This window comes from Chryseotalea sp. WA131a (genome assembly GCA_025370075.1).
Taxonomy (GTDB): domain Bacteria; phylum Bacteroidota; class Bacteroidia; order Cytophagales; family Cyclobacteriaceae; genus ELB16-189.
In genome coordinates, this window is the sequence record CP073016.1 from 4094679 (window position 1) to 4152349 (window position 57671).

At 40.5% G+C, this 57671-nt stretch carries 54 protein-coding genes and 1 tRNA gene (2 of these 55 cut by a window edge); 20 read left to right on the forward strand and 35 right to left on the reverse strand.

Annotation, left to right across the window (positions count from 1 at the left end):
* The 3 genes from KA713_18700 to KA713_18710 all read left to right on the forward strand — a co-directional run.
* On the forward strand, positions 1-93 hold the 3' end of the coding sequence (locus KA713_18700; GenBank protein UXE66454.1) for a hypothetical protein. The gene continues 771 nt to the left of window position 1, outside the view; only the last 93 of its 864 coding nucleotides appear in the window; its start codon lies off the left edge, out of view; its stop codon occupies positions 91-93.
* Positions 94-106: 13 nt separating this feature from the next.
* Positions 107-682, forward strand: coding sequence for a DUF4256 domain-containing protein (locus KA713_18705; protein ID UXE66455.1), 576 nt, complete (start codon positions 107-109; stop codon positions 680-682).
* Positions 683-1100: 418 nt separating this feature from the next.
* A complete protein-coding gene (locus KA713_18710) occupies positions 1101-2735 on the forward strand; it encodes a S8 family peptidase (protein UXE66456.1) in 1635 nt (544 codons plus the stop codon).
* A gap of 122 nt (positions 2736-2857) precedes the next feature.
* Here KA713_18710 and KA713_18715 read toward each other — a convergent pair whose 3' ends face one another.
* The 3 genes from KA713_18715 to KA713_18725 form a co-directional block, all read right to left on the reverse strand.
* A complete protein-coding gene (locus KA713_18715; GenBank protein UXE66457.1) occupies positions 2858-4228 on the reverse strand; it encodes a PhoH family protein in 1371 nt (456 codons plus the stop codon).
* A 472-nt stretch (positions 4229-4700) separates the two neighbouring features.
* A complete protein-coding gene (locus KA713_18720) occupies positions 4701-5123 on the reverse strand; it encodes a hypothetical protein (protein UXE66458.1) in 423 nt (140 codons plus the stop codon).
* A gap of 47 nt (positions 5124-5170) precedes the next feature.
* Entirely contained in the window at positions 5171-6073 is a 903-nt protein-coding gene (locus KA713_18725) for a hypothetical protein (GenBank protein UXE66459.1), read from the reverse strand.
* A 112-nt stretch (positions 6074-6185) separates the two neighbouring features.
* Between KA713_18725 and KA713_18730 the strand changes: the two genes are divergently transcribed.
* Positions 6186-6557 (forward strand): helix-turn-helix transcriptional regulator, encoded by a 372-nt coding sequence (locus tag KA713_18730; protein UXE66460.1) that lies wholly within the window; start codon positions 6186-6188, stop codon positions 6555-6557.
* A gap of 20 nt (positions 6558-6577) precedes the next feature.
* On the opposite strand, the gene KA713_18735 is transcribed toward KA713_18730, so the two are convergent.
* The 4 genes from KA713_18735 to leuC all read right to left on the reverse strand — a co-directional run bounded on the left by KA713_18735 (position 6578) and on the right by leuC (position 11020).
* Complete coding sequence (locus KA713_18735; GenBank protein UXE66461.1) at positions 6578-7738, reverse strand: 2-isopropylmalate synthase; 1161 nt, start codon at positions 7736-7738, stop codon at positions 6578-6580.
* Positions 7739-7756: 18 nt separating this feature from the next.
* Positions 7757-8887: a 3-isopropylmalate dehydrogenase gene (leuB, locus tag KA713_18740; GenBank protein ID UXE66462.1), complete on the reverse strand. Its 1131-nt coding sequence runs from the start codon at positions 8885-8887 to the stop codon at positions 7757-7759.
* A gap of 76 nt (positions 8888-8963) precedes the next feature.
* On the reverse strand, positions 8964-9548 hold the full coding sequence (leuD, locus tag KA713_18745) for a 3-isopropylmalate dehydratase small subunit (protein ID UXE66463.1): 585 nt from the start codon (positions 9546-9548) through the stop codon (positions 8964-8966).
* A 62-nt stretch (positions 9549-9610) separates the two neighbouring features.
* Positions 9611-11020 carry a 3-isopropylmalate dehydratase large subunit gene (leuC, locus tag KA713_18750; protein ID UXE69192.1) on the reverse strand — a complete coding sequence of 470 codons (1410 nt, stop codon included), beginning with the start codon at positions 11018-11020 and terminating at the stop codon, positions 9611-9613.
* Positions 11021-11389: 369 nt separating this feature from the next.
* Here leuC and KA713_18755 point away from each other — a divergent pair, with 369 nt between their 5' ends.
* From KA713_18755 to KA713_18765, 3 genes are all read left to right on the forward strand, one after another.
* Positions 11390-12943, forward strand: a complete 1554-nt coding sequence (locus tag KA713_18755) for a beta-N-acetylhexosaminidase (protein UXE66464.1) — start codon at positions 11390-11392, stop codon at positions 12941-12943.
* A 116-nt stretch (positions 12944-13059) separates the two neighbouring features.
* On the forward strand, positions 13060-13623 hold the full coding sequence (locus KA713_18760) for a hypothetical protein (protein UXE66465.1): 564 nt from the start codon (positions 13060-13062) through the stop codon (positions 13621-13623).
* 41 nt (positions 13624-13664) lie between these two features.
* The gene (locus tag KA713_18765; GenBank protein UXE66466.1) at positions 13665-14162 is read left to right on the forward strand and encodes a hypothetical protein; all 498 of its coding nucleotides are present in this window, start codon (positions 13665-13667) and stop codon (positions 14160-14162) included.
* A 168-nt stretch (positions 14163-14330) separates the two neighbouring features.
* Here the strand turns inward: KA713_18765 and secDF are convergent, their stop codons facing one another.
* Both secDF and KA713_18775 read right to left on the reverse strand, forming a co-directional pair.
* Positions 14331-17372: a protein translocase subunit SecDF gene (gene secDF / locus KA713_18770; GenBank protein ID UXE66467.1), complete on the reverse strand. Its 3042-nt coding sequence runs from the start codon at positions 17370-17372 to the stop codon at positions 14331-14333.
* A 96-nt stretch (positions 17373-17468) separates the two neighbouring features.
* Positions 17469-17807: a hypothetical protein gene (locus KA713_18775; GenBank protein ID UXE66468.1), complete on the reverse strand. Its 339-nt coding sequence runs from the start codon at positions 17805-17807 to the stop codon at positions 17469-17471.
* A gap of 279 nt (positions 17808-18086) precedes the next feature.
* Here KA713_18775 and KA713_18780 point away from each other — a divergent pair, with 279 nt between their 5' ends.
* From KA713_18780 to KA713_18795, 4 genes are all read left to right on the forward strand, one after another.
* Positions 18087-20195 (forward strand): DUF2723 domain-containing protein, encoded by a 2109-nt coding sequence (locus KA713_18780; GenBank protein ID UXE66469.1) that lies wholly within the window; start codon positions 18087-18089, stop codon positions 20193-20195.
* Positions 20196-20199: 4 nt separating this feature from the next.
* A complete protein-coding gene (locus KA713_18785) occupies positions 20200-20388 on the forward strand; it encodes a hypothetical protein (GenBank protein ID UXE66470.1) in 189 nt (62 codons plus the stop codon).
* 78 nt (positions 20389-20466) lie between these two features.
* Complete coding sequence (locus tag KA713_18790; GenBank protein ID UXE66471.1) at positions 20467-21048, forward strand: hypothetical protein; 582 nt, start codon at positions 20467-20469, stop codon at positions 21046-21048.
* A gap of 143 nt (positions 21049-21191) precedes the next feature.
* Positions 21192-22403: an ATP-binding protein gene (locus KA713_18795; protein UXE66472.1), complete on the forward strand. Its 1212-nt coding sequence runs from the start codon at positions 21192-21194 to the stop codon at positions 22401-22403.
* A 118-nt stretch (positions 22404-22521) separates the two neighbouring features.
* Here KA713_18795 and KA713_18800 read toward each other — a convergent pair whose 3' ends face one another.
* The gene (locus KA713_18800) at positions 22522-22671 is read right to left on the reverse strand and encodes a hypothetical protein (GenBank protein ID UXE66473.1); all 150 of its coding nucleotides are present in this window, start codon (positions 22669-22671) and stop codon (positions 22522-22524) included.
* Between the two features lie 252 nt (positions 22672-22923).
* On the opposite strand from KA713_18800, the gene KA713_18805 reads away from it, so the two are divergent.
* Positions 22924-23133 (forward strand): hypothetical protein, encoded by a 210-nt coding sequence (locus KA713_18805; GenBank protein ID UXE66474.1) that lies wholly within the window; start codon positions 22924-22926, stop codon positions 23131-23133.
* A gap of 473 nt (positions 23134-23606) precedes the next feature.
* Here KA713_18805 and KA713_18810 read toward each other — a convergent pair whose 3' ends face one another.
* From KA713_18810 to KA713_18860, 11 genes are all read right to left on the reverse strand, one after another.
* On the reverse strand, positions 23607-24308 hold the full coding sequence (locus KA713_18810; GenBank protein UXE66475.1) for a transglutaminase domain-containing protein: 702 nt from the start codon (positions 24306-24308) through the stop codon (positions 23607-23609).
* Between the two features lie 289 nt (positions 24309-24597).
* The gene (locus KA713_18815; GenBank protein UXE66476.1) at positions 24598-25329 is read right to left on the reverse strand and encodes a helix-turn-helix transcriptional regulator; all 732 of its coding nucleotides are present in this window, start codon (positions 25327-25329) and stop codon (positions 24598-24600) included.
* Between the two features lie 173 nt (positions 25330-25502).
* Complete coding sequence (locus KA713_18820; GenBank protein UXE66477.1) at positions 25503-25661, reverse strand: hypothetical protein; 159 nt, start codon at positions 25659-25661, stop codon at positions 25503-25505.
* Positions 25658-26113 carry a hypothetical protein gene (locus KA713_18825; protein UXE66478.1) on the reverse strand — a complete coding sequence of 152 codons (456 nt, stop codon included), beginning with the start codon at positions 26111-26113 and terminating at the stop codon, positions 25658-25660. The genes KA713_18820 and KA713_18825 overlap by 4 nt, the downstream gene beginning before the upstream one ends.
* A gap of 187 nt (positions 26114-26300) precedes the next feature.
* Positions 26301-27104 (reverse strand): hypothetical protein, encoded by an 804-nt coding sequence (locus KA713_18830; protein ID UXE66479.1) that lies wholly within the window; start codon positions 27102-27104, stop codon positions 26301-26303.
* Positions 27105-27743 carry a DUF5034 domain-containing protein gene (locus KA713_18835; GenBank protein ID UXE66480.1) on the reverse strand — a complete coding sequence of 213 codons (639 nt, stop codon included), beginning with the start codon at positions 27741-27743 and terminating at the stop codon, positions 27105-27107. It lies immediately after the preceding gene.
* A gap of 658 nt (positions 27744-28401) precedes the next feature.
* The gene (locus KA713_18840; protein ID UXE66481.1) at positions 28402-29784 is read right to left on the reverse strand and encodes a DUF4932 domain-containing protein; all 1383 of its coding nucleotides are present in this window, start codon (positions 29782-29784) and stop codon (positions 28402-28404) included.
* A gap of 190 nt (positions 29785-29974) precedes the next feature.
* The gene (locus KA713_18845) at positions 29975-30760 is read right to left on the reverse strand and encodes a response regulator transcription factor (GenBank protein UXE66482.1); all 786 of its coding nucleotides are present in this window, start codon (positions 30758-30760) and stop codon (positions 29975-29977) included.
* Positions 30757-31803: a histidine kinase gene (locus KA713_18850; protein ID UXE66483.1), complete on the reverse strand. Its 1047-nt coding sequence runs from the start codon at positions 31801-31803 to the stop codon at positions 30757-30759. The genes KA713_18845 and KA713_18850 overlap by 4 nt, the downstream gene beginning before the upstream one ends.
* Positions 31796-32851, reverse strand: coding sequence for a histidine kinase (locus KA713_18855; protein UXE66484.1), 1056 nt, complete (start codon positions 32849-32851; stop codon positions 31796-31798). The genes KA713_18850 and KA713_18855 overlap by 8 nt, the downstream gene beginning before the upstream one ends.
* Before the next feature lie 115 nt (positions 32852-32966).
* A complete protein-coding gene (locus tag KA713_18860; protein ID UXE66485.1) occupies positions 32967-34409 on the reverse strand; it encodes a hypothetical protein in 1443 nt (480 codons plus the stop codon).
* A gap of 499 nt (positions 34410-34908) precedes the next feature.
* On the opposite strand from KA713_18860, the gene KA713_18865 reads away from it, so the two are divergent.
* From KA713_18865 to KA713_18890, 6 genes are all read left to right on the forward strand, one after another.
* Complete coding sequence (locus KA713_18865) at positions 34909-35220, forward strand: helix-turn-helix transcriptional regulator (GenBank protein ID UXE66486.1); 312 nt, start codon at positions 34909-34911, stop codon at positions 35218-35220.
* 172 nt (positions 35221-35392) lie between these two features.
* Positions 35393-36940, forward strand: a complete 1548-nt coding sequence (locus tag KA713_18870; GenBank protein ID UXE66487.1) for a type I restriction-modification system subunit M — start codon at positions 35393-35395, stop codon at positions 36938-36940.
* On the forward strand, positions 36937-38124 hold the full coding sequence (locus KA713_18875; GenBank protein ID UXE66488.1) for a restriction endonuclease subunit S: 1188 nt from the start codon (positions 36937-36939) through the stop codon (positions 38122-38124). The genes KA713_18870 and KA713_18875 overlap by 4 nt, the downstream gene beginning before the upstream one ends.
* On the forward strand, positions 38117-38989 hold the full coding sequence (locus KA713_18880) for a Fic family protein (GenBank protein ID UXE66489.1): 873 nt from the start codon (positions 38117-38119) through the stop codon (positions 38987-38989). Before KA713_18875 ends, KA713_18880 begins: the two co-directional genes overlap by 8 nt.
* Positions 38990-39016: 27 nt before the next feature.
* Positions 39017-39376, forward strand: a complete 360-nt coding sequence (locus KA713_18885) for a four helix bundle protein (GenBank protein UXE69193.1) — start codon at positions 39017-39019, stop codon at positions 39374-39376.
* Positions 39377-39395: 19 nt separating this feature from the next.
* Positions 39396-42497 carry a type I restriction endonuclease subunit R gene (locus tag KA713_18890; GenBank protein ID UXE66490.1) on the forward strand — a complete coding sequence of 1034 codons (3102 nt, stop codon included), beginning with the start codon at positions 39396-39398 and terminating at the stop codon, positions 42495-42497.
* Positions 42498-42663: 166 nt separating this feature from the next.
* On the opposite strand, the gene KA713_18895 is transcribed toward KA713_18890, so the two are convergent.
* From KA713_18895 to KA713_18950, 12 genes are all read right to left on the reverse strand, one after another.
* Positions 42664-42963, reverse strand: coding sequence for an RNA-binding protein (locus tag KA713_18895; GenBank protein UXE66491.1), 300 nt, complete (start codon positions 42961-42963; stop codon positions 42664-42666).
* Positions 42964-43236: 273 nt separating this feature from the next.
* Positions 43237-44241 (reverse strand): zinc-binding dehydrogenase, encoded by a 1005-nt coding sequence (locus KA713_18900; GenBank protein UXE66492.1) that lies wholly within the window; start codon positions 44239-44241, stop codon positions 43237-43239.
* A 54-nt stretch (positions 44242-44295) separates the two neighbouring features.
* Positions 44296-45363 (reverse strand): branched-chain amino acid aminotransferase, encoded by a 1068-nt coding sequence (locus KA713_18905; GenBank protein ID UXE66493.1) that lies wholly within the window; start codon positions 45361-45363, stop codon positions 44296-44298.
* Between the two features lie 148 nt (positions 45364-45511).
* Positions 45512-46126, reverse strand: a complete 615-nt coding sequence (locus tag KA713_18910; GenBank protein UXE66494.1) for an FMN-binding negative transcriptional regulator — start codon at positions 46124-46126, stop codon at positions 45512-45514.
* A gap of 41 nt (positions 46127-46167) precedes the next feature.
* Entirely contained in the window at positions 46168-46500 is a 333-nt protein-coding gene (locus KA713_18915; protein UXE66495.1) for a DHCW motif cupin fold protein, read from the reverse strand.
* A 15-nt stretch (positions 46501-46515) separates the two neighbouring features.
* Positions 46516-47919 carry an aspartate aminotransferase family protein gene (locus KA713_18920; protein ID UXE66496.1) on the reverse strand — a complete coding sequence of 468 codons (1404 nt, stop codon included), beginning with the start codon at positions 47917-47919 and terminating at the stop codon, positions 46516-46518.
* Positions 47920-48029: 110 nt separating this feature from the next.
* On the reverse strand, positions 48030-48473 hold the full coding sequence (locus KA713_18925; GenBank protein ID UXE66497.1) for a GNAT family N-acetyltransferase: 444 nt from the start codon (positions 48471-48473) through the stop codon (positions 48030-48032).
* A 76-nt stretch (positions 48474-48549) separates the two neighbouring features.
* Positions 48550-49335: a PhzF family phenazine biosynthesis protein gene (locus KA713_18930; protein ID UXE66498.1), complete on the reverse strand. Its 786-nt coding sequence runs from the start codon at positions 49333-49335 to the stop codon at positions 48550-48552.
* 51 nt (positions 49336-49386) lie between these two features.
* Complete coding sequence (locus tag KA713_18935) at positions 49387-49842, reverse strand: DUF1572 family protein (GenBank protein UXE66499.1); 456 nt, start codon at positions 49840-49842, stop codon at positions 49387-49389.
* A gap of 10 nt (positions 49843-49852) precedes the next feature.
* Positions 49853-50773, reverse strand: a complete 921-nt coding sequence (locus KA713_18940; protein UXE66500.1) for an EamA family transporter — start codon at positions 50771-50773, stop codon at positions 49853-49855.
* 45 nt (positions 50774-50818) lie between these two features.
* Positions 50819-50983 carry a hypothetical protein gene (locus tag KA713_18945; protein ID UXE66501.1) on the reverse strand — a complete coding sequence of 55 codons (165 nt, stop codon included), beginning with the start codon at positions 50981-50983 and terminating at the stop codon, positions 50819-50821.
* 165 nt (positions 50984-51148) lie between these two features.
* Positions 51149-51898: a hypothetical protein gene (locus tag KA713_18950; GenBank protein ID UXE66502.1), complete on the reverse strand. Its 750-nt coding sequence runs from the start codon at positions 51896-51898 to the stop codon at positions 51149-51151.
* Between the two features lie 250 nt (positions 51899-52148).
* Between KA713_18950 and KA713_18955 the strand changes: the two genes are divergently transcribed.
* Positions 52149-53585: a PLP-dependent aminotransferase family protein gene (locus KA713_18955; protein UXE66503.1), complete on the forward strand. Its 1437-nt coding sequence runs from the start codon at positions 52149-52151 to the stop codon at positions 53583-53585.
* A gap of 248 nt (positions 53586-53833) precedes the next feature.
* Here KA713_18955 and KA713_18960 read toward each other — a convergent pair whose 3' ends face one another.
* The gene (locus tag KA713_18960) at positions 53834-55189 is read right to left on the reverse strand and encodes a trigger factor (protein ID UXE69194.1); all 1356 of its coding nucleotides are present in this window, start codon (positions 55187-55189) and stop codon (positions 53834-53836) included.
* A gap of 104 nt (positions 55190-55293) precedes the next feature.
* Positions 55294-55375 (reverse strand) — tRNA-Leu (locus KA713_18965).
* A 156-nt stretch (positions 55376-55531) separates the two neighbouring features.
* On the opposite strand from KA713_18965, the gene KA713_18970 reads away from it, so the two are divergent.
* On the forward strand, positions 55532-57671 hold the 5' portion of the coding sequence (locus tag KA713_18970) for a bifunctional (p)ppGpp synthetase/guanosine-3',5'-bis(diphosphate) 3'-pyrophosphohydrolase (GenBank protein ID UXE66504.1). It continues 77 nt past the right edge of the window; only the first 2140 of its 2217 coding nucleotides appear in the window; its start codon is at positions 55532-55534; its stop codon lies off the right edge, out of view.

The window sequence follows — 57671 nt, forward strand, 5'->3', positions numbered from 1 at the left end:
AAAACTGGGCAACAAATATTTGGCTCTCAGGGTGGCGTTCCCTTCGCAGATGACAAGACCATTCAAGAAGTAAAAAAGAAATACAATCTCTAATGCACGGCAAGGTATGGCACTAAAAAATAAAAAAGAGTTGTCGATGAAGCTGCACGATGAATTGTTCAGCACATTAAAAATACGATTTGAAAAAAATAAGAATCGCCATATCGGTATTGAATGGGCGAGCGTGCAAGCAAAATTAGAAGCAAAAGCCAGTGCCGAAAAACTGTGGACGCTAAACGAAATGGAAAGAACAGGTGGCGAGCCTGATGTGATTGGTTACGATAAAAAGAGCGGTGAATATATTTTTTATGATTGTTCACCAGAAAGCCCGGCTGGGCGAAGAAGTTTTTGTTACGACCAAGAAGCGTTGAATGCTCGAAAAGAAAACAAACCAAAAAATAGCGCGATAGGTATAGCTACCGATATAGGCATTGAGATTTTGACAGAAGAACAATATCATAAGTTACAAAAACTAGGAACGTTTGATTCGAAAACATCGAGTTGGTTGAGAACCCCTGATAACATAAGAAAACTTGGTGGTGCCATTTTTGGTGATTCCAGATATGGCACGGTCTTCATCTATCACAACGGAGCGGAATCGTATTATGCGGCTCGCGGTGTTCGCGGATCTTTGAGAGTTTAAAACAGATTAGTAAGCTAATAATGAAAGTTCGAGTTTGGTTGTACTCTTTGACGGTATTCTAAGCATTGCTTTGTGAACTTGAGAAAAGAGTTTCATTGACGTGTATATACACCTTTACATAAGAAATTTTATATCATTGGTTTTTACACGAGCAGAAACATGATTGAAGCGATAAGCTGCCCCAAAAAACACCGAAAAGAATAAAGCAACTAATAAAATATAAATCTCAATCATACTAGTGGTTGTATGGTATAAAGGTTGCCTATTTTGATTATTGGATTATTTTCTAATCGTAGTTTGTAGCACCGAAGTAAGAAATAGGCCGTGTTCGTAAAAAAATGAAAATCTAATGGTGCAACACATAATTCCTCAACATGCGGTTTTCTAAAAGTAATTGAAGTATAATTGCAAAATTTTAATGATGATAGATATGTTCAAAAGTGTTGGGCGGGTTGTAATCTTTATCCTTTTTTCTGCAACGCATGGGTTCAGCCAACAATTAAAGAAAGAAACTCCCAAAAATTGGTTTCTGCTTGACCCACAAACTGACAGCGTGCAGGGCGTGAGCGCGGAAAAAACCTATCAGACTTTATTGAAAGACCAACCTTCTAAAACAATTTTGGTGGCGGTTATTGATTCGGGCATTGACATTGACCACGAAGATTTAAAAAGTGTGATTTGGACCAACGAAAAAGAAATTGTAGGCAACGGATTGGACGATGACAAAAACGGATATATAGACGATGTGCACGGGTGGAATTTTATTGGCGGAAAGAACGGAAATGTAGATGCAGACACCTATGAGCTTACGCGAGAATACATCCGCTTGTCCAAAAAATTCTTAAGCATAGATTCACTAAAGTTAAACAAAAAAGCAGCTATCGAATTTGCTGGTTACAAAAAAGTCAAAGACAAGTATCTAAAACTAAAGGCCAAAAACGAACAGCAATACAATCTGTACAATGGCATGTACACCAATTTGACCCAAAGTATTGATACGCTGAAGGCCAAATTAAAAACCGAAGAGCTTACGCTCGAGTTGGTCAAAAACTTTCAATCATCGGATGTAAAACTTCTTTTCGCCAAAGGTTTTTTAATGAACCTTTATAAAAACGCTGGAGAGGATGCTAACATTAGCGAATACATGGGCCAACTTAAAGAAGGGGTGGATTACTATAAAGTGATTGTGAAGTACGGTTACAATCAAGATTTCAACTCGCGCGAAATTGTGGGCGACAATTACTCGAACTTATTCGAAAAAGGCTATGGCAATAACGATGTAAAAGGCCCTGACCCCACCCACGGCACACATGTTGCAGGCATTATCGCGGCCGACCGAAAAAATGAGTTGGGCATAAAAGGCATTGCTGACAACGTAAAGATTTTACCGATCCGTGCGGTGCCCAATGGTGATGAGCGCGACAAAGATATTGCCAACGCCATTATTTATGCGGTTGATAACGGAGCAAAAATCATTAACATGAGTTTTGGAAAATCATTTTCGCCAGAAAAAGAAGTGGTTGACAAGGCAGTAAAGTATGCCGAGATGAAAGGTGTCTTGTTAATACACGCGGCTGGCAACGATAGTGATGACATTGATGTGGACAAAAACTTCCCCACCAAAAAATATTTGGATGGAAAGGTGGCAAAAAATTGGATAGAGGTAGGTGCGTCTGCCTATGGAGCCGATGAAAATTTTGTGGGTGATTTTTCTAATTATGGAAAAAAAATGGTTTCACTTTTTGCTCCAGGTGTAGATGTGTATTCTACTGTTCCTAACAATAAATACAAAAACGAAAGCGGCACGAGTATGGCAAGCCCCTCTACCGCTGGGGTGGCTGCACTGCTGTGGTCCTACTTTCCAGAACTGAGCGCGCTTCAAGTAAAAGACATTCTCCTAAAATCTACACGGAAGTTTGATAACCTGAAAGTGATCAAACCCGGAAGCAAAGAAGAAGTGTTGTTCAGCGACCTCAGCAGCAGCGGTGGATTGGTAAATGCCTATGAGGCAGTGAAGATGGCTAATGGGATGAGAAGAAAGTTGAGGGAATAGGAAGTTACTTTTAATAACGCTCATTTTTTAACACTTTTTTGCTGGCATAGTTTACTGTCAAAGGCAAAAGCCTAGATCACTCAACCATCTCTGTATCATTTTGAGACGATTATTTACCAAGATTAGAGAAGCTCATTGGCCAGATTGGCCAATTCAGATCGCTCGCCTTTCTCTAAAGTAACATGCGCGTACAACTCGTGGTCTTTCAGTCGATCGATCAAATACGATAAACCATTTGATTGTGAATCAAGGTAAGGAGTATCGATTTGGTGGATGTCACCCGTAAAAATAATTTTGGTGTTTTCGCCCGCTCGAGTGATGATTGTCTTCACTTCATGTGGGGTCAGATTTTGTGCTTCGTCCACAATGAAAATAATATTCGACAAACTTCTGCCGCGGATATAAGCCAATGGCGTAATCATCAACTTTTCGTTTTGCACCATTTCGGTGATGCGTGCATATTCTTTATCGCTTTCGCTGTATTGGTTTTGAATGAATTTGAGATTGTCCCACAGTGGCTCCATGTAGGGGTTCAATTTCGACTTTATGTCACCAGGCAAATAGCCAATGTCTTTGTTGCTGAGTGGCACAATGGGTCGAGCCAAGTAGATTTGTTTGTATTCTCTTTTTTGTTCGAGGGCTGCGGCCAATGCAATCAACGTTTTGCCTGTTCCCGCCACACCTTGCATCGATACCAATTTGATTTCGGGCTTTAGCACCGCGTGTATGGCAAAAGCTTGTTCAGCATTGCGCGGTTTTATTCCGTATGCGTTGCGTTTCTCTACTTGCTCCACCATGCCGTTGGCTGAATTGTAAAATGCAAGCACCGATTTTTTACCATTGCGAAAAATATAATAATGGTTTTTCATCGGTTTCTGTCTTCCCAATACGTCTTCGGGTGGGCAATAGCCTTTTTCATAAATCAAATCAATCGATTCAGAAGAGGCATTGTCTAATACTGTACGGCCGGTGTGCAGCGAACTGATGTTTTGGATTTTGCCTGTTGTATAGTCTTCGGCTGTTAGGCCCAAGGCCATCGCCTTCAGGCGCAGGTTGATGTCTTTGGAAACCAAAATTACCCTGCGGCCTTTTTCTTCTTTTTGAAGTACCAGTGCGGCATTTAGAATACGATGATCGGCCTTGTCTTCATTGAATACTTTGTTGGCATCCACTTGGCCGTTGCCACCCGTATCCATCACCACTTTAAAATGTCCCTTGTTTTTTCCGTTGAGTGGATTCCACTGGTGTAGCATTTGTCCTTTCGCCAATTTGTCGATCAAGCGGATGAACTCACGTGCTTCAAAATTTTTGGTATCGTTGCCTTTTTTGAAGTTGTCCAGCTCTTCTAGTACCGTAATCGGGATGCCGATATCATGCTCTGCAAAATTGAGAATACTGTTGTGCTCAAAAATAATGACAGAGGTGTCGAGCACGAAAATTTTTTTGCTTGCCTTTCCGGCAGGAAGGTCTTTGTCTTTTTTGGTTTTGCTCATGCGGGCAGACTTGGTTTAACTTTAAAACGATATTCCTCTGCTATTGCTTTGGAGATTAAATATGTTGCGGAGAAATGCTATTTCAAGAAATACACCTTCGTAGAAGCTGCGGAGTGGGAATATTCTAAATAAAAATCGCGGAGATACATTCCACACAATGATTGAAAATCTTGTAAGCCTGCTGAGCAGGTATAAAATGTTTTTTCGCGACATCCTTTCGATGGTATAAACATACAGAAAGGCTGGGAATAAAGTCAACAGTTGGGCATGTTCTTTTTGTTAAGGAAATACTAAACTACGGTACTAGTTTTTTAACAAATTTGTGATCTGACCTGTTCTTATTGACACTGCAACGAGTATGATTCAATCCTTAATTAAGAACACTGTAGCTTTCATTGCATTACGTGTTTTCTTTCCTGTTCCTCCAAGAGTTTCTACATTCTTCGTCAAGGCTCTTTAGAGGTTTGTAAATTTAACGTGGGGCCTTAGCTTGTTTTGTTTCGTGCTGTTTCCTTAACCGGTTTATATGAGTAACGGTTTCCTTACCCTTACCACCGTCTGTTGCTATTTTGTACTTTTTCGTTTTTGTTTTCAATGTAAATCCACCAATGACTTTTTTTGCAACTAAGATACTGTCATACGGCAGGACGAAATCTTTCACTAGATCATTATACATCTCATATCGCGCCCGGTGATAGGGCTTGGGGTGGAATATAAACAAGTTTTGGGTAATATAAATGTCTCCGCTTACCGAAAATGGAGGAATGGCAAATCCATTGTCAAGGAGCAACGCCCCATTTTTGTTTTTTAAAATCGTGTCATTTTTTGCCGCAGCAGTTTGTGCAGAGCATTTTATTGAAACCACAAGCATAATCGCGAATAGGATGACTTTCATTTGCAATTTTTACCGATTTTGAAAATAAATTTACGCGTTGGTTTCCGTCAATACTGCCACTCTAAAAATCCTCCAAGAGGATTTTCAAAATCTAATTTGATAATAGACCCACCTTGGGTATAAGCCTGATAGTATCCTACACCAGCCCCATACGCTCCGCCAACAATGGCACTTACGCCAATAATTGTACCCCATTTAGCGGCACTAATCGTAGCACCAAAGGCTAAGGCCATAGCTCCTCCAGTAGCTACGGCCGAAACAACAACTACAGCGGCCACCACTGCCGTAATTACAACGGCAAGCAAGTTAGAAAAAAAGCATTGGGTTCTTCCGCTACTACTGTCCGCATGAAGGGCATTGGCCAGATTAACGGTTTCAGTAATTGAATTGTTCTCAAACTCGGCAAACGCCAAGAGTGCCCTAGCCTCATCAAAAGTTAACGAAGTGTTGTTCTGAACGTCTCTTTTAAAATCTGTAATCACTGATTTCAGATCAGAAACCAATTCCTTAGTAGACTGCTCTCCATGATCCGAATTAGTCTGCACGTTTGTTAAATCAGCTGTTAAGTTTTCAGTAAGCTGAGCAACTGCTGGCGAGGGTTTGAAAAAATCATCTTCAATTTCTGTTCTTAAAGCGTTGTTCGGTTGATTTGAAAAAAGATTTCCAATAATTTTCTTTGCTACCTCCAATTGTTGTTGATCCCCTTTCAGAATTGGCATCATGTAATCAAGCATAAATGATGCTTTATCCTGTTGCTGCATAGCTGTTTTTGCAAAATTGAAGGTTGCCTTCTGTTGCAAGTGGACGTTGAATTGGTCTGACATCGCAACAAGATCTTGCTTTTCTTCGTAAGTTAAGTCAATCGTGGGTTTCACCCTGCTGTTTTCACCACAACTCGTGGCAAGCAAGATACCAAATACAATCAAAACGAGTTTTATTGGATTTTTCATATAGGTTAAATTAGTTCGAGACAAATAACCTGTTTAAGTTTGTTCATCACCAGCACTTAGACAACAAAGATTAGCACTCTGAGAGTTTTTGTAACACTTAAAGTATCTTGAATTGAAGACATTTCTAACAAATTTTAGCAAGGTTGTTAAGAATCTTCGCCACGAAAAAGGCTTTTCTCAAGAAGCAATGGCATATGAAATTGGGATGTCTCCTTCAGGCTATGGCAAGATTGAAAGGGGAGAGACAGATTTAACTATTTCAAAGATTGATAAAATAGCAGCATGTTTTGGCCTTACCGCAACATCAATTATTAGAATGGTGGATCAGCAAAACAATATAGATTTAAATACTGATTCAAAGAACCTTAGTAAAGAACAGCTTTTTGAGGCATACAAGACTCTCAGTGTAACTGTATTGCAACTTCAGGAAAATGTCTCAATTTTGACTGAACGGATATCAAATCTTGAGAAAAAGGATTGCTAATAGCTAGATTGGCATCGATCTCACCTAGTCAGCACGGGCATATTTCCTACTAGCACTTGAAGATCTTCGTTATCTACATTGCCCTTTTCGTCTGCAACGATCAAAAAGTTTTCGTAAAGTGTATTTAGTTCCTCGCCTTCAAAATGATAACCCAACAATTCGGCACGATGTTTTAAAGCCGCTCGACCGCTACGAGCGGTAAGCACGATCGAGGAATTAGGAACACCTACATCTGCCGGGTTAATGATTTCATAATTCTCGGCATGTTTCAAGAATCCGTCTTGATGAATTCCCGAAGAGTGAGAGAAGGCATTTTTGCCAACGATCGCTTTGTTGGGTTGCACCGGCATGTGCATCATCTCGCGCACCATCTGACTAATTTCAAAAATCCGTTCAGACTTGATATTAGTATATAAATCCAAATCTTTATGCACTTGCAAAATCATGGCCACTTCTTCCAAGGAAGTATTGCCAGCCCGCTCGCCAATTCCGTTAATCGTGACTTCTGCCTGTCTTGCACCGTTCGTTAAACCTGCAATAGTGTTAGCAGTTGCCAACCCTAAATCATTGTGACAATGAACAGAAATGATAGCTTTGTCTATGTTCTTTACATTTTCAAATAAATACTGAATGCGTTTCCCATACAAATGCGGCAAGCAATAGCCCGTTGTGTCCGGAATATTTACCACATCTGCTCCTGCAGCAATCACCGCCTCGGTCAGTTGAGCTAAAAAGGCCAGATCAGCACGCCCCGCATCTTCGGCAAAAAATTCGACTTCATATCCTTTTGCTTTGGCATATTTCACGGCCCACACACCTTGTTCCAGCACTTGTTCGCGTGATGATTTGAACTTGTGTTTGATATGTACATCACTTGAACCAATACCCGTATGAATACGTCCATGCTTGGCATGATGCAACGCTTCGGCAGCTACATCGATATCATCTTTTTTCGAGCGTGTCAGTCCGCAAACAGTGACATTTTTCACTGCCTTCGAAATCTCAACGACTGAAAGAAAATCACCCGGACTAGAAATGGGGAAACCAGCTTCTATAACATCCACCCCTAGCGCTTCCAATTCTTTGGCAATAATTACTTTCTCGTCCGTCTTTAGTTGACAACCCGGTACTTGTTCACCATCGCGAAGAGTGGTATCGAATATTTGGATTTTGTGGCTCATGTTTCTAATATTAAATTATTAGTTAATAAAACTTGTAAGCGCTTCCCCTATCCATACAAAATCACCTATAGAGTTTTTGTTAATATGCTCAACAACCATTGAACCCATTTGAGAAGTGTTCAGTATTTTATCTATAGAGGTTGAGTTATCAGAAATATCGCTTGTTCGAAAACCCCTTTTAAGAACAATTTCAACGGCCTTAATAATAGTTTCAGATTCTTTCTTCAAACCAAAAGAAATATCCAGCATTAAGGCAACCGATAGAATAGAAGCCAATGGATTAGCGATTCCTTTGCCCGTGATATCATGTGCACTTCCGTGGATGGGTTCGTACAAACCAACGGTGTCCCCAACCGATGCAGACGCCAACATCCCCATTGAGCCGGCAATCTGCGAAGCCTCATCCGTTAGTATGTCTCCAAAAAGATTTCCCGTTACAACTACATCGAAACTTCTTGGGTTTTGAATGAGCTTCATGGCGGCCGAATCGACAAACTGATGTTCCAATTCAACATCCGGATATTGTTTGCTTATTTCAGTAACAACTTGCCTCCATAGGCGTGAACTCTCCAATACGTTCGCCTTGTCTACAGAGGTCACTTTCTTTTTGCGGGTGCGTGCTGCCCGGAAAGCTTTATGTGCAATGCGCTCGATTTCATAACGGTGATAGATCATCAGATCGTAGGCGGTGTTCCCATCATCCTTTCTTCCCTTCTCTCCAAAATACACATCACCTGTCAATTCACGGAAGAAAAGAATGTCAGAGCCTTTCAATATCTCCGCTTTGATGCTAGAGGCCTCCAGCAACTCATCAAACAATTTGATAGGACGTAGATTGGCATAAAGGCCGAGTTCTTTGCGCATTTTCAATAAACCTTGTTCAGGTCGTACTTTTAGTGTTGGGTCGTTGTCATATTTTGGATGACCGACCGCTCCAAACAAGATCGCGTCACAGTTTTTCAGTTTTGCAAGTGTTTCGTTCGGCAACGGATTGCCACTAGCTTCAATCGCGTCATGACCAATCTGTGCTTCTTCAAATTCAAATTGATGATCGAACAACTCAGCTATTTTTTCCAATACCTTTTTTCCTTCGGCTGTTACTTCTTTGCCGATGCCATCACCTGGTAGAATTACTATCTTTTTGTTCATTTTTAAATATCGTTATTGGTTGTTCGTGTTGGTTGTTCGCCATCTCGAATAACGAACAACTAAGAACGATCAACGGCTAATGTGCTACATCAAATTCTTTAATATCTTTATTCAAACTCAACAAGTAATCGATATCATCATACCCGTTAATCATGCATGTTTTTTTGTACTTGTTGATTTCAAAACCTTCTTTGACAGAACCGACTTGAAGAATTTGGTTTTCTAAATCCACTACTATTTCGGTTGACGGTTTTTCTTCAATGGCAGCCAACATTTGTTTTAAGAAATTATCGGAGACCACAATCGGCAACAAGCCGTTATTCAGTGCATTGTTTTTGAAAATATCCGCGAAGAAACTACTCACCACCACACGAAATCCATAATCGTAAATCGCCCACGCGGCATGCTCACGACTGCTGCCACAACCAAAATTTTTGCCTGCCACCAAAATTTTTCCAGTGTACTTTGCGTTATTGAGAACAAAATCTTTCACTGATTTATTATCGGTGTTGTATCTCCAGTCGCGAAATAGATTATCCCCAAAGCCCTCACGCGTGGTCGCTTTTAAAAAACGTGCGGGAATAATTTGATCCGTGTCTATATTTTCAATCGGCAACGGAACCGCAGTAGATTTTAGAGTGGTAAATTTTTCTTTGGTCATTTCTTTTTCGTTGTTAGTTGTTTGTTGTTGGTTATTCGCGACTAACGAACAACGAACAACGATTATACAAACTCTCTCACGTCTGTCACCCTCCCGGTAATTGCCGCAGCTGCTGCACTCAACGGGCTCGCTAAAAATGTTCTTGATTTTGGGCCTTGCCTTCCTTCAAAATTTCTGTTGGAGGTGCTGATGCAATATTTTCCAGCAGGGACTTTGTCTTCGTTCATCCCGAGGCATGCTGAACAACCGGGACTTCGCAGCTCAAAACCTGCTGCTTCAAATATTTTATCAAGTCCTTCTCTCCGTGCTTGATCTTCTACCTGTTTCGAACCAGGCACTACCCAAACTTCTACGTTAGAGGCTTTGGTTTTTCCTTTCACCATCGAAGCGACCAAGCGCAAGTCTTCAATGCGCGCATTCGTGCAACTCCCTATGAACACGTAATCGATGGCTTTGCCTAATAATGAAGAACCTTGTTCTAAACCCATATACTCCAACGACTTTTTGAACGAAGCATGTTCGGAGATTTCTTCCAGTTCTTCAACTGTAGGAATGCGATCCGTCACCTTCATGCCCATGCCGGGATTCGTTCCGTACGTAATCATCGGGGCAATATCGGCCGCATCAAATGTCAAAACTGAATCATAAACAGCACCTGCGTCTGTCGCTAACTTTTTCCATTCAATCACTTTTTTGTCGAAGGCATCGCCTTGCGGTGCAAATTTTCTTCCCATGATATAATTGAACGTTGTTTCATCCGGTGCAATCAATCCACCGCGCGCGCCCATCTCGATGCTCATGTTGCAAATGGTCATGCGTGCTTCCATGGAAAGATTTGTGATTGCATCTCCCGCATATTCCACAAAAAAGCCAGTGGCACCACTGGCAGAAATTTTTGAGATGATGTATAAAATAATGTCTTTGCTGACCACACCTTTGCCCAACGCGCCATTGATTTCAATTTTCATGGTTTTGGGCTTGTATTGCAAAATGCATTGTGTGGCCAATACTTGTTCCACTTCGCTCGTGCCAATTCCAAAAGCAATATTGCCAAATGCTCCGTGTGTACTTGTATGACTGTCGCCACATACAATCGTCATGCCCGGCAAGGTCAACCCCAACTCTGGTCCAATGATGTGAACAATGCCTTGGAAGGGATGACCCAAATCATATAGCTCCACACCAAACTCTGCGCAATTTTTTCTGAGCGTCTCTACCTGATGGCGGCTCAAGGCTTCTTTGATGGGGAGATGTTGGTCTTTAGTAGGCACGTTGTGGTCGGCCGTGGCGGTGGTTCTTTTGGTATTGAAAACCTTGATACCTCTTTTTTTCAATCCATCAAATGCCTGCGGGCTTGTTACCTCATGAATAAAATGTCGGTCAATAAAAAGTGCATCCGGATATCCTGCGGCACGTTTTACCACATGGCTGTCCCAGATTTTTTCAAAAATTGTTTTTGGTTTTTCGTTCATCACTTTTACAACAATCGTTAGTTCGCTCATGTATCCTTAAAACAAAACCGCCCCGTGCTGACATTTTCAGTACGGGGCGGCTTTCACAAAGATGAAACGATCATCTTTTGAATACAATTGCTAAGATGAAACAACTTCTACACAACAGCAACGAAATTTTGAAAAAGTTTGTGCTGACAAGTGTTTGGTAGTTTAAGCAAGTGGGTAAAAATATTATGAAGGCCAGTCTTCCATCTTTACGTTTTGTTGATTAGGCCTTTTAATGTGATGCGCTTTTTGTTTGAGATGAATCCTAAATCAAAAAAAAACACAGGATTGTCCAAAAACAAGTGGCAAACAATTCTTATTTTCGGATTCAATTTCCTGACAATGAAAAAAATAATCTTAATCTCCTTGGCAGCGATGCTTGTTTTGGCTTCGTGCAAAAAGCCTGACCCAACGGTTCAAACCCGACTCGAAAGCTTAATACCCAAACCCGTTTCGGTCAATGCAACAGGTGGGGAGTTTGAACTGACAGCCAAGACAATTATTTATGTTTCAGAAGGGACTCCTGAACTATTTTCAATCGCGGAATTGATGGCAGATGGTTGGCGATCGGCTACTGGTCTTGCCCTTAAAATAGAAAAAACCAAAACACCTCCTCCCTCTGGAATATATCTTTCCCTAGGGGCAAACGACAAAGCCCTTGGAGATGAAGGTTATAATCTGACTATTACCAAACGTCTATTGTCACTCTCAGCTAACCAACCTGCAGGAGTGTTTCGGGGTATGCAAACGGTTCGTCAATTACTTCCCGCGGCAGCAGAAAGTTCTTCCCTGCAAAAGGGATCTTGGAAAATAGCTACGGCAAGCATCCGCGATTTTCCAACCTACGGACATCGCGGTTTTATGCTAGATGTTGCGCGGCATTTTTTTAGTGTGGAAGACGTGAAGCGAAGCATCGACTTGGTTTCGAGTTATAAAATCAACCAAGTTCATCTTCATTTGTCGGACGACCAGGGATGGCGCATTGAGATAAAATCGTGGCCAAAACTTACCGAACATGGCGGCAGTACGCAAGTGGGTGGTGGAGCAGGAGGTTTTTATACGCAAGACCAATACAAAGAAATCGTTCGGTATGCACAAGAACGTTTTATTGCGATCATTCCGGAAATTGACATGCCTGGCCATACCAACGCTGCGTTGGCATCCTACCCCGAATTGAATTGCAATGGGAAGGCACCTCAACTTTATTCTGGGATTGAAGTTGGTTTTAGCACGCTCTGCACTAAAAAGGAAATCACCTACAAGTTTATTGACGATGTAGTGAGCGAGATTTCAGCCATTACACCAGGCCCGTATTTTCACGTTGGGGGAGATGAAAGCCACGCGACCACAAAAGAAGATTACATCCCCTTCATGGAACGCGTGCAAGATATCGTGTTCGCGCATGGCAAAAAGATTATTGGCTGGGATGAGATTGCCATTTCAAAACTTCGCCCCGAGGTAGTTGCGCAAGTTTGGTCAGAGGCTGAGAATGGAAAGAAGGCAATTGCTCAGGGGGGAAAAATCCTGATGTCGCCAGCCAATAAAATTTACTTGGATATGAGTTATGACTCAACCTCCAAATTAGGTTTGCACTGGGCAGCCTATATTGAAGTGGACAGCGCTTACCAATGGGATCCAGCTACGCTGGTAAAAGGAATTGCAAAAGAAAATATCATTGGTATTGAAGCAGCGCTCTGGAGCGAAACCATTAAGAACCTAAACGATATTGAATACATGGTGTTTCCGCGATTGCCCGGTTATGCAGAAATTGGCTGGTCACCTGAGAGCAACCGGAATTGGGAAGAATATAAAGTGCGCCTGGGTCGCCAGGCCGAGCGATTTAGGGTGCTTAACATTGATTACTATCGATCTAATAAAGTACCTTGGCAAGACTAATACCTGTTTTTTTCTTAAGCTAAGAGTTCTTTTCCCAATGGCATTGAGGATAAAACAAATTAATTCTCGATGGTTGTAATATTTTCCATGAATTACGACTAATAGAGAAAATTCTTATGAGTACTGTAGGCAAGAAAAAACCTAAAATTCTGAACTTTCTATTGGTTGTGATCCTAAGCGGTGTCTTTGGGTTTTTCATTGGCAAATTTGGTTTCCAAGCCGGTAAGACACTACCTACAAATGTTATTTGGATTTGGTCAATCTCTTTTATTCCTGTTTTCTTTTTTGTGATTGGATTTCACGAAGCAGGCCATGCCGTGGCTGGCATCTCTCAGCAATTTGATTTCAAGATGTATGTAGTCGGACCTTTTATGCGGGTCAAAGAACAAGATGGCTGGAGGTTTAAATGGAATAAAAACGTGAATACGTCAGGTGGAATGGTGATTTGCCTACCTACCCAAACTCATAACTTAAAAAAGAGCTTTTCTATTTTTGCAGCAGGAGGCCCTTTGGCTAGTCTGGTATTAACACTAATCTCATTTTTAGTCTATTTGCTGTTAAGGCCGCTGACGGTTTCTTATTTTTTTCTTTCATTGGATTGTTTTCGCTCTTGGTTTTTGTTGTCACCATTCTTCCTTTTCGGACAGGAGGCTTTACCTCAGATGGCGGGCGTATCTTGAATCTGATTCGAGGTGGGGATAAAAGCCGTTTTGAATTACTCATGTTGAAGATTATTACGGAGACTACGGGTGGTAAACGACCTTCATTGCTCAACTTGGAGGAGTTAACGGAAGCATCCTCATTGGCTACTAAACTGAAGGCACCCTTTGGCGTTTATATACACGGTTACTTTTATCAAGCCATGTGGGATCGCGGAGACTTAGTGGCAGCCGAAAAACATCTGGAAGATTATATGAATGAGATCGACCAAATACCTCCAGGTTTAAATAACAGTGTTTGGATGGAAGCAGCCTTCTTTTATGCAAATGCTAAAAATGATTTGGAGAAAGCAACTTTCTATTGGAACAAGTTTAAGCCATCATCCATGATTCCCCAGGCACAAGTGTTGGCTACAGAAGCAATGATTGGCAAATTAAATGGTGAAAAAGAATATTCTCTCAGCAAATCCAAAATGGCAATGGAACAATTACCAAACATGCTGGATAAAGGATTGGCTGTTGTAATGAAAGAAAGATTAGTTCAAATGCAATCTTTCTAAAGCCATTTCAAACAACTAGGTTGCAGGCAGCGTTGATGGTTTGCGTATGGTGCGGTCGTGGCAATCTTCTTTAGTGAGGTAATATTTTTGACATGACTTCTAGTTTTATTAAGTGAAAAAAGAAAGGCCATCATTTCGATGGCCTTTGCTTTTAGATCGGATTTGATTTTAAGCTTTCGCTGTTTTCAATTCTGGCTTCACAGCACTGCTTTCGCCTGATTTATCCAAGTCAATTACAATCGGTGCCGCGATGAAGATAGAAGAGTACGTTCCAATGACAATACCCACCACCAGCGCAAACGAGAATCCTCTCAAGACCTCACCACCGAAGAACAACAACACCACTACCACAATCAAGGTGGTGCTAGAGGTAATCAACGTACGGCTAAGCGTGCTGTTGATGGCATCGTTAAAGATTTGCTTGCGATCGTGCGATGAACCAAAGTTAATAAACTCACGGATACGGTCGAAGATGATCACCGTATCGTTGATGGAGTAACCAATCACCGTCAAAATCGCAGCCACAAATACCTGGTCAATCTCAAACGATATTCCCAAAGCGCGTGCAATACCAAAAGTGGCAAAAACGAATAATGAATCGTGGATCAACGCCACAATCGCACCAGTACTGTATTGCCATTTACGGAAACGAATTAGAATGTAAAGGAAGATAACGATGATGGAATAGAGTCCAGCTTCAAAGGCAGAGTCTTTGATATCATCGGCTATGGTAGCTCCTACCTTAGAGGAAGATGAAATAGCAAAATGTGCATCATCGATGGTCGCATCGTTTTCGGAGTAGGCCAAACCACTGAATTTTTTTACGCCTTCCACCAGTGCAGCGCGAACTTTGTCATCGGCAGCATCCGATTCATCATCGATCAAATAAGAAGTAGTCACTTTCATTACTTTATCGCTGTCAAAGTTTTTTACCTCCGTGCTTGAGTTTTCAAAACCTTGAGCAAGAGCAACTTTCATATCAGTAGCCACAATGGGCTTGTTGAAGGTTACTTTGTACGAGCGGCCTCCTTTAAAGTCAACACCCAAATTCAAACCTTGAATACCAATCAGGATAAACCCGATGATGATAACCGTGCTTGAAAAAATGTAAGCAATCTTTCGGTTGGCAATAAAGTTGAAATGCTTGCGGTCGCGCACACCACTGGCCAAACCTGTCTCAAAAGATATTTTTGATTCATCGCCTTTGCGGGTCATCCACTCAATGATTACACGCGAGATATACACAGCCGAGAAGAATGAAGTAGCGATACCAATCATCAACACTACAGCAAAACCACGCAACGGCCCTTGTCCAAAAATAAACAAGAACATAGCCGTTAAGAAAGTAGTGATGTTCGAGTCGAAGATGGAAGAGAAAGCTCGCTCATACCCCTTGCGGATGGCATCCAACAATTTGCGTCCTTGGCGCTGTTCTTCTTTAATGCGTTCATAAATCAACACGTTCGCATCCACCGCCATACCCATCGTAAGCACAATACCTGCAATACCCGGCAGGGTTAAGGCTGCGCCAATCGTAGGCTGTGCCAAAATTCCAAGAATAAAAAAGATGTTGAACAATAGAGCTAAGTTGGCTACCCATCCGCCTTTGGAGTAATACGCCACCATGAAGATCACCACAATCGCCAAGCCGCAAGCCATGGAAATGAAACCTTGGTTTTGCGCCACCTTTCCCAGTGATGCACCCACAATGGCGCTTTCAACTATTCGAGTAGGTGCGGGCAAAGAACCAGCCTTCAATACGTTGGCCAAATCTTTTGCCTCTTCTAATGTGAAGTTGCCTGAGATCTGAGAATTACCATTGGGAATTTCTTGGTTTACGTTTGGAGCAGTGTAAACATAATTATCCAACACAATGGCAATTTTGCCTTGTGGCTGTTTTGCTGCAGCGGCAGCAGTCACTTTTGCCCATGTTTTGGCACCCGCTGCATTCATTTGCATGCTCACAGCAGGGCGCGCAAATTGATCGTAATCCAAGCGCGCATCGTTAATCACTTCACCTGTCAACAAAGGTTTACCGCTTCGGCCAACGCTTACAAAGTTTAGCTGAATATCATCGATGCCGGGCGTTACATTCGCATCTGGTTTCACATCCCAAAACACTGCAATGGTGCGGGGCAATAACGCTCGCACATCGGCTCTTCTAAAAATTTGATTGATTACGGCTGTGTCTTTTACATTGTATAAAAAGGGGGCAACTTGACTCGATAAGGCAAACAAGGGGGAAGTAGTGGCGGCACGCAACGAATCCAATTTATTTCCGGTGCTGTCTTTTACATTGCTCAATGCATTTTCTAGAGCCGATTTTGTGGTATCCGGTTTAGTAGACAACGCATCGGCCAACGAAGGTTCTTTTTTACCTTTGGTAGTGTCGATGCCCGCAGTTCTTTTTTCGTTTTGCTCTTTTAAAAGCAATTGGTTGATAGATCCCAATGCAGCACTCAATTGTTGGTCGTATGGTTCTACCACTTCCCAAAACTCTAACCTCGCCACGCTTTGCAATAACTTGCGAACACGCTGTGGATTATCAGCACCTGGTATTTCAATTTGAATTCGTTTGGTTCCTTGCAAACGTTGAATGTTCGGTTGCGAAGTACCAAACTGGTCGATACGTGTTTTTAAGATGGTGAACGAGCGGTCAATCGCACTCTCAATTTCGGTATCCAAAAACTTCATCACATCGGCATCGCTGTCGGTAAGCTTTACGCGATCTTTGTTGGCAGCTGATGTAAACAAAGAAGCCAACGTTCTGTTGGGATTGGCTTCTTTGAAGGCCTTGAAAAACAGATCGCTAAAATTGGCGGTGCTGCTTTTTTGCATCTCGTTTGCCTTTTGCAAAGCCGCGATAAAGGCAGGGTCTTGGTTGTTACCACTCAGCCCGCGAATGATGTCGATTGGTGAAATCTCCAACACCACATGCATACCACCTTGCAAGTCAAGACCGAGGTTCAATTCAGATTCTTTGATTTGTTTGTATGTATACTCTGCGCCAAACAGATTCAGCACGGGCTTGTTCCACAGCGAATCTAAGTAGCGTTGCTTTTTAGAAAGATCGATGTTGCCATCTTTGCTGGTGGCGTATTGGGTGGCATCTTCACGAATACCCCGCGATATAAACGTGAACGATAAATAGTACAAACACAATAGCGTGATGAGTACCGTGAGTACGATAACGACTCCTTTGTTTTTCATAAGTAATTTAAAATTAGAAAGATGAAAAGTGATTAATAAAAAAAGAAATTGAGCATTCGATGATCGAAGACCATGAAAAATGTAAACTTGGAAAGATTAAGGCGCGTTCGGGGAAATGAAAACCCGGAACAATGTTTTGAAAAAACGAATGGTGGTTTTGCGAACAACTACCGAAAACTTTTTCTGGGTAGCGTTGGGGGTAATTTCATCAATAACGCTTGGCGAATGGTCTTGCACCGCCTGCCCATTCACCGGATTCGATAAATCGGAAGGGGCGCTTACGATGGTTTTGTCCGTTTTGCCCGCCTGCTCGGTGGTGGTGTTTTTCTTTTGGGTTATTTGGGTAGGCTTATAAAAAGATTGGGTAAGCACGATCACGGCCACGGCCAAAATGCCCGTTACCATCAAAATGCGTCTTTTTACCTCTTTATTCATTTTAATTAATCCCACTAGTTTTTCTATTGAGCACGGCAAAAGTAGGGATTACGCCCTAATTTGCAAATGCCTATTTACGTTCAATTTGTAGCCATTGCTTCGGTATGATTACAACTTTTGGCAACTATTTTTTCGATTAATTCACGGTTGCTAAACCTTCCAAAGGTTTGTAACCTTTTTAATCTTCGAAAAGACTGACTTCTTGTTCTTAACCAAAAATCTAAAACTGCGTTTATTTCCCTATTTTCGCCCCTTCATTTTACCATTATAAATAAGCGAATGAAGTTTCAAAAAGTTAACAACATCACGGGCTGGGTCATGTTTGCGGTGGCCCTGATCACCTATTGGCTTACCATGGAAGAAACCGCCAGCTATTGGGATTGCGGTGAGTTTATAGCGGTATCCTACAAATTGCAGGTGCCGCACCCCCCTGGTGCCCCCTTCTTTTTATTGCTGGGCAGAATGTTTTCCTTTTTGGCCTTTGGCGATTTAACCAAAGTAGCCTATTGGATCAACTTTATGAGTGTATTGGCCAGTGCCTTTACTATTCTATTCTTATTTTGGACTATCGTATTGTTCGGCCGTAAAATGATTGGCAGCCCTACTGATAAAGACTTAACTGACAACCAAATTTGGATGTTGATGGGTGCCGGTGCCGTGGGTGCTTTGGCTTACACATTTTCAGATTCGTTTTGGTTCTCTGCTGTAGAAGCCGAGGTGTATGCCATGTCCTCGTTCTTCACTGCGTTTGTGGTATGGGGCGTGTTGAAGTGGGATGTGATTGAAGATGAAAGCAAAGCCAACCGCTGGTTGTTATTAGTAGCCTACATGATGGGGCTCTCCATTGGGGTGCACATGCTCAACTTGGTGACAGTGCCTGCGTTGGGTTTGATTTATTATTTCAAAAAATTCAAACCGAGTTTTTGGGGCATTGTGGCAGCCCTCCTGATCAGCGTAGCCATTGTGTTGTTCATCAACGATTTCATTGTTCCGGGTTTACCTTCTATTGCAGGAGTTTTTGAACTTTCTTTTGTCAATACGTTTGGAATGTTCTTTGGCTCAGGCGCGATGATCTTTACCATATTATTGATCGGGGCTATGGCCTTCGGAATTTACTACACGCAGAAAAAAAATTATCCTGTCTGGAATACCTTTTTATTGGGCACCACTTTTATTTTGATCGGCTACAGTTCGTATTCTACCATTTTGATCCGTTCCGATTACGATACGCTCATCAACGAAAACGCACCCAAAGATGTGATGAGTTTTGTGCGTTACCTAAAACGCGAGCAATACGGCAGTCGCCCGTTGTTATATGGCCCTTACTTCACTGCTCAATTGGTGGACATCAAACAAAAAGAACCGGTTTACACCAAAGGAAAAGACAAATACGAAATCACCGACCGCAAGGTGGAGTATGTGTACGACCCAACACAACAAACCATTCTCCCGCGCATGTGGAATGCCGATAACAAAGATTCATACGAAAGTATCATGGGTTTGCAAGAAGGGCAGAAGCCAACCTTTGGCCAGAACTTGGCGTACATGTTTAGTCATCAAATCGGCTGGATGTATGGCCGCTATTTTATGTGGAATTTTGTAGGCCGCGAAAGCGATGAACAAGGTGCCGATTGGTTGGGGCCACGCTCATGGTTCAAAAACGTACCCGAACAGTTAGCAGAAAACCAAGGCCGAAATAATTTCTTTATGATCCCTTTTCTGTTGGGATTGCTGGGCATGTTCTTCCAACTTAACAAGGACACCAAAAACTTTTCGGTGATAGCGCTTTTGTTTGTGATGTTAGGTGTGGCGATTGTGGTGTACTTAAATTCACCCCCCACCGAGCCACGCGAGCGAGATTATATTTATGCAGGTTCTTACTATGCTTTCGCGATGTGGATTGGTCTCGCAGTAATCGGGTTAACAGAAATCTTCCAAGGAATACTTAAAAAAGGAAAAGGCGCTGTAATTGCTGCTACTTTGATTGGTTTAACAGCACCCGCCTTGATGGCGAAAGATGGGTGGGATGATCACAATCGTTCCGATCGATTCTTCTCGGTTGATTCAGCTACCAATTATTTAGATTCATGCGCCCCTAATGGAATTATTTTTACCGGTGGCGATAACGATACCTTCCCCTTGTGGTATGCGCAAGAAACAGAAGGGTTCCGTACTGATTTGCGCGTAGTCGTTTTGAGTTATTACCAAACAGATTGGTACATCGATCAAACCATGCGAAAGGCATATAAATCAGAGCCGTTCAAATACACACTTTCCTTAAAGCAATATCAGCAAGGTGGTCCCAATGATGTGCTCCGTTATGTTGATGTTAAAATACCAAGTATTGATGCCAACGCAATACATCGAGTTGTTGTCAAAAGACTATAAAGCTTTGAGAGAAGGCGAAAGCAACATTGTGCCAAGCCGTATATTGACTTTAAACATTGACAAAAAAGCTGTTTTGGCCAAGGGTATTATCCCCAAAGGAATGGACAGCTTGGTAGTGGATCAAATGCAAATTCGATTGTTGAAAGGTGCTCTTTATAAAAGTGATTTAGCGCTTGTTGGACTCTACTGGTAACCCAATAACTGGGAACGCCCCATTTACCTTAACCACACCTCGCTAGCGCAAATCAACATCGATTTAAGTCCGTATGCTGTGCAAGAAGGTAATGCCTACCGCATTTTGCCTGTTCGCAACCCTCGCAAAGACCGCGATTATCTGGTGAACACTGAAAAGAGCATGGACATCATGATGAACAAATTCCGTTACCGCGGATTGGATGATCCCTCTATTTATTACACCGATGACTACCGCGGATTTGTAGTAAACCATAGAAGCTCGTTGAATTCATTGGCACAAGCGTTGATTGATGAAAATCAATTGGAAAAAGCCGATAAGGTGTTGATGTTCTCCTTAACCAAAATGCCAGACAAAGCAATTCGCTATGACCACACCGCGCCCGAAACAATCGATTTGTTATTTCAAGTGGGTGAGAAGGACAAGGCCATTGAAATTGCCAAAACAGTAGGCGATCGAGAAATTACCATGGGCAACTATTTGATGCAAGAAGGTCGTGGCATTTCTGATTTACGCAAGAGTATCTTTATTTTAAATGCACTGCAGCGCACACTTTACCAAAATGGTGAAGCAGATTTAGCCAAGAAATACGAAGATGCTTCCGAATCGTTGATGGCCTCGTTACAAATCAGAGGAGATTTGCCAAGAAGCGATCGGTAAGATACAAGTAGCAATACAAATGCACAGTAGGCAGTTGGCAATACACCAACTGCTTATTTTTTACATTTTCATATATCGTTTGATAGTAAACTATAATATTGTTTGATGGTAAACTACAATATCATACATTTGCATCAAACAATATGCTGTTACAAACTCAAATAGCCGAAGTGGCCGATACGCAATCTGAAAATTTTTTACGTAAAAATTTAGGTTGGGAGCGTGAGCTGTTGCACAACTTAGAAGTGCTCAACAATTTTGCCTTGATCGTGACGGGCGTACGGAGATGTGGTAAAAGTACCTTGTTGTTCCAACTATTAAGCGAAAAGTTTGATAGGGCTTTTTACCTGAATTTTGAAGATTCGCGTTTGGCGGGGTTTGAGAACGATGATTTTAAGCGGTTAAACATTGAAATCACCAAACGAAAACCACAGGTGCTTTTTTTTGATGAAATACAAATGCTGAAAAACTGGGAGCTGTTTGTTCGACAGAAACTTGATGAAGGCTACAAAGTTGCCATCACCGGATCGAACGCCACCCTGTTGAGTACAGAATTGGGTACTAAACTTACTGGCCGACATCTTTCGGTCGAGTTGTTTCCTTTTTCGTATACGGAATTTCTCGGGTTAAAGAAGCTAAAGAACACTGACAAATCGGTAATTGAATATTTAAAGAGAGGCGGGTTTCCAGAATATCTAAAAACAGGCAATGGCTTTGTGCTCAATCAGCTTTTAGAAGATATACTCTATCGCGATATAGCCATTCGCTATGGCGTGCGAGATGTAAAGTCATTGAAACAATTGACCGTTTATCTATTGTCTAACATCGGCAAGCCTGTTTCGGCTACCAATCTCAAAACATTGTTTGGCATTAAATCGGTAAGTGCTTTGCTCGATTACTTTTACTATTTAGAAAGTGCCTACCTCGTGCAATTTTTGCCGATGTTCAGCTATTCGTTGAAAAAGCAAATCAGAAATCCTAAAAAAGTGTACGCCATCGATTTGGGTTTGTTCACCGAAAATTCAATAGTGTTCTCAGATGAAAATGGGCGAAGGCTAGAAAACACCGTTTACCTTCATCTGCGCAGAAAGTACAAAGAGTTGTATTATTTTCAAGAAAAAAAGGAATGTGATTTTGTGGTTTTTGAAAAGGGTAAACCGAAAGAATTGATACAGGCTTGCTATGAGTTAACCCCTGAAAATGTGGAAAGGGAAACCAATGGTTTATATACAGCGATGGAGCATTTTAAAATGACTACAGGAAAAATAGTTACCCTTAATTTAAAAGATAGCTTTACCAAAGCAGGAAAAAAAATAGAAGTTGTTGCATTAAAGGAATTTTTGAGTCAATCCTGATGCAATCGTCAGAACTACTTTCTCACCTCCAAAAATAAGTCCAGTGCTGTGGAAGCATCTTCTACCAGTAGGTGCCTGTGCTTTCCATGGCCACCGTCTTTACCTCGTGATCAGATAATCATTTGGCAAGGGACGATAAGTCGTCATTGTAAACACCAAACTCTTTCACATCCATCTCGCGCTGACCAACAGCTACAAAATGAGAGCGGCTCCCAATATCAATTCTGGCTGCATTGAGGTTGACTACTTCCATTGATAGATCTTTCATAAAACATTTTTTAAGTGATTGTTTAAAAATGCCCTAAGGGAATGTATCTTTGACATGAAAGTATTCTGAACGGGGTACTCGCGCGAGTCCACCACTGAAATCATCTCATAGCCTTCTTGCTTGAACAGGAAGGCTTTTCCTGACTTCTGACGCTCGGCCTTAGAAGCGAAATTTTGTCTTGTAACTATTTGAATATCTGTACTTTGTATTTTTTGTTTTCCGATTTTACCGCACTAATGGCTATTTTTAGCCATGCTGTCCATTAGAAAAGTTCGTACCGCTTCGGGTCCTGTGGCAGTGCAGGTTGTGCAGTATCTAGGACACAAGTCAGTGATTTTGAAACATATTGGTAGTGGCAAAAATGGCGAAGAAGTTTTTTCACTTGTGAAAAAGCCAATGAGTGGATTGACAACCGAACAGAACGGGCCTCCCTTTTTGTTGAGCCACATCAGAAAATTTTAGTTGTAGATAGGGGCGAATGTGTTGGAGTTACCCATCAGTTCGCGAGAGAATTTTTATTGTCGGTGCAAGGCTGGCCAATGCTAATCTAGATTTGGTGAAACAGATTCATGCTGCCTTAGGGAATAAAAATGGAACCCGTATCCGTTTTCCATCCTTGCATGACGGTTTGGTTTGCGATTTCTCCGTTAAGCGCCCACAAAAGATACGATGGAAAGCTCTCTTGGAAAATGGGTGAAAAAATGGAATCTGCTACTGCACTAATTGTCAGAACTCAGGATACAAGCTTTAATGTTTTTTGTCAAACGTTATCGTTTAATCATTATCTTTTTCATAGTCGTTTTACTGCCTTGCACCTAACGTTTGTGTTTGCGCAGTGGTAGGCTTTCGAAGCCGCCACTGTCCGCGTGGGCAAACGTTGAACGAAGATAGCACTTATAGCTTACACGTCAACGCGCTATTGAAGAAGCATTTTGTTACCTACCGTTTCTTATTCGTTCAACGTTTCTATTCATTTTGTGTCTTACAATATTACGAAAAATAAATTTTTTAAATACTCCTAGTTGCTGCTGGTGCTTAGCATAAAATTCCTCTGGTGTGTCGAATAGTCCAAAGTCTTGATTTATGCCCTTATCTTGAATATAAGTACTGTTCAAATTCCATTCAATTGGAGGATTTGCAAAATTGTCTGTATAGGCACCATATCCACAAAAAGTTGTTTTACAATCTTTATTCTTTTCTTGCAATTTGGTTAAATATTCTTTGTCAAGAATAACACCTTCAAGAAAGTACCAATTTTCGTTTACATAAATTTCAACCCAACTATGCACGATATTTTTTGGCGAAAGTTTATACCAAATTCCAGTAACCGCACCTTTTTGCAATGCTTTGTCAATAGTGAAACCGTGAATTCTGTTGGGTATTCCAGTAGCTCGTAAAAGTGCCATTAGCAAAGTTGCTTTTGTATTGCATTGCCCATAACCGTCTTTTAAGACTTGTGTTGCTGTTATATCGTCAGATAAGTTATAGCCAAATTTGATGTCATCTCTTACATAGTTGTAAATTGACTTTACTCGCTCAGTCGTGTCCAATGCTAACCAATTTTTACTTTTAACCAAAGACTGAATTGAACTGTTGGCATAGTTTAATATTGGAGTTTCCTTTAAATAATTGCTCATATTTTTTTTGAGTTTAATTGTGAGTATTCTTTTACATGTGCAGTTAAAAGCAAAATGATTGTTATACTTCTAATTTTTTTAATGATTTATTTACAATGCAAAAGTGCGAAGCATTTCAAGCTTAAAATTGTATAAACTGGCTAACTATATTTTTTGTAATAATTCATCGATGAGTTTGAAAAAAAAATATAGGGCAAACCTTCCTTTCTGTAATCTATTCATACTTTTGTATTGGTTTCTTAAAATACAAAAATGCGAAGCATTTCAGACTTAAAATTGTATAAACTGGCTATTCTCGATGCAGAAAAAATTTCGGTGTTACTCCAAATGTTTCTATAAAGGTTCGTGTATAGTGCGAACTGTCAGAAAAGCCAAATGTGTATGCCGTATCAGCGATTGAGTTTTTTGTTAGGTATGGTAATGACTTTACTAACTTGTTCCATAGTTGATACCTTCTAAAATTTAGATTTGTTTTCTCTTTGAACAAGTGCAAAAAACGAGTTGAAGATAAACTGCAATAATCTGCAACTTCTTCTAAACTCAATACTTTTTCAAAATTGTTGCCTATAAACTCAAAAGCCTTGATAATTCTGTCGTCTTGCAAATGATTATCCAATTCACAATTGCATTTATATTTCGTCAGAATTTGTGAAGTTAAAATACATAGGTTTTCAAATGTTATTTCTCGTCTCTCAATTTTATTAAGAACGTCAATCAGTTCATCTGATAAATAGTCGTTTAGAGTTGAATGACTTGATTTTCCATATTTTAAGTATAATTGGTGTCCAATTGCACTTAATGGATTTATGAGAATGGTTAACTGGTTAGTGTTACAGATTAATTTATGTTCAACTTTTAAGTTTAGGAAAAAGGCTTTACCAATATTGTCTGAGTGATTTTTTACAGAAAGTGTAAAATTTGATTTTGACGCAACACTTATTTGCAAAGCGTAATGTTTGTGAAATTTATTTTCAGTCAATTGTCCAACAAATAGCCCGAAGTTTTTGTCAAAGTGAAACATATTATCTGTCTATACGGTGGTTCGGTGAAATCTCCCCTAACGTTTGTGTTTGCGTAGTGGTGGGCTTTCGAAGCCGCCACTGTCCGCGTGGGCAAACGTTGAACGAAGATAACACTTATAGCTTACACGTCACCCCACCATTGCAAATAGCTTTTGTTGTGGGCTGGCCGACCTTACTTGTCCCGCTTGTTAAATTCGGCAGCTTTCCTTTTGAAGTAGTCGATCTCTTCTTTCGGAGTCATTCCTTCAATGTCCTTAGAAATCTCTTCTCTTCTCTGCCTCATAAATTCAACAGCGTCAAATGTCTTTTTTGTTTTTGTCTCGGTTTTCATAACTCTAAAATTTCACGTGGTGTTCTTATTTCTAAAATTCTATGTCCGTTCTTAATATTTACAGAGTTGTAGCCTCTGATTCTTGTGATGTTAACAATGTGTTTGAAATTCCAACTGACTAGAATGTCAGCGTTTACTAAAGTCGCGAGGGCAATGTGTCTACAGTCAGTTCGGCTTGTTTTTCCAACTACACCTTCATTTAGATATTCCTCACCTAATTGGATAGAATCTTCGGTCTGGTCAACATATTCGATTTGTTTTTTGGGAATCGACTTGAAAAAGGCAACAACATTGTCCGGAGCGCCTTGCAGCTCCGTGGTTAAAATGTCCGACAAAATGACTTTAAACTTTCCTTGCTCTACCTTCTCAAAGAAAAGTTTTGTGTAAAACTCGAATTCTTCGTCAAAATATCCTCGAATAACAGATGTGTCGATATAAACTCTTTGAATCATGTCCCAATTTAGCAATTTTCAACGAGTCGTTAAATCGTCACCAGGCCTTGCCCACAACGTTTGTGCTTCTGCAGTAGCGCGCTTCCCAAGCCGCATCCTGTCCCCGGACCCAAACCTGATACGAAGATAAAAACTTATAGCTTACAACTCACCGCTCCATTACAGAAACATTTTGTTTGGGCGCAGATTATTTTAGTACTATAATCAATCCTGTCCCTAAACTCAGCGTAAAAATGTCTTTTTTATACTTACTATATTCAGTAATTGTACTCACTCCTGTGGTTAAGTCAATTATTTCCTTTGTAAATGTAAAATTCGTATTATAATAGGAAGTCATTATTTCGAAATTCCAAAATACTCTTTTTGACAATTTATACCCCATTATTAACGAAGCCGCTGTCGTAAAGTGGTCGTTTGGTCGTTCACCTGTAGAATAATTTACTTGTAACAATGTGTTAGAATTTTTTTCTTTTAAGGTAGCGTTACCCCAATCAGTATAGAATGAAGTAACACCAATAGCGAATTTGGGATGAATAAAAAATCTATCAAGTTCCTTTCTGTAAATTATTCCAATCAGTCCTCTTTCAACATTTCCAGAGATAATATTTTCGTCTCCATAAAAAGCACCTGAAGAAGGAGTAACGAAATATCCGTCTTGATACTCATTCTGTATTCTCTCCGAAAATCTTTTGCCTCGCTTTTGCCCTGCTATTCTGTTTGAAGAACTTCCTTGGTAATTGAATTCTACTCCCCAATGTTTGTGGAAAAACCATGAAACAGCGAATACTTGTAAATAGTAAGTTGTTCCGTCATGATAATCAATCAAATTATCCGTAGCGGTACTATTAAATAGTTTTGTCAATGGAACGTTTAGACCAATAGACGGTCTCACTTGCCATTTGGAATCATAACCCCAATCTGATGTTTCTTGACCAAAAAGATAGGAATCGCTGAATACGAAAAATATTAAAGCAATAAATTTTGTTTTCATTTAAATAAAATCAATTTCTGTTGTCTCTTGTTCAAAAATTCTTCCATCTGATAATGTGATTTGAACCCTGAATTTATTGTTCATGTTTATTTTTGGTGTGGTCATCAGTAGTAATGTCATTTCAAATTCTAATTCGCTTTCGTCATATAAAGTCCAAGCTGAATTTCCATAATAATATCCAATATTCTTTTTGGAATTCAGATAGTCATTGATTGTACTATATGAGTTGTAATTGAAAATCTTGAAGAACTCGGATATGTCGGAGTATGCTGGGTGATTTGAATCAAAGTCGTAAACCGAAAATACTTTAAAAGTAACTATACTATCTTTGGCCATAATTTCTAATGGCGGTGGGCAGTCACAACTAAATGCGTAAGCTGATTGAAAAAATGTCGGTGATGTTTTTTTGTTGCAGGCAACAATTTCTCGGTGAAAATTGACCTTTATACCATAAGCATTTTTAGGCACTGTCGCTGAATTTGTAACAATTGGTTTTTCTCCGCCATTGTCTAGGTTGTCAACTGTCATAGAGAGGTTTGAATAATTCTTCAAAACGGGGTCAATACAATCACAACAGGCGACAACAATCTGTGCTAACACCGGTATCATCCATACAGTCACTATTTTATTTAGTTTCATGTTTTATTTGTGTGTCCAAGCTATTGGTATTTACCATGATTGAATAATTGTTTTGCTTTTGATAAAATTGACATTCAATATCGGTGCAGCCCTTCCCTTTAATGCTCTGCATTAAACTATTAGCTGTCTCAAACTCATCTATGCTCAGAAAAACTTTTGCGGAGGTAGAATCTTTTGCAATTGTAAGCGTACTATTAACTTTTAGGCTATCGCATATTTTTGTAAACTAATTAACATATTCAACTAAATTCATTATGTACCCATCCTTTGGCGATTTATTTTCAACTAAAGGAATTCCCATAACTTCAAATTCAATATCTAGTTTTTGCTTATCAGATTTTATCATAAGATTACTTAATGTCAAATTGCATGAGGAATTCAGGACAGCAAAAATCAACATTGAGAATTGAAATAAACTTGGATATAATATTTTTTTTCAGGTCCACTCTATAATTATTTTGGATTAAGCTAATTCTTCTCATTATCAATTAGTGATTATACATTGTTTAAGTACTTACCGCCAACGTTTCGGGGCTTTGCGTTCGGGCGGGATAAAACGCACAAATGCTTGGCTAATGTACAAAAGTTTTTTATATCTACAAATGCTCGGTTTTGCACTTCAGCCCGCCTGACGCAAAACCCTTGTTAGCAGAGGTTTTTATTTTTTCGCTAATATATAACTTTGAGGTTTTAGCAATATTCCGTTTTCTGATAATAGAGGTTTGTCCATTCCCCACCAATTGAAAATTATTGCGAATTCCTCAAAATCTGTGTCAAATTTCAAAGTCAATTTTTTACCATTATTTGTCCAAACAGCATTTTTAACTTCAATTAATTTCTCTTTTCCTGTTTGATTACCACTTTTAAATTCAACGATTTGAATTTGAAATGGATTTTGGGTATTCATTTCTTCGGAAAACTCAATTACTAAATTTGAAATATCTGCCTTTACAAAATTCTTTGTGTCAATATTTAATAATGTTGGCTGAATTATTTTGTTTTCTACTTTCTTGCACCAATTTAATAATGGTTTATAAACATTTTCAATTCGTCTATTCCTTTTTTGTTTAAAGTAAAGTTCCGATACCTTTTTTGCAAATAAGTTTTGTGCAATAAAACCACGAGAAGCATTTTGATATTGCCATTGTAAAGCAATTGAGTCTGCAACTTTTGGAAAATTCTCTTTTATAAATAAGTCGTAAACAGCCCAAGTCATATATTCATTAAAACTATTAATTCCTGGATAACCTGATTCTTTGTCCCAATTAGTAAGATTAAAATTTGAAGTAATTAGTTTTTCATATTTGTCGGAAATTGGATTTATATAACCGTGGTCCATTTCAGTAAAAAGGGAATGATTTTCAACTATTCTCGTATTATAGTCTGTTTCCAAATTACCTAAAATCAAGTCCTTGCTAATATTTGGAAAATCAACCGTAGTAGAGCTATCGGTATCTCTATGGCAATTTTGTCCACCAACTAATGGAGAAACTGCAACTACATATCTTTTTTTACTTTCACTAATGGGCTTTTCTGCAACTTTATCAAGAAACTGTTTTGACTTGGTCACAAAATAATACTCCTTGTAATTGGAAACAATTTTGTCATAAAATTCTTTGTGGCTTTTATAAAATTGTCTATAGTTTGATTTTAATACAAAGTCGTTAATCAAGTCAATGTTTTTGTCCACTTCAATAGGTCCGAAAGAATTAAATGGATAATCTCTTTTTAATTTTCCATTTTGGTCGAATGAAAAAGCATACATATCTGTTCTGAAACCAAGAAATTTCTCCCATTTAGGTCGTGAATAATTAACACTGTCTAAAAGTGGGTGATTTTTTACTGGCTCAAAATATTTTAAAACCTCATCATAATATGGTGGTATTTTCTGTACGTCCCATTTGTCTGTTCTTCCATATTGAGTTAATGCTAAAATAATATTAGACAATTCATAACTCTCTGTCATCTCTATTTTAATGTTGTCTTGGGAATAACAATTTAGAGTTAAAAGTGTCAAAGTAATAAAGAGTAATTTATTCATATTTCTTGTCAATTGTAGGGTTTCGTTAAAATCTCTGCTAACTATTATATTAACTCAACTCTCAAATCTACAAAATCCTATCTTTATTTGTAATGCCATTATAATCAACAACAATGAAAAAAGCGCAATCGTGTACACGATTGCGCTTTTTGTATTTCTAACTTTTCAATGTCACTAATTAATGTGGTATTCACCCATGGTCTCCATCAAACCACTCTTTAAATTCGCTCACTTTCTCGCGGCTCACAATTATTTCTTGTTCCCATTTAATGGTAGGCGTAATCTTTAAACGGCTGTTGGAATACACCACCACATCTTGTATGGAATTGATGTTGATAATGTACGATCGATTGAGTCGATAAAACATTTTCGTATCCAAAACTTCTTCTAAGTTTTCTAGCGTGTAGTCAATAATGAATTTTTTCAGTTGGTTGGTAATCAGGTACACATCTCGGCCATCGGCATAAAACAGACTGATTTGGTCGGTGGTCACCGAGCGGATATGGTCGCCCAACTTTACCATGAAGCGCGTTTTGATGGACCTTTCTTTTCCTGCCATAACCTCCACCACTTGGTTGCTCTTGCTTTCGCTCCAGCGCAATTGCTCGCTCAGCGATTCTAATTTTTGCAAACTGGTTGTTAAATCCGTGAGCGTAATGGGCTTCAATAAATAATCAATGCTGCTCACTTTAAAGGCATCAAGTGCGTATTCGTTGTAAGCGGTAATAAAAATCACCGGCTTCACCACCTTCACTTGTTTAAAAATTTCAAAGCTCTTCCCATCGGTCAGTTGCACATCCATAAAAATCAAATCCACTTCAGCTTGATGGTCTTCCAGCCACGTAACGGCCGTGCTCACGGAATCTAAGCGAGTGAGAATTTTTATTTCAGGATTGTATTTCAAAAGATACCGTTCCAGCTTTTCTGCAGCCGGTGCCTCGTCTTCAATAATCAAAACGTTTAGTGCTAGGCTCATACCAGTTCAGCATTTTGTAAAACACCGATGGCCGGAAACTTGATATAATGCTGGTTGCCAGCCTTCACTTGCACAAACGTGTTGTCACTAAAGAATGAATAGGAGCGTTGCAAGCGCAAAAAGGAATCCATGCTTTGAGTATGCAGCACTAGTTTATCATTTAATTGATGTTGCAGCACAATGTAATCGTCTTCTTCATAAATCGATAGCAGTAGTGGCGATTTTTTTGAAATCAACGTATTGCGTACAATCGCATCGATGGTCACCATCAGCGAGCCGGGTATCAAATGAATAGGGCTTTCTTTTGGAATGGAGCATTTCACCGCAAGGCAATCATCGTACTTAAAGTTGAGCAAGGCCAATAAGTTTTTGGCAGAGTTTAATTCTTCGCTAAAACTCACTAACTCTTTATGTCTATTCACTAACGTATAGCGATACACGCCCGCCAGGTAATCAATTTGCTCTTCCGCTGCATACGAATCATGATGGATGGTCAAAATCAAATTCTCTAAACTCTCGTACAGTAAATCGGGATTGATGTCGCTGCGAAATGAAAAGAAATCAGCATCCAACTTTTCGCGCAACTTGGTTTCTTGGCTAATCAATTCTTTGTTTTCTAGCTGCAAATAGTATTGCGAAAAGTACAAGAGATTATATAGCAATCCCACAAAGCAAAAGATGATCAAAAATAAATTCAGTTCACCGTTGCCGATGGAAAATCCCAACAAATATTTGAAGTAAGCGGAAATAGCAAGGGTGACCAATAGCAGCGAAGAAACCAAGGTGACAATGGTTTGTACAATCGCAAAAGATTTGTTTTCGTGTACGTTGCTCCATCGCTTCAACAGCACAATCACCAACCGCATCGCTTCGAAAGAGAGGTAGCTGAGTGCAATGCATACATATAACTCTTCGTTGCTGAAAATGGTTTCTACACTTCCCAACGTATTGTTCACTAACAGAATCAACAGATACACCATTACCCCGACAATCACTCCGGAGAGTAGCCTGAAAAACGGATTATGGATAAACAGTTTATTCATTCGTTGTTTTTGGCTTAGCCGATTTTAACACAGGCAATAGCACTGTAAACTTCTCGTCATCGCGCACGGCCACCTTTTCTTCTGTAAAAAATTGGTAGCGCTGTTTGATGTTATCTAACCCTACCTTAAAACTTTGCGCGGGGTTGATGGCTTTCGTTTTGGTATTGGTCACACTGATGTATGTATTGTCGATGGCGGAGATATACACCATCAGTGCATTCTCTTTAGAAATTTGATTGTGTTTTACGGCATTCTCTACCAACATCTGCAATGCCAGTGGCGGGATTTTAGTAGCCATCAAACTCTTTGGCAAGTTGATTTCCAAATGAAGGTGTTGTTCAAATCGCACTTGCAGCAAAAAGCAATACGACCGCACAAAATCAATTTCTTCTTGCAGCAGCACCAATTGTTGTTTTTGGTTGCTCACTACATAGCGAAAGGTTTCGGCCATTCTGCGGATGAACTCCTCGGCCAACTTGCTGTCTTTAAACAAAAGCGAAGAAATGGTATTAAGGCAATTGAACAAATAATGCGGACTGATTTGGCTTTTCAGCGACTCGAACTGTAATTCCAATTGCAGGCGGTTGCTTTTCAGTTCATCCACTTGTGTGATGGCATAATGGCGATAGGAATAGAACCAACCGTAAAAAATTTCATAGATAAAAACCGTGATGGCATATAGGATACATAATTTTAATAACTCTTCTTGACTGGTGTGCAATGCATAGCGCCCTACCACATACATCAGTGAAACAGCGAGCGTAACATTGAAAACAAAGCCAACCAAAAAGCGTAACAGAAAATTCGTTTTCCATTTCAGCCATTGGTTGAGCAGCCCATCAATCTGCAAAACCAGAAAACCCAGGAGATTGGTAGAAAGAATGGCTAACAGATACCGCTGGTAATGTTCCTTTAAAGCGGGCACTTTGCCAGAAGCGCTTACGTGCAAGTAAATGTAAAACACAGCACCCAGCAGTGAGCAAGCTGCCACTCGCCACAAAAGTTTGCGCGAATCCAGCTTCCATACATTGCCGAAGGCTTGTTTCATGAGGGACTAAAGTAATAAGTTTTCTTTGGAAAAGTTGTAAGTTGCCAGTATGCAGTCGGCAGTAAATTTTTGAAAATTTCTATCCTGCCTACTGGAAACTGCCTACTGCCTACTTTTATCTGTCTATTGCCTTCACCACTCTACCATAATAGGTCTCGGAGTCAATTTTTTTAGCTGCTGTGCGATAGGCTTCTTTCAACTCGGCACTACCTAGGCGCACTTGCTGGGCGGCATCGAGCAATACTTCTGATATGTAGTGGTCGGAATCAATTTTGCCAGCGGCTGTTAGCACGCTCACGATCTTGGCATCGTTCATGTTTTTGCTTTCCAAGGCGGCTTTCAAAATAATGGAGGCATAGTGGTCACTGTCCACGGTAGCTACGCGATCGACCAAGATTTTAAAATCACCATCGTTCAAATCTTGGGTGGCTAGTACTTCTTTGAATACTTCCGTTAAATAGTGGTCGGAGTCGATGCTGTTGCTCAGCATTACCAGTGTTTTCAATTGTTCGGTAGAAATTTTTCCTCGCATCATGTGGCGAAGTACTTCGGTTTTGTAGTGGTCGCTTTCAATGCCTTGAATCGATTCCAACGCTTTTTGATACGACAGGGCTGATAAATTGGGTTTGTCTAACGCGCGGTTGATAACGATGGTGCGATAGTGATCGGAATCTATGGACTTCGCGGAAGCTAGCAATTCGGCAATGGTAGCATCGGTGATAGTAGTTTGCTTCAACAGGCTGGTGAGCACTTCGGTTTTGTAGTGGTCACTTTCCATTTTGCCAGCCGCCTGCAATACAATCCGCAGCGCATCGGGTGAGGCGGACTGGCTGCGCAAGGCGTCTTTGATTACTTCTGATTTATAATGATCTGAATCTAATTTGTTGGTGGCCGCGAAAACCGCATCCGATGATTCTTTGGTGGATAACAATTTTGAAAGATTGTTTCTTAAAAATTCTGATAAATAATGATCGGAGTCGATGGATTGCGATACGCGCGAGACCACAGACGCGTAATCTTTGGAAGCCAAATTCATGGAAGTCAAAATCTTGGCATAGTGTGCCTTTACGTGATCGCTTTCCATTCTGCCAATTTCATCCAGCACCGCATTGACGCCACCGCTTTTATAAAACCGATTCACACGACTTTCGGCACCAATGGTGGTGGAGCGCACCATCTCGGGCATGATCTCGTGCATCCATTGGCGACCTTCTGGTTCAAAAGGTATTTGTTCGCGGCCTTCATAGTATTCGCGCTTCAGTGTGTTGCCCATCGGTTTGATAATGAGGGTGCGCCTGCTGCCAAATACGGTTTTCTTGATTTCTAAATAGCCATCGGCCGACATGCTTTTGATGTCTTTGTCGTCATCGGTTAGTTCTATTTTACCGCGCACCTCCACGCTAAAGCTGCTGACGCCATTGCTGGTGCGGTAGTTGGTGGTGATTTTGCTAGAGGAAGAATAAATTTCTACTTGCGCATAGCCTTTGCTTACCATAGCGATTACTATCGCCACAATGATCCCAATCAATAGAAGGGAGCGTTTCATATTCTTTTCCATAGACATTATTTTCCGTGATTAACGGCACAAAGGTGTTGAAAGGATGCAGCCCCCACAATCAATGGGTAACGAGTTGCAGGAATTGTGTAGTGAAGTGCGGGTTTGGGTTTTGGGCAGGGTGATGACCCTTGTTCTAGACGATTGTTGCTTATTTTTTATATTTGAGAAATAGACGCAATGGTGTTGCGGGTATCCAAACGTTGTAGCACATACCCTGGGACGACCAAACTAACCGCCAAATTTGAACTAACAAAGATTTGATTTTGTTAACTTTTAAGTTAACTTTGCAGAAGTGGAGAAAATCCGACAAATCATATTTCACGGGGACTATTTCCTTGACTTTTTTAATGACCAGACCGAAAAGGTTAAGGATAAAATTGAGCACGTCTTATGTTTAATGGATTTCAGAAAAAGTCACAGAAGACACCAAGCGGAGAGATTGAGAAGGCATTAAAGATTAAGGCTGAATATTTTATCGAAAAAGTTAAATCAAATGGACATGGAAACAAAAAATAAAAGAAAGAAGACTGTAGCGACTTTTGATGAATTAATTGAAAGCCGACACGGAAAAATTGGGACTAAAAAACGGACAGATTTTGAGATCAAAGCTAAGTCCTTTGCAATTGGAGAAATAATTAAAGAAGAAAGACGACTTGCTAACATGACACAGGACGAGTTAGCAGATAAAACGGGGACAAAGAAGAGTTTTATTTCAAGAATTGAGAATGGACATAGCGACATTCAACTATCGACTTTGTTTAAATTAATTGAACTGGGACTTGGGAGAAAAATATCATTGACGATTGAGTGAAGGGTACGCGCTACAACACTGTGCTTATGCAATAGCGGGTGACGTGGTACCTTTACGTTTTGTTTTCATAATTTCGTTCTGCTTGTGGGACAGCGCGCAGTTTCAAACTCCCGCTACTGACATAGCACAAACCGTTGGTAGTTAAACCAAAAGACTTACTAAAAGATAAAAAATGACAAGCACAACGCAACGAGCTGAACTACAAGCTAAAATATGGAAAATAGCCAACGAGGTGCGTGGCTCAGTTGATGGATGGGATTTTAAACAGTTTGTATTAGGTACTCTTTTTTATCGCTTTATTAGTGAAAACTTTACCAATTACATTGAAGGCGGTGATGATAGCGTAAACTATGCAAACTACCCCGATACAGACATTACACCCGAAATAAAAGACGATGCTATAAAAACGAAAGGGTATTTTATGTATCCTAGTCAACTTTTTGTTAATATCGCCAAAACAGCCAACACCAACGCTAATCTTAATACCGACTTAAAAACCATTTTTGACGCCATTGAAAGCTCCGCTAATGGCTACCCATCAGAAAAGGCTATAAAAGGTTTGTTTGCCGATTTTGATCCCACCAGCACACGGCTTGGTAATACAGTTGAAAACAAAAACAGCCGTTTAGCTGCCGTTTTAAAAGGTGTTGAAGAGCTTGATTTCGGCAATTTTGAAGACAACCAGATTGACCTTTTTGGCGATGCCTACGAGTTTTTGATTTCTAATTATGCTGCCAATGCCGGAAAATCGGGAGGGGAGTTCTTTACGCCACAGCACGTATCAAAACTCATTGCTCAATTGGCCATGCACAAGCAAGACAAGGTAAACAAGATTTACGACCCTGCGGCTGGTTCAGGCTCTTTATTGTTGCAAGCCAAAAAGCATTTCGACAATCATATTATTGAAGAAGGTTTTTATGGGCAGGAAGTAAACCACACCACTTACAACCTTGCCCGTATGAACATGTTTTTGCACAACATCAATTACGACAAGTTTAGTATTGCTCTTGGAAATACACTTATTGACCCACACTATGGCGATGAGAAACCCTTTGATGCCATTGTATCAAATCCGCCTTACTCTATAAAATGGATTGGAGACGATGACCCAACGTTGATTAACGATGACCGTTTTGCTCCTGCTGGTGTATTGGCTCCTAAATCAAAAGCAGATTTTGCTTTTGTATTGCATGCGCTAAGTTATCTTTCAAGCAAGGGACGTGCGGCTATTGTTTGCTTTCCAGGTATTTTTTACCGTGGTGGTGCAGAACAGAAAATCAGAAAATATTTGGTGGATAACAATTTTGTGGAAACCGTTATTTCCGTAGCACCTAATTTGTTTTTTGGTACTTCCATTGCCGTTACGCTTTTGGTGCTTTCCAAGCATAAAACAGAAAACATAACCCAGTTTATAGATGCCAGTGGTGAGGAGTTCTTTAAAAAAGCAACCAACAACAACGTGCTTACTGATGAGCATATAGCTAAGATAATGGACATCTTCGATAAAAAGGAAGATATGCCGCATATCGCCATTTCTGTAGATAATACCCGAATTTCTGAAAACGATTATAACCTATCCGTTAGTTCTTATATAGAAGCAAAAGACAATAGAGAGCAAGTGGATATTACTATGTTAAATGCAGAGGTCTCTCAAACAGTTGAGAAGATAAATGCACTTCGTGCTGACATTGATGCAATAATAAAGGAAATTGAAGCATGAGTTATTTGGAGAAATTATTAGAAGGTGTACAAATAGATTGGAAGACTTTAGGAGAAGTAACAAATGTACTTCGCGGACGAAGATTGACTAGAGAGCAATTATCAAATGACAACAAGTTTCCTGTTTTTCATGGAGGTTTGGAGCCTTTGGGTTATTACGAACAAAAAAATAGACCAGCAAATTCCGTAATGATAATAAATGTTGGAGCTTCAGCTGGTACTGTGGGCTATAGTGATGTTGACTTTTGGTCTTCCGATGGTTGTTATAGTATCGAACACTCAGAAAAATTAAACGATAAATTTCTTTACTATTTCCTAGTAGGTCAACAACATTTCTTGCAATCTAAAGTTAGAAAGGCTGGCATTCCTACATTAGATGCACCAGTTATTGAGAAAATCCACGTTCCCATTCCATGTCCAGATAATATGGACAAATCTCTCGAAATCCAAAAAGAAATTGTTCGTATTCTCGATACGTTTACAGAGCTTACAACAGAGCTTACAACAGAGCTTACAACAGAGCTTACAGCGCGTAAAAAGCAGTATGGCTATTATCGGGAGCAGTTATTGAGTTTTGAAGAGGGTGAAGTGGAGTGGAAGACGTTGGGGGAGGTTGGGGAAGTACGTATGTGTAAGCGTATTCTTAAAGAACAAACATCTGATATTGGTGAAATTCCTTTTTATAAAATTGGAACGTTTGGAAAAGAAGCAAATGCTTATATCCCAAAAAAATTATTCACTGAGTACAAATCAAAATACAATTATCCTAGAATCGGAGAAGTATTGATTTCAGCAAGTGGCACCATTGGAAGAGCAGTTATTTTTAACGGAGAGGATGCATATTTTCAGGATAGTAATATAGTTTGGATTGAAAACGATGAATGCAAAGTCTTGAACAAGTACTTATTTTACTTTTATCAGATAGTCAAGTGGGAAATTTCCGAAGGTGGAACTATTCAAAGGCTATATAATGATAATTTAAAGAAAACGAAAATCCCAATACCATATTCAAAGGATACCCAAAAATCCCTCAAAGAACAAGAACGTATTGTAACTATCCTCGATAAATTCGACATACTCACTACTTCAATAAGTGAAGGTCTGCCAAAAGAAATTGAGTTGAGGAAAAAGCAATATGAGTATTATAGAGATTTGTTGCTAACGTTTAAACCAGCCAATGTCTAAAATTTCTATACGTTTTTTTGATGATAGAGAAGTACGCGCCATTTGGGACGAAGCGAACAGCAAATGGTGGTTTTCTGTATTGGATATAGTAGCGGTGCTTACCAACCAAGACGATTACACTAAAACCCGTAACTACTGGAAGTACTTAAAAGCCAAGTTGAAGAAAGAGGGCAGCCAAGTGGTTAGTGCCACTACCCAGTTGAAATTTCTTGCACCAGACGGCAAAAAGCGCTTAGCCGATATGCTTGACTATAACGGCATTATTGCTTTGGGCAAAACTTTTCCGGGCACCAAAGCCAACCGGTTTATCGAATGGTTTACCTATAGCGATGAAACCATTGATGGTAAAAGTAAATCGAAAGCCTATGCCTTGTTCGAAAGTTCTTTTTTAGAAAATATTGAAACAGGAACAACCAAGGGCCTACAACAAATACATGCCTATCTGTTTGGAGGCCTGTATGATTTTGCAGGACAAATCAGAACAAAGAGCATTTCAAAAGGTGGCTATCGCTTTGTCTATGCTCAACACTTGCCCACTGTGTTGAGGCAAATAGATGCATTACCTGAAAATACATTGAAAGCGATCGTTTTTAAATATGCGGAAATGAACAAAGCACACCCTTTTATGGAAGGTAATGGACGAAGCACACGTATTTGGTTAGACCTTATTTTAAAGAAACAATTGAAACAATGCGTTGACTGGAGCCAGATCAGCAAAAAAAACTATATGAATGCAATGATCATAAGCACGGTTGACAGTAGTGAGCTTTACAAGCTCATCAAAAAAGCATTAACCAAAGACATCAACAGCAGGGAAATGTACATGAAGGGCATAGACTATTCATACTACTATGAAGAAAATTAATGGTTAATGGTTATTGAAGGATACATGATGAAAGAGAATATTGTAAAAAATAAAAGTTTTGGGTTTGCAGTGCGGATAGTGAAGTTGTATCAATATTTGTGTGAGCAGAAAAAAGAATTTATTTTATCAAAGCAGTTATTACGCTCGGGTACAAGCGTGGGAGCCATGATTCGGGAAGCAGAACATGCCGAATCAAAATTAGATTTTAAGCATAAAATGGCAATTGCTCAAAAGGAAATAAATGAAACTATTTATTGGCTTGAACTATTAAAGACAACTGATTGTTTAACACGAGAACAATTTGAAAGCATTAATGCTGATGCAACAGAAGTAATCAAATTAATCACTACCATCATCAAAACCACCAAAGCCAACATTAACCAATAAGAATTGACAATTAATCATTATGTACAAAACCATAGCCGAATCAAATAACTTCATCGTACTGGATAAATTCACCAAGTATTTGGAAGTAAATGAGGCACCAGCAGTTTATCAAACAGAGGCTGCATTGGAGAAGGAATTTATTCAAGACCTAATCAATCAAGGGTATGAAAATCCCATAAACCTCAATACGCCTGAGGCCATGTTGTCGAATATAAGAGTTCAGCTTCAATCGCTTAACAATGTAACATTTTCGGAGGGAGAGTGGGCTCGTTTTGTTGAAGAGTATTTAGACAAGCCAAGCGATAACCTTGTTGAGAAAACAAGAAAGATACACGACAACTATATACACGATTTCGTTTTTGATGATGGTCATATCCAAAACATCTACTTAGTAGATAAAAGGAATGTTGCACGGAATAAAGTTCAGGTGATTTCACAATTTGAACAGAAAGGAGCGCATGCTAATCGGTATGATGTAACCATTTTAGTAAATGGATTGCCCTTAGTTCAGGTGGAACTAAAAAAACGTGGCGTTGCCATCCGCGAAGCGTTTAATCAAGTACATAGATATTCAAAGGAAAGTTTTAACGCAAAGAACTCGCTTTATAGATACGTTCAGATTTTTGTCATATCAAATGGTACTGACAGCCGCTATTTTGCAAATACGGTAGAGCGAAACAAAAACAGTTTTGACTTCACCATGAATTGGGCAAAGGCGGACAATACATTGATTAAAGACCTTAAAGATTTTACCGCAACATTCTTTCAGAAAAAAACACTTTTGGAAGTGTTATTAAAGTATTCTGTTTTTGATACCAGCGATACGCTGCTAGTGATGAGACCGTATCAAATTGCAGCAACAGAAAGAATTTTATGGAAAATTGAAAGTTCTTTTCAATCAAAAAAATGGTCGGACACAGACGGAGGCGGTTACATCTGGCACACCACAGGTTCAGGCAAAACCCTCACAAGTTTTAAAGCAGCACGTTTAGCAACGCAGCTCGATTTCATTGATAAGGTATTCTTTGTAGTAGATCGTAAAGATTTAGACTTTCAAACCATGAAGGAGTATCAGCGTTTTTCTCCTGATAGTGTGAATGGCTCTGATAGCACGGCAGGGTTAAAAAGAAACATTGAAAAGGACGACAATAAAATTATTGTTACTACAATACAAAAGCTAAATAACCTTATGAAAAGTGAAGGTGATTTAGCCATCTATCAAAAGCAAGTGGTTTTCATTTTTGATGAAGCCCACCGTTCGCAATTTGGTGAAGCTCAAAAGAACTTGAAAAAGAAGTTTAAAAAGTTCTATCAATTTGGTTTTACAGGTACGCCTATCTTTCCACAAAACGCTTTAGGTGCCGAGACAACAGCAAGTGTATTCGGTCGTGAATTACACTCGTATGTAATTACGGATGCCATTAGAGACGAGAAGGTGCTGAAATTTAAAGTGGATTATAATGATGTACGTCCACAGTTTAAAAGTATTGAAACAGAAATTGATGAGAAGAAACTAAGTGCGTATGAAAACAAAAAAGCGTTACTCCATCCTGCTCGAATAAATGAAGTTTCTCAATACATCTTACAGAATTTCAGGATTAAAGCGCACCGAACACAAGGAAGTAACAAAGGCTTCAATGCCATATTTGCCGTTAGTAGTGTTGATGCAGCTAAATGCTATTACGAGGAACTAAACAATCTTCAAAAAAGTAGCGATAAACCTTTAAAGATTGCAACAATCTTTTCTTTTGCAGCCAATGAAGAACAAGGTGCAATTGGTGAAATAGTAGATGAAAATTTCGAACCTTCGGCAATGGACATCAGCGCTAAAGAGTTCTTAACCAAAGCCATCAATGATTATAACGCTATATTTAAAACCAGTTATGGCGTTGATAGTAATGAGTTTCAGAATTACTATCGTGACCTTGCCAAGCGAGTTAAGAGTAAAGAGGTTGATCTTATCATTGTGGTCGGGATGTTCCTCACAGGGTTTGATGCACCAACGCTCAATACACTTTTTGTTGACAAGAATTTGCGTTATCACGGTTTAATACAAGCTTTTTCACGCACCAATCGTATTTATGATGCCACCAAGACATTTGGTAATATTGTTACATTCAGAGATTTAGAAAAAGCAACAATTGACGCTATTACGCTTTTCGGTGACAGCAATACGAAGAATGTTGTTCTTGAAAAGAGCTACAAAGAATATTTACAGGGCTTTACAGACATTGTTACCGGTGAAGCGCGCAGAGGGTATGTTGAAGTAGTAAAAGAGTTAAATGAGAAATTTCCTAACCCTGACGATATTGTAAAAGAGAAAGACAAAAAAGAATTCGCTAAGTTATTCGGAGAATATTTACGAGTAGAAAACATACTCCAGAATTACGATGAGTTCAACCACCTAAAAGCTTTTCAGGCATTAGACAAAAATGAACCAGCCGCTGTTGAGGAATTTAGAAAAGCTAATTTTTTAACAGAGGAGGATATTGCCGCAATGCAAAAAATTGAATTGCTCAAAGAAAGGACAGTTCAGGATTACCGTTCCACTTATAATGATATACGTGACTGGTTAAGACGTGAAAAAAGCGGTAAAGAATCAGAAGAATCTACAATCGACTGGGACGATGTAGTATTTGAGGTTGACTTATTAAAATCACAAGAAATAAACCTTGATTATATTCTTGAATTGATTTTTGAGCATAACAAGAAAACAAAAGACAAGGATTCATTAATAACAGAAATTCGAAGGGTTATTCGAGCCAGTGTAGGCAATAGAGCAAAGGAGAGTTTGGTGGTTGATTTTATTAACGAAACCGATCTCGATACCCTTCAAGATAAAGCAAATGTTATTGATACATTCTTTGCATATGCGCAAAGCAAACAGAAAGCTGAAGCATTAGAATTAATCTCAGAAGAAAATCTAAATATTGAAGAAGCGAAGCGTTACATAACAACTTCTTTAAAGCGAGAATATGCAAGTGAAAACGGAACGGAATTGAATGCTCTCCTACCGAAAATGAGTCCTTTAAATCCTCAATATTTGACTAAGAAGCAAAGTGTTTTTCAAAAGTTGACCTCATTTGTGGAGAAGTATAAGGGTGTAGGTGGTAAACTTTAAACATCTACAAAGTTAGTCCTAACTGATTCGATATCAGGTCGCGCTTAACATTTCGCTGGGCTACATTTTTAAGCCCTCCTATTCCCCACACTGCATAGAAAGCCCCTAAAAAAAATGCCCCTGCTTTTCAGCAGAGGCATGTAAGTAGAATATCTTCAATCAGTGATTAATCGTTTCTTCTACCGTAACCGCCACGGCCACCGCCACGGCTGTTGCCACCTTCTTCGCGAGGACGGGCCTCGTTTACTACAAGGTTCTTGCCCATAAAGTCAGCACCGTTCAGTTGGTTTACCGCTGATCTTCCTGCAGTGTCGTCTGCCATTTCTACAAAACCAAAGCCACGGCTGCGCTGTGTAACTTTGTCCATGATGATTTTCGCAGAGCTTACTTCTCCGTACTCAGAGAATAACTGCTTCAATTGTTCCTCGGTTGCCTTCCAGGGAATGTTGGCTACATAAATGTTCATTTGTGTTTTAAAAATTAAGTGATAAAATGTTCTTGCTAAATCAATAAGGCCAGGCTTTCCATATGCTCACAGAGTGAGCTATTTCAGGTGGGTTACTTCATTAACACTTCAAATATAGGGATATTTTAAATTAAAAAGCTAATAGTTGTTTGTAGGGGGCAATTGAAATAAACTGCTATAGACACTTTACTCCTTTGCTAGGGAGCGCAGAATAGTTCAGTTAGGAAACCCTCTTTTGGTATTGAAATACCTCTATTTGTGCCAAAAAGTCTACTATTTTCCTATTCTCACCACGATTTTTCCAAACTGAGAGCCTTCTTGCATGCGTGCAAAAGCTTGTTGGATATCTTCCAAAGGATAAACCCGATCGATGACAGGCTTTACTTTTCGGCTCTCAATAAATTCCAGCAACGACAAAAATTCATCGTGTGTGCCCATGGTAGTACCAAAAACAGTGAGCTGCTTGTAGAATAATTTTCGGGCATCAAAAGAGACTGTGCTCCCGGACGTTCTGCCAAAGTTTACAATGCGGCCACCGGGTGCCGCCAATTCAATCAATTTATCAAAGTCTGCACCGCCCGCACTGTCAATAATCACATCAAAGCCGTTGGTATCTTTCTTTGCTTGGTCAACCCAGCCCGCATCTTTATACGAATATGTTTTGATAGCGCCCAGTGCTTGTGCTTTCGCTAACTTTTCTTCACTGCCCGATGTGACCGATACTTTTGCCTGATACGCCACCGCCAGTTGCAATGCCCACAATGCAGCGCCACCACCAATGCCTGTGATCAACACTTTTTCGTTTGCACGCAATCGCGCTTTGCTGAACAGTGCGCGATAGGCAGTCAATGCCGCGAGCGGAACAGCGGCAGCTTCTTCATCGCTGAGCTGCTCCGGCTTTTCAAAAATATTTTTTTTGGAAATGGCAATGTATTCGGCAAACGTTCCGTTGTCAGGGTTGCCTAAAATCCGAAAGGCATCTCCTTGCACCAACGGATTAGCACCCCAATCCAAACTTGGCAATAGAATTACTTCAGCGCCTATCCACTGGGGATCCACATCGCTACCTACTTCTTCCACCACACCGCATCCATCCGAGCCTAACACTACACCATTGGCATGCAGCACCGTAGCTTGTTCGAGTGTTGCCCACAAATCGCGGTGATTGATGGCAGCCGTTTTTAATTTCACCACTACTTGGTCTTTTGTGGGTTTGGGTTTTGGAAAATCCATAACCCCCAAAGGAATGTCTTTCCCTTTGAAAACAACTGCTTTCATTAAATTCTGGTTTAAAAAGTTTTTTAGTTCAGCCGCGAACGCTGAGCTAAAGAACTACTTCACAACGTAATTCCATCCATGCGCGTCTGCCTCCACTCCCATGCGTATATCGTTTAGTTTTTTCTTCACGCGTAATTGGAAGCTAGAATTATCGATAGCAGGTAATGAATAATCTTTTCCGTGTATGCTGATGACGGCAATCTGAGAGACCACCGCGGCCGTGCCCACGCCAAAGGCTTCGGTAATGGTGCCGTTCTTAAAGGCCTCTTCAATTTCTGCCACGCTCACTCTGCGCTCTTCTTTTTCTATTCCTAAACTTGAAGCTAGGGTTAAAATGGAATCGCGTGTAACACCATCGAGCAAGGAAGTAGAGAGCTTGGGTGTCACCAATTTTCCGTTCAATACAAACATCACATTCATCGCCCCTGATTCATCAATGTAAGCATGGTCTTTGGCGTCCGTCCACAATACTTGGTCGTAGCCTTGCTTTTGCGCCAACATGGTGGGGTAAAATGCGCCACCGTAGTTGCCGGCACATTTGGCGAAACCCGTTCCACCTTCGGCTGCGCGCACAAATTGTTCTTCTACTTTTACTTTTACAGGCTTTGAAAAGTAAGGCCCCACAGGGCTGGTCATAATAATAAACTTATATTCATCGGCTACCTTCACACCAAGTTTGGCTTCTGAAGCAAATACAAATGGTCGCAAGTAAAGAGACGAGCCTTCGTTGGTGGGTATCCAATCGGCATCCACCTCAATCAATGCACTCAGCGAATTGACAAAAAATTCTTCGCTCACAAGGGGCATGCACATGCGCTCGAGCGAGCGGTTCAATCTTTTGTGGTGACGCTCGGGTCGGAAAATAGTAATGACTCCTTCACTATTTTTAAACGCCTTCATGCCTTCAAAAACAGATTGCCCATAATGCAACGAGAGCATGGCTGGCGACATCATCATGTTGGCATAAGGCATAATTTTGGCTTCGTGCCAACGCTCATCTTTGTAATCGGCCACCAGCATGTGGTCGCTGATGTGGTTGCCAAAGCCTAAGTTATTGAAATCAATTTCGGATAACCGAGATTGCTTTACGCGTTCTACTGATATGGAGTCGGTGAGTGTCATGGCGATTTTTATTTAGGTGTAAAGGTATTATAATTTTAGATGTCAGATTCACGATTTTAAATTTTTGTTTATTGACTTTCGAAACGGATTCACACCGATAATTCAAAAACCGGAATCTGCGTAAATCTGTGTCATCTGTGGCAAGATCTTATTCTTTGTAACGCGCTCTCTTCATTTCTTTTGCAATCTGGATGGATTGATTGTCGCCTCTTTTTTCTAATTCTTGAATGATGTTTGCATGATTTTTATCATCGCGGTTTTGCGAAAGTTTATACGCGGCCTCTAGTTTGGTGATGGTCATTTCAAATGCTACAATCCCGCGGATCTCGTTATTTAAAAATTTCGCACTCATGCCTTCTACTGTTACCGGATGCTCAGAGGCTTTTTCATATTTGTTCACCAAATGCTTCAACGCGTTTACCAATTCTTCACCTTCAATAGTGCGAATGGTTCCATAGGCATGCACGGCAATGTAATTCCACGTGGGCACATTTTCGTGGTCGTACCACGAAGAAGAAACGTAGGCATGCGGCCCTTGGAAAATCGCCAGCACTTCGGTGGTTTCATTCCAACTTTTCCATTGGGGATTTCCGCGGGCAATATGACTTGTCAATATTTTTCCATCCGATGAAAGATACATGGGGATATGCGTTGCCCATGGCTTGCCATTTACCTCACTGACTAAAATTCCGAAACCATTTTGACGAATGAACTCCAAAAGTTCTTCTTGGTCTTCGTTGCGATTTGTTTTTGCGGTGTACATGTCGGAGAAAGAATATAGGAGTTAGGAGTCAGAATATAGAATTAATCAACAATGAAAAGTTTTACACCACCATCACTTTTTGTTCGATGGCTATCCGCATGGTCACCTACTTGATAAGACATGCCTTTCTTCAACGTAAATTTTCGACCATCTCTCAATTCGGTAACCATTTCGCCCTCTACACAGAAAATGATATGCCCCTTATCGCACCAATGGTCTGCTAGGTAATTTTTGGAATACTCCATCATTCGCACTCTTATTGCACCAAATTGTTTCACTTTCCAAGTAGCATACCCGCTTGCTCCTTCGTGCCTTTCGGATGGGACTTCATCCCAATTTGTAATCCCAAAATTTATTGAACTGTCTAAATTCATGCTACTGTTTGGTATTTAAATTTGTTTCGAGATTATCTTCATCAATTCAACAACTATTGCTACATCTTTTTCGGTTGTTCTCCAATTCACAAATGCTGCTCGAATTCCTTTTCTTCCTTTATAAACCGTAGGAGTCATAAATACTTTTCCGCTTGCATTGAGCTTGTTTAGAAACAACTGAACCTTGGTTTCATTTTCGTCTCCATGCAAGGTGAAACAAACGGTATTCAACCGCACAGGAGCCAATAATTCAAAAGCATTTTCTTTCTCCAGTGATTTTCCAAACAGTTGTGCCAACTGAATATTGTTCTCCACCATCTCTTGGATCCCCTTTCTGCCATAGGCCACCAACGAAAACCAAGCAGGCAATGCTTTCAATCGTCTGGAATTTTCGGGCAGGAAATTCAGGTAATCAAAATTTTCAAATGGGTTGCCCAAGTAGGGTGCATTTGAGTTTTGAAACGTTTCAATTTGCAATACATTGTGTTTTTCTTTCACGAAGAATACCGCACTCTCGTAGGGCACGTTCAGCCACTTGTGACAATCAATGGTAATGCTATCCGCCAACTCCCAACCCGTGAGTAAATGTTTGTGGCTCTGCGAGCATGCTGCAAATCCACCGAAGGCTGCATCGATGTGCCACCAGAAATTGTATTTTTCTTTTAGCTTGGCAATGGCCACAAAATCATCGAAGTCAACGGTGTTCACCGTGCCGCCACTTGAAATCAAAATGGAAGGTTCACCATTCAATTGACTGAAATGATTTTCGAGTTCAGCGATATCAATCGCTTCACGGTTTCCCTCCACTACTTTTATTTTGATGATGTTGCTACTGCCAATGCCCAACATCGATAGTGATTTGAGGGCGGAGGAATGCGGAGTGGCGGTAAGAATTTTTATTGAACCCGAAACTCCCTCTTTGGCAAAATCTTTTCCTAATTGTTTGCCTAGCCATTGCCGCGCTACTCCCAAGCATGTGAAATTGGACATGGTGGCGCCCGTTACAAACCCACCAAAAAAATCTGGTGGCAATCCAAACAAATCCAACAGCAAATAAATGGTTTCGATTTCAATGTTGGCAGAGATGTCGCCATAGCCTTTTGTGTTTTGTGAATTTTGATCGTAGATGCTCGTGAGCCAATCGCCTACAATCGAAGCAGGCGTAGTACCACCAGTCACAAAACCCCAGTAGCGTGACCCAGAGGATGCCACCATCAAAGGTTCAAACCGTTGGTTGAATTCTTGTAGGGCGGCCATTGAACCAATTCCATTCCCAGTTAAACTCTTTTTGTACTCTACTGTATGATGTGTCGAGGTAGGTCGATGCTCTAAGTGGTTCAGGTAGTGGAGACTCTGTAATTTTGCGTTATCGAGCAACACACTTAGTTGATCTAAATCATTTTGGAGCTGGTTGTTCATGGTGCTGTTCTTTTATTCAACTTTAATAACTGAGTGAATTTGTTTTTCAAAATTTAGTGACTTTGTGATAATGCATGAGCTTTGTGCATTCACCTTATATCATTTGCTAGTTAAACATCCCAGCTATAATAATTGTGGTCTTCGTCCAAAACAAAATTAGTGCGCGGATACAAATTATTTCCAATCGTATTGCTCTTGGCAGTTTCCAATAGCAAGCCGCATGCGCCTGTTTGGTAACACAACTCTTTAGACTTTTCAATCAGTGCAATCGAAAAACCTTTTCCGCGAAAGCGTTCGTCCACAAATAGGTCATTCAACAACCAAAGTCGTTTCATGCGCGTGGAAGAAAACAACGGGTAGAGTTGCGTGAAGCCCGTCATCACGTTCGCCTCGTCAAACGAAACAAAAATCACCGATTCGTTTTTCTCGATTCGCTCGTGTAAGAAATTTCTAGCTGATACCACATCCGATTCTTTTTTGTAGAACACACGATAGTGGTCGAATAGAACAGCTAGGGAATCTAGGTGATGGAGAGTGGCTTTTTCAATTTTCATCGATGGGTCTTTTAATTTCTTCTGTGTATCTCCGTTTTCACTGCGGTAAAACCACTGGCACAAAGGAGACGGAGCGTTAGTTTATAAAAATCTTCCCAACCAAATACAACTTCGCTTGTCCGCTAATTTCCACCCTATCGCCCAGCAATTTGCATTTCAGTTTTCCAATTCGCTTGGAAAGTTGCAGTGCCGTAAATTCTGTTTTGTTCAACACTTTTGCCCAGTACGGTGTGAGTGATGTGTGAGCCGAACCTGTAACGGGGTCTTCATCACCTCCCGACTGAGGGCCAAAAAACCGCGAGACAAAATCAACAGCTTTGCCTTTGGCGGTCACAATAATGCCCCGTGCTTCCACTTTTCCAATCATTTTAAAATCCGGGCTCATGTGTTGGATTTGGTCTTCGTTTTCATACACGAGCATGTAATCGGTTTTGCCTTTAAATGTTTTTAGCGATTTCACGCCAAGACCTTCTTCCAATTCAGGAATGGAATCTACTTCTTTCAAACTATCGATAGGAAAATTTAAGGTAAGTGTATCACCAGACTTTGCTACTGTCAACGGCCCGCTCCGTGAATTGAAGGTAATTTTATCGCCTTGGTAATTTTCGTGATGAAACAAAACAAAGGCAGTGGCCAATGTAGCGTGGCCACACAAGTCAACTTCCACCGTTGGTGTAAACCATCGAATGCGAAGCCCCTCTTTTTCATTGACGTAAAATGCAGTTTCGGCCAAACAGTTTTCCATGGCAATGTTTTGCATTGTTTCGGCTGGCAACCATTCTTGCAAAGGGCAAACGGCTGCAGGGTTTCCTGAAAAAACTTTTTCCGCGAAAGCGTCTACTTGATAGATTTTGAGTTCCATGAGTCAGAAGTTAGATATGAGATTTGAGATGTTAGATTTTAGAAATGATTTTTAAGTAAAGCTATTCTCCAATAACCTCCTGTGATAATTGATTTGACCTAGGTGATAGCCCAAATGCCCAACCAAGTGAATAAGAAAATAGCCAGTGGTCATCTTGTCCTTAAAAACAACAATTGGATATTCCTCTGCTAATGAATCATCTTTGATATTTGGCAATACCTTCTCGATCATGGTAATGGTCTCTTCTACCATCTTTATCAATTGCTGCTGGGGAATATCTTTCAGTGCAAATTCTTGGTCGCGATGGCGAACGTAACCCGTGTTGCCCAGCGTTGTGCCAATATAGTGATTGAGGTTGCCCACCACGTGCAAACATAAATTACCGGCCGAGTTGGTAATGCCCGGCTTCACTTGCCAAAGGATGGTTTCATTTTTGTAAAGTGAAATTTCTTCTTTCAACTTTTGTAAGTCTTTGACGAAAACTTTTTTTAGTTCTTCCAAAACCATGATGATTTATTTAAATGGTTGCTTGAGTTTTTTTAAATACTTTTAGCTGATAGCCTTTGTTGACAATGTAAATCCCAGCAATGGTGAGTGCGATGGCCAAACCAACGCGAAGGTTTAGTTTTTCATTTAAAACCAACCAGCCAAGCAATACAGCTACAATCGGGTTGATATAGGCGTAGAGCGATACCAATGTCATTGGTAATTTTTTAATAGCATACGAATAACAGGCGTACGCTGTTACCGAACCCACCAACGACATATACGCCATGGAATAAATCACGGAGCTGTTCCATTGGATGCGGCTGTAGTCATCCAACAATAAACTCAACGGAATTAAAAATATTCCGCCAAAGAGCATCTGCAACCCTGCGTTCATAAATGGATTGCTATCGGTATTTTTCTTTTTGATCCAAATGCTACCGATGGCCCAACATAAATTGGCCGCGAAGGTGAGCACAATGCCAGTGGTATAATTTGAGTTAGAAAACTCAGAAAGGTGTTCGCCAAAAATCATCACAATTCCTGTAAGGCCTGTCACCAATCCTAAAATGATTAGCCAATTGGGTTGTTCATCTTTGGTAACAACCACATTGATAAGCACCGTCCAAATCGGCATCATCGAGCAGATGATGGCGGCCATACCGCTAGAGATATACATTTCTGACCAACCCACCACGCTGATGCCCAACGTTACCATAAACAAACCGCTGATGGCTTGATTGAACAACACTGTTTTGTTTGGCCACGCTGCTTTTTTAGAAACGAGAACCAATACAATTAAAATGGGTCCGGCTGTTAGAAATCTAAAAATGGAAAAGAGAAATGGCGGAAACTGCGAAACGCCAATGCGCAAACCTAGGTAGGTGGTTCCCCAAATAATGCACACGGCACCAAGTGCGAGGTAAGCTAGTAAGTTTTTGTTTTCTTTCATTTATGTTTTAAGTGTAATAAAATATTTTCGTTAAACCAGCTTAAGCTAAAATCTCCACGGGTTCTTTTCAATGGAGTGGGCCCTTTTAGTCACTTTCTTCTTCACCGCAGATTTGCTGGGGAAACAAACCTGCAATTTTTCCCCATTCTTGTCACTCAATACTACTTTCAACTCTTGCAAAAAATAATGAATGCCTAAATGTGTGGTCATGACTTTTTGGTTTTATGTTAGAAACGGGTAAGCAATGATTCCGACCACTACCCCTAGTACCAAAACAATTTTCCGTCTTGTTCGCATCGTGGTAAAAAGTTGCTCAAATGTCTTGATAATACGCAAATAAAACAGTTTCAGTTTTATGTATTTTAACCATATCAGTTAATGAATCCACTGCCCTGCAATCGTAAACATCAATCCGTTTTTAGTGGGATTGGCTTCTTCATCTGAAGTATGAAGCATGGCCAAGCCTGTGAAACCAAAGCTCATGAAAAAGTGGTTGCTCACTTTTATTCGACTGTATGCTACATGTAGGGCAGTGGTATAATAATATGAGTGGTCGAATACTTGGTTGTTCCACCATACAGATGAAACTACATCCCAGTGTTTGCCCGTGTAAGTCAAGCGCAGTCGATTGACCCAGTCCCTTTCTTCGGGAGCGAAAACCAGATTGGGCAACAGGCTCATGTGCTCGGCTGTCCATCGTGGATGAAGTTTTATACTCGTCACCATAATAGCCACCACATCCGAGCCATGATCGGCAATGCTGTTGGATTCTTCCAAGAATGAACCAACATAGGGAGTAAATGTAATTTTGTTGGTGACCTTGAAATTTTTGTACAATGCAATCAGGGCAAAATTGTAGAAGGTGTTGTGGTCTTGTAAGTCCAATCCTTTGAAAGCCATAAAGCCCCACTTCTTTCGGTCATAGGTAAAGTTTACATCGAATGTCGGATTTTCGCTGCCCAACCTACCGCCATACGCGAATATCCCTTGGCTATGCAGTCGGGTAGTAAAACGCCAATGCGCAGCCGATACTTTTTTCTTGGCTTCAATAGAATCTTTCTCCGTAAAAGCGAACGAAGAAGTGACAGCGAGCAGAAAAAATAGAGCACTTAACAAAGTTTTCATATGCGTGGTTGAATTTTTATGCCAACTAAGTGCGGCATCTCACCAAGCTCAACCTGCTTGTTGCTGTTTATACTACGAAGGTTAATCGACCAAGCAGAAACAGCTGCGTAGTAATAACCGAAGTAGTATTTTTTAAAATTCTTTACAAAACTGGTGGTAAATACGTTGGAATAACAGTTTCAGTTTTATTATCTTTGACCGTATCAGTTTTAAACCAAGAACTAGAAACTTAAAACTTTAGAACTTACCAATGGAAACAGAACTTGACATAAAACCCGACCATCTTTATCATGAAGTGGCGGAGCGTATTGAAACGCTCATCGAAAAGCAAACATTGAAGTTGGGTGACAAACTGCTGTCGGTGCGGGCGCTCAGCAAAGAGCAAGGCATTAGTTTGAGTACGGCTTTTCAAGCCTATTATCATTTAGAAAGCAAAGGTCTTATTGAAGCACGGCCGCAATCGGGTTATTACGTAAAGTTCTCGCCACAAAACACATTTGATTTGCCTACGTGCTGCGAGCCAACCAACGAAGTGCTGCCCGTAACACTCGATGATATGATTACGAGTGTGTACAACGATTTGCGTTCAACGAAGATCACTTCATTTTCGGTGAGTGCACCCGACCCAAGTTTGCTGCCCACTGCTAAATTGAAGAAGTCGGTGATGTATTCATTGAACCACGAGGCTGACCATTGCTTGGGGTATGAGCACGTGCAAGGCAACGAACAGCTTCGCAAGCAAATCGCGCGGCTGAGTTTTAATTGGGGTGGTGCCTTGAGCGAGCAAGATGTGATTGTAACCGCTGGCTGCATGGAGGCGCTGTCACTTTGTTTGAAAGCTGTGACACAACCGGGCGACACTGTGGCTACGGAAAGCCCCACGTACTATGGAATTTTTCGAGTGATGGAAAGTTTGGGATTGAACGTGGTGGAAATACCAACGAATCCGGTAACGGGCATCGACTTGGATTATTTGGAGCGTGCGATACCCAAATTTAAAATCAAGGCATGTTTGTTTGTGGCCAACTTCAACAACCCCGTGGGCAGTTGCATTCCCGATGAAAAGAAAAAGCAATTGGTGAACATGCTCGCCAAGAAGGAAATTCCTTTGATTGAAGATGATATTTATGGCGAAATGTTTTTTGGCAAAACACGGCCGCGCACCTGTAAATCATTTGATAAAAAAGGATTGGTGTTGCACTGTGGTTCGTTTTCAAAATCGTTGGCACCCGGTTACCGCATTGGGTGGGCGGTGCCGGGGCGGTTCAAAGATAAAGTGATCAGCCTCAAGCGCATGAACAATATTTCTACCAACACGTTGGCGCAAGTTTCCATTGCCCACTTTTTGCAAAACGGCCGCTATGAGTTGCACTTACGCCATTTGCGCAAAGCACTGCACACACAAAGTTTGCAATACCTGCAGGCCATCACAGAATATTTTCCGGAAGACACCAAAATCAGTCGGCCGCAAGGTGGCTTTGTGCTGTGGGTGGAGATGAACAAAAAAATGGACGGCTATAAATTGCACAAGCGTGCATTGAAGCACAACATCGGCATTGCCCCGGGGCAAATCTTTTCCATGAAAGGTTCTCAATTCTCCAACTACTTCCGTCTCAGCTACGGCACACCGTGGAATTCAAAGGTAGAGCACGGCTTGAAAACGATAGGGGAGTTGATGGGGAGGTGAGGGAGGGTACGACCTGTGTTGATTATGGCTGCAGTAAAATTTCGAGAACGAATTTGCTTTTTTAGAAACGAGAACCAATACAATTAGAATGGGTGCGGCTGTTAGAAATCGAAAAATGGAAAAGAGAAATGGCGGAAACTGCGAAACACCAATGCACAAACCTAGGTAGTTCCCCAAATAATGCACACGGCACCGAGTGCGAGGTAAGCGAATAAGCCTTTGTTTTCTTTCAGTTATGTATTTTACTACTAATGATTATGGCTTGCTGCTATTTTCTTGAACTCGTCTAGGCTCACCTTCTTTTCATTGATGGTAATGGCTTCCTTTACCACTTTCATTATTTTTTCGTGGCGCAATTGATTGTAGATGCGCATAAAATTTTCGCCTTTGCCATCTTGGCCAGATAGGAAGTTGTTGGCAATGTCATCCAGTTTGCTACCCAACTGGGCTGCAATGGACTCCCCCCCAAATTGTTCGATGATTTGTTTCTTGGCCTTCTCACGCACTTCATCCCCTTCTACGGTGATGCTCTTTTCTTCCGTGATTTGGTTTTTTATCAAATCCCACTTGAGTGATTCTTTGTATTGGCTGAATTCTTTCTCCAATACCTCGTCCGTTACTTTACCAGCGCTTGTATTTTTTAGCCATGTCTTTAAGAAATTTTCAGGCATGCTGATTTTGGTATTGTCAACAAAATAATGTTGAATCTCATGGTCGAGCAGGTGTTCTGTTTCGCGCTTGTAGTTTTCGGTTATGGTCTCTCTAATTTTGCTCAAAAACTCCTCTTCCGTTTTTACTACTTCGGATCCAAATACTTTGTCGAACAATTCTTGGTTCAGTTCAGCAGTTTCCACACGGCTCACAGAGGTTACTGTAAACACATAGGTGCCTTTTGCTTGCTTCGCTTCTTCTTCTGAGAGGTTGAGTGCACGGGCACGTTCCGCTTCATCGGCCAATGCCTTTTCCACTTCAAATTCTACCACCTCCTCTTTCTTCAAGCCTATAAATTTCTTTTGCTCTTTCTTTTCAATTTTTTCAATCGATATATAAGAGCCCTTTTTCTCCTCACTTCCTTTCACCGAAATTTCACCAAACAAATTGTCTTGTGCTTCGCTTACTTCCGGATACGAAACTTTACCATAGCGTCTTTTGATATCGGTAAGTGTTTCGTCAATCACTTTTTGGTCGATTTCAATAGGATGAGAAGTTACCTTTACTTTTGTAGAGAGGTCTACTTTAAAATCTTCCACCATTCCGATTTGAAATTCAAACTCAAAATCTTTTTGATTGTCCCAATCGATGGTGCGTGCTTTTTCTTCATTGGGGATGGGGTCGCCCAACACTTTTAGTTTATTGTTTTTGATGTAGTCCGAAATGGAATGTGAAATCAAGTGATTCACTTCTTCCACCAATATCGACTTGCCAAACATTTTTTTGATAACCCCAGCCGGCACTTTTCCTTGGCGAAAGCCTTTGATGCTCGCTTTGCGCGAATAGTCTTTCACTTTCTCTTCTACCTTGGGCAGATAGTCGGTTTCAGTAAGTACAATACTTAAAGAGCCTTCCGTGCTGTTCTGTTTGTTAAGTGTAATGTTCAAGGGAATAAAATTTTAGTGATTCAAAAGATTTAAGATTAACTAAATAGGCAGTTAGCAAATTGCAATTGGCAATCTTGCCCCTTGCGTACTGCCAACTGCCTACTTTTTTGTGCGCATGGAGGGACTCGAACCCCCACGCCTTGCGGCACCAGATCCTAAGTCTGGCACGGCTACCAATTACGCCACATGCGCCTAATTACCTAAAAAAGCCTTTTTTGTAAAAAGGGAGCGCAAATTTAGATATTATTCAGTATTATTAAAGTCCAAAACAAAAATTGAAAAGATTTTGATCGCGGATTTCTTGCAAAAAGTGGGGTTGGGCGACAAAAAATATGATTCTATACAAAAATGGTAATTGACGAAGTAGAAGAGAAGAAGGAGATTATTGCCCGATACCGCAGATTGTTGCGCCTGGCAAAGCCTATTTTAAAAGATGGCGATGCTAAGTTGATTAAGCGCGCCTTTACCATTTCAATGGAGGCGCACAAAAACATGCGCAGAAAATCGGGGGAACCGTATATTTTTCATCCGCTAAGCGTGGCCGAAATATGTGTGGAAGAAATTGGCCTCGGCACCACGTCCATTATTTCTGCGCTGCTGCACGATGTTGTGGAAGATACCGATATTCAATTGGCCGACTTGCAAGGGATTTTTGGAGTGAAGATTGCCAAAATCATTGACGGGCTTACCAAGATAAGGGGAGTATTTGAGTACGGTACTTCTGCGCAAGCCGAAAATTTCCGAAAAATGTTGTTCACGCTATCGGAAGATGTGCGTGTGATTTTGATTAAACTGGCCGATCGTCTGCACAACATGCGCACCTTGGATAGCATGCCGCGCAACAAACAACTGCGCGTATCCTCCGAAACCATTTATTTGTATGCACCGCTTGCGCATCGCTTAGGGCTGAATGCCATCAAAACCGAGTTGGAAGATTTGTACCTGCGCTTTACCGATCGTGCTGTGTACAACGAGATTTCCGGGAAGATTGACGACACCCGTGCCTCGCGAAACAAATTCATTAAACAGTTTATCCAACCGATTAAAGATGAACTGGACGAATTGAATGTGAAGTACGAAATCAAAGGCCGGCCGAAGTCCATTTTTTCTATTTACAATAAAATGCGCAAGCAAAACATTCCGTTTGAGGAGGTGTATGATTTGTTTGCCATTCGCATCATCATCGATATTCCAATAGAGCAAGAAAAGTCATTTTGCTGGCAAGTGTATTCGGTAGTCACCGATTACTACACACCAAATCCAGATCGATTGCGCGATTGGATAAGCACCCCAAAAGCCAATGGCTACGAATCGTTGCATACCACAGTGATGGCAAAAAATGGCCAATGGGTTGAAGTGCAAATCAGAACGCTGCGGATGGACGAGATTGCGGAGAAAGGATATGCCGCCCATTGGAAGTATAAAGACAACGCAGCCAAATACGAATCAAATTTGGAAAAATGGCTCGTGCGTGTGCGCGAAACATTAGAAAAGCAAGACTTGACCGCACTTGAGTTTGTCGATGATTTTCGCGGCAACTTATTCAGCGAAGAAATATTTGTGTTTACCCCAAAGGGTGACCTGAAAAATTTGCCAACGGGTGCAACCGCACTCGACTTTGCGTTTGATATTCATACCGACATTGGCGCGAAATGTATTGGTGCGAAGGTGAACCAAAAATTGGTGCCCATAAATCATCTATTAAAGAATGGCGACCAAATAGAAATCCTTACTTCCGCCAAACAAAAACCAAACGAAGATTGGCTTCGCTTTGTTATTAGCCCCAAGGCGAAATCAAAAATCAAAGATTTGCTCAAAGAAGGCAAACGCAAAATTGCCGAAGCGGGCAAAGAGGTGTTGCTGCGAAAAATGAATCAGTTAAAAATTGATGCCCACAGCCAAGTATTCGAGCAAATGCGCGATTTTTTTAAAGTGAGCAGTCAACTTGATTTGAATTATAGGGTGGGCATGGGCACCATTACCGTCAACGATTTAAAGCGATTCAAAGAATACAAACCATCCTCACCACTCAAAGGCCAAGAACACAGCGAAGTGCGCGATGTAAAAACCATTGAGCAAGAACTAAACAAAGCCAAAGGCCGCTACGAAGATATTTTGCTCATTGGCGAAGACATGGACGTGGTAGAATACAAATTGGCAAAATGCTGTACGCCCATTCCAGGCGATGACGTATTTGGGTTTGTTACCGTGAATGAAGGCATCAAAATCCATCGCGCCAATTGCCCTAATGCCACAGAATTGTTGGCCAACCATGGCAACCGCGTCATCAAAGCCAAGTGGACATCGCAATACGAGGTTTCGTTCCTTACGGGATTGAACGTAGTCGGCACTGACCGTGTGGGCCTCATCAACGATGTTTCAAAAGTAATTTCAGAAGAGTTGAAAGTAAACATGAGTTCCCTCTCCTTCAAAACAGACCAAGGTATTTTCAGTGGCGAAATTATGCTCTATGTAAATGATACGCGCC

Coding starts and splice junctions, on each gene's coding strand:
- KA713_18705 (UXE66455.1), top strand. CDS start 107: ATGGCACTAAAAAATAAAAAAGAGTTGTCGATGAAGCTGCACGATGAA.
- KA713_18835 (UXE66480.1), bottom strand. CDS start 27,743: ATGAAACTAAATAAAATAGTGACTGTATGGATGATACCGGTGTTAGCA.
- KA713_18825 (UXE66478.1), bottom strand. CDS start 26,113: ATGATTCAAAGAGTTTATATCGACACATCTGTTATTCGAGGATATTTT.
- KA713_18795 (UXE66472.1), top strand. CDS start 21,192: ATGCTGTTACAAACTCAAATAGCCGAAGTGGCCGATACGCAATCTGAA.
- leuD (UXE66463.1), bottom strand. CDS start 9,548: ATGACCAAAGAAAAATTTACCACTCTAAAATCTACTGCGGTTCCGTTG.
- KA713_18875 (UXE66488.1), top strand. CDS start 36,937: ATGAGTTATTTGGAGAAATTATTAGAAGGTGTACAAATAGATTGGAAG.
- KA713_18715 (UXE66457.1), bottom strand. CDS start 4,228: ATGAGCAAAACCAAAAAAGACAAAGACCTTCCTGCCGGAAAGGCAAGC.
- KA713_18895 (UXE66491.1), bottom strand. CDS start 42,963: ATGAACATTTATGTAGCCAACATTCCCTGGAAGGCAACCGAGGAACAA.
- leuB (UXE66462.1), bottom strand. CDS start 8,887: ATGAACAAAAAGATAGTAATTCTACCAGGTGATGGCATCGGCAAAGAA.
- KA713_18800 (UXE66473.1), bottom strand. CDS start 22,671: ATGAAAGATCTATCAATGGAAGTAGTCAACCTCAATGCAGCCAGAATT.
- KA713_18820 (UXE66477.1), bottom strand. CDS start 25,661: ATGAAAACCGAGACAAAAACAAAAAAGACATTTGACGCTGTTGAATTT.
- KA713_18925 (UXE66497.1), bottom strand. CDS start 48,473: ATGAAAATTGAAAAAGCCACTCTCCATCACCTAGATTCCCTAGCTGTT.
- KA713_18775 (UXE66468.1), bottom strand. CDS start 17,807: ATGAATAAAGAGGTAAAAAGACGCATTTTGATGGTAACGGGCATTTTG.
- KA713_18815 (UXE66476.1), bottom strand. CDS start 25,329: ATGTTTCACTTTGACAAAAACTTCGGGCTATTTGTTGGACAATTGACT.
- KA713_18950 (UXE66502.1), bottom strand. CDS start 51,898: ATGAAAACTTTGTTAAGTGCTCTATTTTTTCTGCTCGCTGTCACTTCT.
- KA713_18755 (UXE66464.1), top strand. CDS start 11,390: ATGAAAAAAATAATCTTAATCTCCTTGGCAGCGATGCTTGTTTTGGCT.
- KA713_18830 (UXE66479.1), bottom strand. CDS start 27,104: ATGAAAACAAAATTTATTGCTTTAATATTTTTCGTATTCAGCGATTCC.
- KA713_18945 (UXE66501.1), bottom strand. CDS start 50,983: ATGACCACACATTTAGGCATTCATTATTTTTTGCAAGAGTTGAAAGTA.
- KA713_18845 (UXE66482.1), bottom strand. CDS start 30,760: ATGAGCCTAGCACTAAACGTTTTGATTATTGAAGACGAGGCACCGGCT.
- KA713_18955 (UXE66503.1), top strand. CDS start 52,149: ATGGAAACAGAACTTGACATAAAACCCGACCATCTTTATCATGAAGTG.
- KA713_18890 (UXE66490.1), top strand. CDS start 39,396: ATGTACAAAACCATAGCCGAATCAAATAACTTCATCGTACTGGATAAA.
- KA713_18855 (UXE66484.1), bottom strand. CDS start 32,851: ATGAAACAAGCCTTCGGCAATGTATGGAAGCTGGATTCGCGCAAACTT.
- KA713_18920 (UXE66496.1), bottom strand. CDS start 47,919: ATGAACAACCAGCTCCAAAATGATTTAGATCAACTAAGTGTGTTGCTC.
- KA713_18735 (UXE66461.1), bottom strand. CDS start 7,738: ATGAGCCACAAAATCCAAATATTCGATACCACTCTTCGCGATGGTGAA.
- KA713_18940 (UXE66500.1), bottom strand. CDS start 50,773: ATGAAAGAAAACAAAAACTTACTAGCTTACCTCGCACTTGGTGCCGTG.
- KA713_18905 (UXE66493.1), bottom strand. CDS start 45,363: ATGACACTCACCGACTCCATATCAGTAGAACGCGTAAAGCAATCTCGG.
- KA713_18910 (UXE66494.1), bottom strand. CDS start 46,126: ATGTACACCGCAAAAACAAATCGCAACGAAGACCAAGAAGAACTTTTG.
- KA713_18780 (UXE66469.1), top strand. CDS start 18,087: ATGAAGTTTCAAAAAGTTAACAACATCACGGGCTGGGTCATGTTTGCG.
- KA713_18870 (UXE66487.1), top strand. CDS start 35,393: ATGACAAGCACAACGCAACGAGCTGAACTACAAGCTAAAATATGGAAA.
- KA713_18860 (UXE66485.1), bottom strand. CDS start 34,409: ATGGAAAAGAATATGAAACGCTCCCTTCTATTGATTGGGATCATTGTG.
- KA713_18720 (UXE66458.1), bottom strand. CDS start 5,123: ATGAAAGTCATCCTATTCGCGATTATGCTTGTGGTTTCAATAAAATGC.
- KA713_18840 (UXE66481.1), bottom strand. CDS start 29,784: ATGAATAAATTACTCTTTATTACTTTGACACTTTTAACTCTAAATTGT.
- leuC (UXE69192.1), bottom strand. CDS start 11,020: ATGAACGAAAAACCAAAAACAATTTTTGAAAAAATCTGGGACAGCCAT.
- KA713_18935 (UXE66499.1), bottom strand. CDS start 49,842: ATGGTTTTGGAAGAACTAAAAAAAGTTTTCGTCAAAGACTTACAAAAG.
- secDF (UXE66467.1), bottom strand. CDS start 17,372: ATGAAAAACAAAGGAGTCGTTATCGTACTCACGGTACTCATCACGCTA.
- KA713_18805 (UXE66474.1), top strand. CDS start 22,924: ATGCTGTCCATTAGAAAAGTTCGTACCGCTTCGGGTCCTGTGGCAGTG.
- KA713_18760 (UXE66465.1), top strand. CDS start 13,060: ATGAGTACTGTAGGCAAGAAAAAACCTAAAATTCTGAACTTTCTATTG.
- KA713_18710 (UXE66456.1), top strand. CDS start 1,101: ATGATGATAGATATGTTCAAAAGTGTTGGGCGGGTTGTAATCTTTATC.
- KA713_18880 (UXE66489.1), top strand. CDS start 38,117: ATGTCTAAAATTTCTATACGTTTTTTTGATGATAGAGAAGTACGCGCC.
- KA713_18930 (UXE66498.1), bottom strand. CDS start 49,335: ATGGAACTCAAAATCTATCAAGTAGACGCTTTCGCGGAAAAAGTTTTT.
- KA713_18885 (UXE69193.1), top strand. CDS start 39,017: ATGAAAGAGAATATTGTAAAAAATAAAAGTTTTGGGTTTGCAGTGCGG.
- KA713_18725 (UXE66459.1), bottom strand. CDS start 6,073: ATGAAAAATCCAATAAAACTCGTTTTGATTGTATTTGGTATCTTGCTT.
- KA713_18850 (UXE66483.1), bottom strand. CDS start 31,803: ATGAATAAACTGTTTATCCATAATCCGTTTTTCAGGCTACTCTCCGGA.
- KA713_18865 (UXE66486.1), top strand. CDS start 34,909: ATGGAAACAAAAAATAAAAGAAAGAAGACTGTAGCGACTTTTGATGAA.
- KA713_18900 (UXE66492.1), bottom strand. CDS start 44,241: ATGAAAGCAGTTGTTTTCAAAGGGAAAGACATTCCTTTGGGGGTTATG.
- KA713_18915 (UXE66495.1), bottom strand. CDS start 46,500: ATGAATTTAGACAGTTCAATAAATTTTGGGATTACAAATTGGGATGAA.
- KA713_18765 (UXE66466.1), top strand. CDS start 13,665: ATGTTGAAGATTATTACGGAGACTACGGGTGGTAAACGACCTTCATTG.
- KA713_18810 (UXE66475.1), bottom strand. CDS start 24,308: ATGAGCAATTATTTAAAGGAAACTCCAATATTAAACTATGCCAACAGT.